General features: G+C 62.9%; 49 protein-coding genes (1 of these 49 only partly in view). 25 read left to right on the top strand and 24 right to left on the bottom strand.

All coding sequences use genetic code 11. The features are described from left to right. Positions 1-188, bottom strand: the beginning of a protein-coding gene (locus tag J7E24_RS11575; protein ID WP_215138265.1) for a hypothetical protein. It extends 1420 nt beyond the left edge of the window; 188 of the gene's 1608 nt are visible here — the first part of the coding sequence; it begins with the start codon at positions 186-188; its stop codon lies beyond the left edge, outside the window. 163 nt (positions 189-351) lie between these two features. On the opposite strand from J7E24_RS11575, the gene J7E24_RS11570 reads away from it, so the two are divergent. Continuing rightward, entirely contained in the window at positions 352-1950 is a 1599-nt protein-coding gene (locus J7E24_RS11570) for a hypothetical protein (RefSeq protein WP_215138263.1), read from the top strand. 135 nt (positions 1951-2085) lie between these two features. Here the strand turns inward: J7E24_RS11570 and J7E24_RS11565 are convergent, their stop codons facing one another. After that, positions 2086-3201 carry a DNA topoisomerase IB gene (locus J7E24_RS11565; RefSeq protein ID WP_215138261.1) on the bottom strand — a complete coding sequence of 372 codons (1116 nt, stop codon included), beginning with the start codon at positions 3199-3201 and terminating at the stop codon, positions 2086-2088. A 295-nt stretch (positions 3202-3496) separates the two neighbouring features. Here J7E24_RS11565 and J7E24_RS11560 point away from each other — a divergent pair, with 295 nt between their 5' ends. Together J7E24_RS11560 and J7E24_RS11555 are read left to right on the top strand one after the other, a co-directional pair. Further along, entirely contained in the window at positions 3497-4306 is an 810-nt protein-coding gene (locus J7E24_RS11560; RefSeq protein WP_215138259.1) for a M48 family metalloprotease, read from the top strand. Between the two features lie 151 nt (positions 4307-4457). Further along, entirely contained in the window at positions 4458-5594 is a 1137-nt protein-coding gene (locus J7E24_RS11555) for an App1 family protein (protein ID WP_215138257.1), read from the top strand. A 129-nt stretch (positions 5595-5723) separates the two neighbouring features. Here the strand turns inward: J7E24_RS11555 and J7E24_RS11550 are convergent, their stop codons facing one another. After that, the gene (locus J7E24_RS11550; RefSeq protein ID WP_215138255.1) at positions 5724-7535 is read right to left on the bottom strand and encodes a M61 family metallopeptidase; all 1812 of its coding nucleotides are present in this window, start codon (positions 7533-7535) and stop codon (positions 5724-5726) included. A 211-nt stretch (positions 7536-7746) separates the two neighbouring features. Between J7E24_RS11550 and J7E24_RS11545 the strand changes: the two genes are divergently transcribed. From J7E24_RS11545 to J7E24_RS11535, 3 genes are all read left to right on the top strand, one after another. Further along, on the top strand, positions 7747-8382 hold the full coding sequence (locus J7E24_RS11545) for a C40 family peptidase (protein WP_215138253.1): 636 nt from the start codon (positions 7747-7749) through the stop codon (positions 8380-8382). A 696-nt stretch (positions 8383-9078) separates the two neighbouring features. Further along, positions 9079-9516, top strand: coding sequence for a DUF2147 domain-containing protein (locus tag J7E24_RS11540; protein WP_215138251.1), 438 nt, complete (start codon positions 9079-9081; stop codon positions 9514-9516). 165 nt (positions 9517-9681) lie between these two features. Then, positions 9682-10317 carry a hypothetical protein gene (locus J7E24_RS11535; RefSeq protein ID WP_215138249.1) on the top strand — a complete coding sequence of 212 codons (636 nt, stop codon included), beginning with the start codon at positions 9682-9684 and terminating at the stop codon, positions 10315-10317. 87 nt (positions 10318-10404) lie between these two features. Here the strand turns inward: J7E24_RS11535 and J7E24_RS11530 are convergent, their stop codons facing one another. The 4 genes from J7E24_RS11530 to J7E24_RS11515 all read right to left on the bottom strand — a co-directional run bounded on the left by J7E24_RS11530 (position 10405) and on the right by J7E24_RS11515 (position 14374). Further along, a complete protein-coding gene (locus J7E24_RS11530) occupies positions 10405-12426 on the bottom strand; it encodes a M1 family aminopeptidase (protein ID WP_215138247.1) in 2022 nt (673 codons plus the stop codon). Between the two features lie 354 nt (positions 12427-12780). Further along, on the bottom strand, positions 12781-13425 hold the full coding sequence (locus J7E24_RS11525; RefSeq protein ID WP_215138245.1) for a heme-copper oxidase subunit III: 645 nt from the start codon (positions 13423-13425) through the stop codon (positions 12781-12783). A 369-nt stretch (positions 13426-13794) separates the two neighbouring features. Beyond that, the gene (locus J7E24_RS11520; RefSeq protein WP_215138243.1) at positions 13795-14142 is read right to left on the bottom strand and encodes a hypothetical protein; all 348 of its coding nucleotides are present in this window, start codon (positions 14140-14142) and stop codon (positions 13795-13797) included. Next, positions 14135-14374, bottom strand: a complete 240-nt coding sequence (locus tag J7E24_RS11515; RefSeq protein WP_215138241.1) for a hypothetical protein — start codon at positions 14372-14374, stop codon at positions 14135-14137. The genes J7E24_RS11520 and J7E24_RS11515 overlap by 8 nt, the downstream gene beginning before the upstream one ends. Before the next feature lie 256 nt (positions 14375-14630). Between J7E24_RS11515 and J7E24_RS11510 the strand changes: the two genes are divergently transcribed. From J7E24_RS11510 to J7E24_RS11495, 4 genes are all read left to right on the top strand, one after another. Continuing rightward, positions 14631-15431: a hypothetical protein gene (locus J7E24_RS11510; RefSeq protein ID WP_215138240.1), complete on the top strand. Its 801-nt coding sequence runs from the start codon at positions 14631-14633 to the stop codon at positions 15429-15431. 34 nt (positions 15432-15465) lie between these two features. Then, positions 15466-15993, top strand: coding sequence for a DUF4920 domain-containing protein (locus tag J7E24_RS11505; RefSeq protein WP_215138238.1), 528 nt, complete (start codon positions 15466-15468; stop codon positions 15991-15993). Between the two features lie 117 nt (positions 15994-16110). Beyond that, complete coding sequence (ligA, locus tag J7E24_RS11500) at positions 16111-18225, top strand: NAD-dependent DNA ligase LigA (protein ID WP_215138236.1); 2115 nt, start codon at positions 16111-16113, stop codon at positions 18223-18225. A gap of 73 nt (positions 18226-18298) precedes the next feature. Continuing rightward, positions 18299-18745, top strand: a complete 447-nt coding sequence (locus J7E24_RS11495; RefSeq protein ID WP_215138234.1) for a rhodanese-like domain-containing protein — start codon at positions 18299-18301, stop codon at positions 18743-18745. A gap of 228 nt (positions 18746-18973) precedes the next feature. On the opposite strand, the gene J7E24_RS11490 is transcribed toward J7E24_RS11495, so the two are convergent. Further along, entirely contained in the window at positions 18974-19897 is a 924-nt protein-coding gene (locus J7E24_RS11490) for a polysaccharide deacetylase family protein (RefSeq protein WP_215138232.1), read from the bottom strand. A gap of 137 nt (positions 19898-20034) precedes the next feature. Between J7E24_RS11490 and dapA the strand changes: the two genes are divergently transcribed. Next, positions 20035-20904 (top strand): 4-hydroxy-tetrahydrodipicolinate synthase, encoded by an 870-nt coding sequence (gene dapA, locus J7E24_RS11485; RefSeq protein ID WP_215138230.1) that lies wholly within the window; start codon positions 20035-20037, stop codon positions 20902-20904. Positions 20905-21359: 455 nt separating this feature from the next. Here dapA and J7E24_RS11480 read toward each other — a convergent pair whose 3' ends face one another. Both J7E24_RS11480 and J7E24_RS11475 read right to left on the bottom strand, forming a co-directional pair. Then, a complete protein-coding gene (locus J7E24_RS11480) occupies positions 21360-22100 on the bottom strand; it encodes a (Fe-S)-binding protein (protein WP_215138229.1) in 741 nt (246 codons plus the stop codon). Between the two features lie 322 nt (positions 22101-22422). Beyond that, the gene (locus J7E24_RS11475; RefSeq protein WP_215138227.1) at positions 22423-23277 is read right to left on the bottom strand and encodes a hydroxymethylglutaryl-CoA lyase; all 855 of its coding nucleotides are present in this window, start codon (positions 23275-23277) and stop codon (positions 22423-22425) included. A gap of 186 nt (positions 23278-23463) precedes the next feature. Between J7E24_RS11475 and J7E24_RS11470 the strand changes: the two genes are divergently transcribed. Further along, positions 23464-24798: a M23 family metallopeptidase gene (locus J7E24_RS11470; protein WP_215138226.1), complete on the top strand. Its 1335-nt coding sequence runs from the start codon at positions 23464-23466 to the stop codon at positions 24796-24798. Positions 24799-25158: 360 nt separating this feature from the next. Here J7E24_RS11470 and J7E24_RS11465 read toward each other — a convergent pair whose 3' ends face one another. From J7E24_RS11465 to J7E24_RS11455, 3 genes are all read right to left on the bottom strand, one after another. Further along, entirely contained in the window at positions 25159-25761 is a 603-nt protein-coding gene (locus J7E24_RS11465) for a hypothetical protein (protein WP_215138224.1), read from the bottom strand. A 223-nt stretch (positions 25762-25984) separates the two neighbouring features. Next, positions 25985-26716, bottom strand: a complete 732-nt coding sequence (locus J7E24_RS11460) for a hypothetical protein (protein WP_215138222.1) — start codon at positions 26714-26716, stop codon at positions 25985-25987. After that, positions 26713-28458 carry a S8 family serine peptidase gene (locus J7E24_RS11455; RefSeq protein ID WP_215138221.1) on the bottom strand — a complete coding sequence of 582 codons (1746 nt, stop codon included), beginning with the start codon at positions 28456-28458 and terminating at the stop codon, positions 26713-26715. The genes J7E24_RS11460 and J7E24_RS11455 overlap by 4 nt, the downstream gene beginning before the upstream one ends. A 185-nt stretch (positions 28459-28643) precedes the next feature. Between J7E24_RS11455 and J7E24_RS11450 the strand changes: the two genes are divergently transcribed. Both J7E24_RS11450 and J7E24_RS11445 read left to right on the top strand, forming a co-directional pair. Beyond that, positions 28644-29471: an OmpA family protein gene (locus tag J7E24_RS11450; protein WP_215138219.1), complete on the top strand. Its 828-nt coding sequence runs from the start codon at positions 28644-28646 to the stop codon at positions 29469-29471. Positions 29472-29758: 287 nt separating this feature from the next. Continuing rightward, positions 29759-29992, top strand: coding sequence for a hypothetical protein (locus tag J7E24_RS11445; RefSeq protein ID WP_215138217.1), 234 nt, complete (start codon positions 29759-29761; stop codon positions 29990-29992). 93 nt (positions 29993-30085) lie between these two features. Here J7E24_RS11445 and J7E24_RS11440 read toward each other — a convergent pair whose 3' ends face one another. Both J7E24_RS11440 and J7E24_RS11435 read right to left on the bottom strand, forming a co-directional pair. Next, complete coding sequence (locus J7E24_RS11440) at positions 30086-31483, bottom strand: M20/M25/M40 family metallo-hydrolase (RefSeq protein ID WP_251047155.1); 1398 nt, start codon at positions 31481-31483, stop codon at positions 30086-30088. Positions 31484-31569: 86 nt separating this feature from the next. Further along, positions 31570-32133 carry a phosphoglycerate mutase family protein gene (locus tag J7E24_RS11435; protein ID WP_215138215.1) on the bottom strand — a complete coding sequence of 188 codons (564 nt, stop codon included), beginning with the start codon at positions 32131-32133 and terminating at the stop codon, positions 31570-31572. A gap of 237 nt (positions 32134-32370) precedes the next feature. On the opposite strand from J7E24_RS11435, the gene J7E24_RS11430 reads away from it, so the two are divergent. Beyond that, entirely contained in the window at positions 32371-33378 is a 1008-nt protein-coding gene (locus tag J7E24_RS11430; protein WP_215138213.1) for an ABC transporter ATP-binding protein, read from the top strand. 118 nt (positions 33379-33496) lie between these two features. Beyond that, on the top strand, positions 33497-35053 hold the full coding sequence (locus J7E24_RS11425) for an ABC transporter permease/substrate-binding protein (protein WP_317195654.1): 1557 nt from the start codon (positions 33497-33499) through the stop codon (positions 35051-35053). Positions 35054-35130: 77 nt separating this feature from the next. Here J7E24_RS11425 and J7E24_RS11420 read toward each other — a convergent pair whose 3' ends face one another. Continuing rightward, positions 35131-35850: a TIGR04283 family arsenosugar biosynthesis glycosyltransferase gene (locus J7E24_RS11420; protein WP_215138210.1), complete on the bottom strand. Its 720-nt coding sequence runs from the start codon at positions 35848-35850 to the stop codon at positions 35131-35133. 134 nt (positions 35851-35984) lie between these two features. Beyond that, complete coding sequence (gene surE / locus J7E24_RS11415) at positions 35985-36869, bottom strand: 5'/3'-nucleotidase SurE (protein WP_215138208.1); 885 nt, start codon at positions 36867-36869, stop codon at positions 35985-35987. Positions 36870-37154: 285 nt separating this feature from the next. Between surE and J7E24_RS11410 the strand changes: the two genes are divergently transcribed. Continuing rightward, positions 37155-37589, top strand: a complete 435-nt coding sequence (locus J7E24_RS11410; protein ID WP_215138205.1) for a DoxX family protein — start codon at positions 37155-37157, stop codon at positions 37587-37589. 83 nt (positions 37590-37672) lie between these two features. Then, positions 37673-39433: a M14 family metallopeptidase gene (locus tag J7E24_RS11405; protein ID WP_215138204.1), complete on the top strand. Its 1761-nt coding sequence runs from the start codon at positions 37673-37675 to the stop codon at positions 39431-39433. 210 nt (positions 39434-39643) lie between these two features. On the opposite strand, the gene J7E24_RS11400 is transcribed toward J7E24_RS11405, so the two are convergent. From J7E24_RS11400 to dnaG, 6 genes are all read right to left on the bottom strand, one after another. Beyond that, entirely contained in the window at positions 39644-40429 is a 786-nt protein-coding gene (locus J7E24_RS11400; RefSeq protein WP_215138202.1) for a hypothetical protein, read from the bottom strand. A gap of 118 nt (positions 40430-40547) precedes the next feature. Further along, complete coding sequence (locus J7E24_RS11395; RefSeq protein ID WP_215138200.1) at positions 40548-41798, bottom strand: bifunctional 3,4-dihydroxy-2-butanone-4-phosphate synthase/GTP cyclohydrolase II; 1251 nt, start codon at positions 41796-41798, stop codon at positions 40548-40550. Between the two features lie 137 nt (positions 41799-41935). Continuing rightward, positions 41936-42739: a pyrroline-5-carboxylate reductase gene (gene proC / locus J7E24_RS11390; protein WP_215138334.1), complete on the bottom strand. Its 804-nt coding sequence runs from the start codon at positions 42737-42739 to the stop codon at positions 41936-41938. A gap of 64 nt (positions 42740-42803) precedes the next feature. After that, positions 42804-44006, bottom strand: a complete 1203-nt coding sequence (locus J7E24_RS11385; protein ID WP_215138198.1) for a glycosyltransferase — start codon at positions 44004-44006, stop codon at positions 42804-42806. Then, entirely contained in the window at positions 43990-45213 is a 1224-nt protein-coding gene (locus J7E24_RS17895; RefSeq protein ID WP_215138196.1) for a glycosyltransferase family 4 protein, read from the bottom strand. The genes J7E24_RS11385 and J7E24_RS17895 overlap by 17 nt, the downstream gene beginning before the upstream one ends. A 106-nt stretch (positions 45214-45319) precedes the next feature. Then, entirely contained in the window at positions 45320-47401 is a 2082-nt protein-coding gene (dnaG, locus tag J7E24_RS11375; protein ID WP_215138195.1) for a DNA primase, read from the bottom strand. Positions 47402-47607: 206 nt separating this feature from the next. Between dnaG and J7E24_RS11370 the strand changes: the two genes are divergently transcribed. After that, the gene (locus J7E24_RS11370; RefSeq protein WP_215138192.1) at positions 47608-48711 is read left to right on the top strand and encodes an Mrp/NBP35 family ATP-binding protein; all 1104 of its coding nucleotides are present in this window, start codon (positions 47608-47610) and stop codon (positions 48709-48711) included. Between the two features lie 144 nt (positions 48712-48855). Next, positions 48856-49407 (top strand): hypothetical protein, encoded by a 552-nt coding sequence (locus J7E24_RS11365; RefSeq protein WP_215138190.1) that lies wholly within the window; start codon positions 48856-48858, stop codon positions 49405-49407. A 61-nt stretch (positions 49408-49468) separates the two neighbouring features. Here the strand turns inward: J7E24_RS11365 and J7E24_RS11360 are convergent, their stop codons facing one another. Then, positions 49469-52108: a M1 family metallopeptidase gene (locus J7E24_RS11360; protein WP_215138188.1), complete on the bottom strand. Its 2640-nt coding sequence runs from the start codon at positions 52106-52108 to the stop codon at positions 49469-49471. Between the two features lie 100 nt (positions 52109-52208). Between J7E24_RS11360 and pxpB the strand changes: the two genes are divergently transcribed. From pxpB to J7E24_RS11335, 5 genes are all read left to right on the top strand, one after another. Next, complete coding sequence (gene pxpB, locus J7E24_RS11355; RefSeq protein ID WP_251047154.1) at positions 52209-52958, top strand: 5-oxoprolinase subunit PxpB; 750 nt, start codon at positions 52209-52211, stop codon at positions 52956-52958. Next, a complete protein-coding gene (locus tag J7E24_RS11350) occupies positions 52955-53965 on the top strand; it encodes a biotin-dependent carboxyltransferase family protein (RefSeq protein WP_215138187.1) in 1011 nt (336 codons plus the stop codon). Before pxpB ends, J7E24_RS11350 begins: the two co-directional genes overlap by 4 nt. 75 nt (positions 53966-54040) lie before the next feature. Further along, positions 54041-54820, top strand: a complete 780-nt coding sequence (locus J7E24_RS11345) for a LamB/YcsF family protein (protein WP_215138185.1) — start codon at positions 54041-54043, stop codon at positions 54818-54820. Beyond that, entirely contained in the window at positions 54817-55998 is a 1182-nt protein-coding gene (locus tag J7E24_RS11340) for an NRAMP family divalent metal transporter (protein ID WP_215138183.1), read from the top strand. Before J7E24_RS11345 ends, J7E24_RS11340 begins: the two co-directional genes overlap by 4 nt. Positions 55999-56187: 189 nt before the next feature. Further along, positions 56188-57624 (top strand): amidohydrolase family protein, encoded by a 1437-nt coding sequence (locus J7E24_RS11335; protein WP_215138181.1) that lies wholly within the window; start codon positions 56188-56190, stop codon positions 57622-57624. The last annotated feature ends 47 nt before the right edge of the window (positions 57625-57671 follow it).

Genomic DNA, 57671 nt, shown 5'->3' with positions numbered 1-57671 from the left:
AAAAACCGATGGATACCACCCCGGTCGTATTGGGGGCCGGCCGCCACCACTACCGTCGAGTCGGGGCCGATTACGGGGCGGGTTGCGGAAGTAGCCCCAGAGGGCTGAGCCGGAGCCGAGCAGGACACCAGCAGCAGGCTGCTGCTAAGGCCGGATATCAGCCAGACCGGAGAGGAGAAAAAGGACACAGTAACAGAGAAGGGGAACCTACAAGTAGCCGCCGCCAGGCGCGCCAACTACCCTTATAGCGCAAAGCCGGGGCCGGCGGTTGTTGAGGAACTCATAAGCCGCAACCAACATGCCGCGACCAATTACGTAGCAGAAGCCATTGCCGCGAACCTTACGCCCTGCATGAACTACCGTTACGCCCTGCCCTTACTGCTGCTGAGTGCCACTGCCTGCAGCCGCAAGCCTTTTTTTCAGCCTGATGCCCGCGTGGCCCACACCACTCCCCTGCCCCCCAGCGCCGATAGCGCGCTGGTTACGGCTGGCCGCCACTACCAGCGGGGGCTGGTGGGCCGCTTCGTGCTGGGCCCACACTACCGCCGGGCCTGGGCCGAGCCCGTAACGCTGCCTGTATTCCGGCCCGAGCAGTTGGCGCCGGGCGGACTGAAGTTCGTGAAAATGGGCGGAGGGTTTCAAACTACCAGCCTGACCATGGCCGACCCCGCGGGCCGCAGCTACGCGGTGCGCACCATCGACAAGAACCCCGAGAAAACGCTACCCAAGTTTCTGCGGTCCACCTTTGTATTCGGCGCCGTGCGCGACGCCACCTCGGCGGCCATGCCGTATGGGGCCTTTGTGGTGCCGCCGCTGGCCAAAGCGGCCGGCGTTCCGCACAGCAGCCCGCGACCCTATTATGTACGCCCCGATGAAACCGGGCTCGGCCCCGAATCCGAGCGGTTTCAGGGCCGGGTGGTACTGGTGGAGCGCCGGTACGAGGGCAAGGAAAACATTGACGGACCGGTAGCCGGCGCCGCCGACCTCGATGAGACGGAAGATGTGCTGCCCGCCCGCTACGAAAACCAGCGCGACCAGCTCGATGGCGCGGCCTTTGTGCGCGCCCGCCTACTGGACATGTGGCTCGGCGACTGGGACCGGCACGAAGGCCAGTGGAGCTGGGCCGCCTACCCGCAGCCCGACCGGCAACGGCGCTGGCAACCCGTTCCGCAGGACCGCGACCAGGTGTTTTTTCGGTTCGATGATGGCTGGGCCTCCTGGGTGGTGAGCAAGGCCGTGGCCAAGTTCCGCACCTTTGGGCCGCGCTACGAAAGCATTGCCGGCTACACCCGCAACGCTTCGTTTATTGATAGCCGGGCCCTGCCCGCCGTACCCCGGGCCGCTTACCTAGCAGCAGCCCGCGAGCTGCAGCAACGCCTCACCGACACCGTGATAGAACAAGCCGTGCGCCAGGGCCTGCCGCCCGCCGTGTACACCTACGAAGGCCCCCGCATGATTGCCGGCCTGAAGGCCCGCCGCGCCAAGCTGCCCCGCGTAGCCGACGAGTTCTACCGTTTGCAGGCCGAAGAAGTGATGGTAGCCGGCACCGACGAAAAGGAGCGGTTTGTGGTGGAGCGCCTGAGTGATACGGCCACCGTGGTGTCGGTGTATTCGCTGGAAAAAGTGCCTGAGGGGCAGCTGCAGGGCCAGCTGTTGTATAGCCGTAGCTTCGACCCGCGCGACACCAAAACGGTACGCCTGCACGGCCTCAAGGGCAAAGACGAGTTCCTGGTATCGGGCAAGGTGCGCCGCTCGCCCTTCATCGACATTTACGGCGGCCCCCACGAAGACCTGGTGCGCGACTCCTCCCGGGTAGCCGGCCTGCGTAAGCGCACCCGCTTTTTTGATACGGCCCGCAACAACGACTTTCAGCGCGGCTCCGAAATCAAGAACAAAACCGCCCACGACGTTCTCTCCCACGCCTTCGACCGGGACGGATCGGGAAGGTGAGATAAAAAAGAACGTCATGCCTCATCTGGCGTACGCTTGTTGAAGCACCTCTACCGCTTCGTTAAATGCGGTAGAGATGCTTCGACAAGCGTACGCCAGATGAAGCATGACGTTCTTTTGGCATTTAGATACCTTTTATTTTTCCAACTCCTTCAGCATCTCCAGCACCATGTGCTCGGTGGGGGTAAGCAGGTCGTTTTGCTTGGGGTCGGCGTCGTGGCGGCGCAGGTACTCAACGAGCTTGTTGGAGTTGAACAGCTCGATTACCTGGGGGTGGATGTAGTATTTGGAGCACACGGTGGGCGTGTTGCCCAGGTTTTCGGCCACGTCCTTAATGGCCCGCTTCAGGGTTTTAGGGCGCGGGAAATCGGGTTCCTCATCCAGAATCCGCTCCAGGCACTCCACCATTTTCACGGTGCCGCCCCAGGTTCTGAAGTCCTTGGCCGAGAGGCTCAGGCCGGTAGCCTCGTGCAGATACTCGTTCACGTCGCCCGATTCCAGCTCCTGGCGGTGGCCGTCGGGGGCGTAGTACTGAAACAGGTGCTGGCCCGGTATTTCCTTGCACTTCTGCACCATGCGGGCCAGTTTCCGGTCATGGATGGTCAGGTCGTGGGGCACACCTTTCTTGCCCACGAAGCTAAAACGCACATCGGCCCCGCTCACGTTCACATGTTTGTCGCGCAGGGTGGTCAGGCCGTAGGTTTTGTTCTTCTTGGCGTATTCCTTGTTGCCCACCCGGATAAACGACTGGTCCATGAGCGTGAGCACCAAGGCTACTACTTTCGTTTTATCGAGCTGTGGGCGGGCCAGATCCTTGTGAATGCGGGCGCGCAGGTCGGCCAGATTTTCGCCGAACGCCCGCAGACGGCTGAACTTGGTAAGGGCCCGGGCCTGGTCCCAGGCAGCGTGGTAGAGGTACTGCTTGCGGCCCTTGGCGTCGCGGCCGGTTACCTGCAAATGCGTGTTGGGCGAGGGCGAAATCCAGACGTCGGTCCAGGCTGGCGGAATCACGAAGCCCCCGATGCGGGCCAGCGTTTTTTCATCCTTCAGTAGCTCGCCTTTGGCGGTGCGGTAGCGCACGTTGCCGGCACGGGTGGTTTCGCGGGTCAGGCCGGGCTTGGTGTCGGTGAGGTAGCGCAGGCCGGCCAGCTCGGCCTGGCGGGCGGGGTCTTTATACAACTCGTGGGCAGCGGGTAGTGGGTCGAGGCGCTTTTTCTTGGTTTTGGGGCGGGCGGTGGCGGTGGTAACCATAGCGGAATCAGGCGGAATACCGCACGCGCCGGAACTGGCGGGCGGGTTTTGCTCTACGCAGAAACCCGGCAGAAGGTGGCCGCTACCCAGTGCCCCATCCAACGATGTAGCCAGCCTGGCCAACTATCTTTTTCTGCCTGATTAGCCGCCTCCTGCGGGCGTAGTGCCTGTTTTTATGCCCGGGCAAGCAACACCTCAGCTGGCTGGTCCGTTAGTGCACCGCTGGCCCTGGCACTATTTTTTCTAGCAAGCCAGCCAACTCTCTCTTATCCAACCATTACTTTCTTCGCTTCCTATGCGGAATTTCCTCAAAAAAACCGGTATTCTGGCGGGCTTGGCCCTCACGCTGGGCGGCGCGGCTTCCTGCTCCAAAGACGGCGACGGTGTGCTCCTGTTCTCGATTGAAGACGACAAAGCCCTGGGCGAGCAGGTAGCTGCCCAGACCGACTCGACTTTCCGGGCCAAGGGCCAGCTGCTGGAACCCGGCAGCAACCCGCAGGCCTATGCAGCCCTCAACAAAATCGTGCTCCGGGTGCTCAATTCGGGCAAGCTCCAGTACCGCAACGAGTTTCCCTGGGATGTAAAAATCATCAAGGATGACCAGACCCGGAACGCCTTTGCCACGCCCGGCGGCCATATTTATGTGTACTCGGGGCTGATAAAGTACCTTGATAACGAAACCCAGCTGGCCGGCGTAATCGGCCACGAAATTGCGCACGCCGACCGTCGGCACACCTCCCGCCAGCTACAGCAGCAGTATGGCATTAGTGTGCTGCTGAGCCTGGTGCTGGGCGACAACCAGAACGCGCTGATCGATGTGGCCAACGGCCTGGGGCAGCTCAAGTTCAGCCGCGACTACGAAGTGGAGGCCGATGACTATTCGGTGGAATACCTCAACGGCACCAACTACTACGCCTGCGACGGGGCAGCCGGCTTCTTCATAAAGTCTCAGAACGACGGCCAGGCCGGCCCGCCCGAGTTCCTGAGCACCCACCCCAACCCCGGCAACCGCGTGCAGAGCATCCAGGCCAAGGCCGACCAGCTCAACTGCCGCAACCGCACGGCTGGCTCCGACGACTTCAACCAGCTGCGAAACGCGTTGTAGCCCCCACGGACGCTATAGTATTTCCAGGCTCCCGGCAGTTTGCCGGGAGCCTTTTTTATGGCTGATACTGACCCACTCCTACAACCGGGGCAACACCACCGGCCGGCTGCTGCGTAAACAGCTCTCCGGCAACCTGCTTTATTTGCGCACTATGCTTCCTTTCCGCGATACACTCCATACCTGGGCCGAAAACGCCGACGAATCTCTGACCCGCCTGCGCAGCCGTTTGGGGCTGTTGCACCCGCTGCAGCTGGTAACTTACCGCAGCTATGGCACGCCCGAGCGCCTTTACGTAAAGGGCCGCCTGCTCACCGATAAGGGCATTGACGAGCCCGACCCCACTGCTTCGCGCTGGAACAACCTGCTGAACATGTACCGCCGCTTCGACAGCAACGAGATTGCCGGGGCCCAAATCAGCATCAATCCCACCGACGGTACCAACCACCCCATCCTCACCGATGAGGAAGGCTACTTTACCCTCAACCTGGCCCCAGAGTCGTTGCCTGTGCCGGTCGATTTTCTGTGGTATCCGGTGGAGGCAGCCCTGCAGCAGGCCCCCGCCCCCTTCCCTACCCCGCCCGGGCTGCGCGCCAATGCCATGGTGCTCATTCCGCCGCCCGACGCCGAGTACGGTATCATTTCCGACCTCGACGACACCGTAATTGAGACGTCGGCAACCAATTTGCTGCGCATGGCCCGCACCGTGCTGCTGCGCAACGCCCGCTCGCGGCTGCCCTTTAAAGGAGTTGCCGAGTTTTACCGCCAACTGCAACTGGGCCGCAATGGCAAGCGCAACAACCCGTTCTTTTACGTCAGCAGCTCGCCCTGGAACCTCTACGACCTACTCGACGATTTCCTGGAGCTGAACAACATTCCACCCGGCCCGCTGCTGCTGCGCGACGCGTCCTTGAAACGCCAGACGGCCGCCGCCAGCAGCCACCACGCCCACAAGCTGCACGAAATCGAAAACCTGCTGCTTACTTACCCGCTCCTGCCCTTCATACTCATCGGCGACTCGGGCCAGGAAGACGCCAATATTTACCGCGAGGTAGTACGCCGCCACCCCGGCCGCATCCTGGCCATCTACATCCGCGACGTAAACCGGGCCGACCGGGCTGCCCTCGTTGAGCAAGTACGCGAAGACTTACGGAACGATAAGGTAGAGATGCTGCTGGTACAAGACACCGTACAGGCCGCCGAGCACGCCGCCGCCACCGGCCTCATCTTCCACGAAGCCATTCCGGCCGTGGAGCAGGAAAAGGTGAAAGATGAGGTGGAGGAAGGGTAGGCCCTACAGCCATTTTCACGAGTACGCGCCACATCCAAAACGCCCCCGCCGGATTCCGGCGGGGGCGTTTAACCTTGAGAAGACGGAGGCTAACAGCCAACGGCTATAAGCTAACAGCTAGACGCACAATTAGGCGCGCACCGGCAGCCACTTATCGAACACGCGCTGCTGCTCGGCAGTGGGGTTGGGCTGACGCTCGATGCGGTAGCGGCTGACGGGGCTGGCCAGCAGCGGGAAGCTTAGCTCCTGCACCTGGCCCTCGCGGGCTACGAGCACCTTAACGGTAGACCCCACGGCCCGGCCGGCCAGCAGCTTGTTCAAGTCGTCGGTCACGCGCGCGCCATCAAGGCTCAGAATTTCGTCGCCTACGTTGAGGCCACCTTGCCAGGCGCTACCGTCGCGCACGACGCTGGCCACCGTCTGGCGCCCCCCGGCGGGGCTGATGCGGGCACCGAGGCCAACTTCGGTGGCCGGGGCGGGCGTTACGCTCAGGCGCAGACCGGCGTAGCCCAGGGCCTGCTCGTAGGGCAGCATTTCGGTGCCGTACACGTGCTTGGCGAAGAACGAGTCGAAGCGCTGGCCGGCTATTTTGGCCACCGCATCCTGATACTCCTGATCAGTGAAGCCGCGGCCCTGCTTGAGGTAGTATTGGTCGTAGAGGTAGCGCATCACGTCGTCGAGGCGCTTTTCGCCTTTGGTGGCGTTGATGACCATTAGGTCGAGCACAAACCCGATAACCTCTCCCTTATCGTAGTAGCTGATGGCCGTATTGCCCGAGTTTTCGTTGGGACGGTACTGCTTGATCCAGGCGTCGAAGCTCGACTCGGCGGCCGACTGCACCTTATTGCCCGGCGTGTTCTCAACGCGGTTGATGCCGTTGCTCAGATCAGCCAGGTACTGGTCGGGCGTCACGAAGCCGGCCCGTTGCATAATCAGGTTGGAGAAGTACTCAGTGCCGCCCTCGCTCAGCCACAGCATGCGGGTGTAGTTCTCCTTGTCATAGTCAAACGGCCCCAGCGCTACCGGTCGGATGCGCTTCACGTTCCAGAGGTGGAAATACTCGTGCGCCACCAGCCCCAGAAACCCCTTCCAGCCAGCTTCGGAGGAGTAGGCGTTGCGCGACACCGACAGCGTGGTTGAGAATAGGTGCTCCAAGCCTCCGGTGCCCCGATCGATGTTGTGCACAATGAACACGTACCGGTCGAGCGGGTTGCGGTCCATCACTCTCTGCGACTCCTCGCACACGCGCTGCATGTCGCGGGTGAGGCGCTGCTCGTCCACTACCGTGTCGCCGTACATGGCCACCGTGTGGGGCGTGCCGTTGGCCGTGAACGTGTAGATTTTCTGGTTGCCGATTTCGATGGGCGAATCGGCCAGCTCGTCGTAGTTGCTGCTGCGGTACGTGAAGGTGCCGCCGGCGGGCTTGAGGCTGGTGCTTACCTGGCTCCAGCCGGCAGCGGGCTTCACCTCCAGTTGGCTGGGCAGCTGCTTGTTCTCGGCCGGATACATAAACACGCTTGTACCGTTCACGTAGCCATGCGAGGCGTCGATGAAGCTCGTGCGTACGCTCAGCTCGTAGGCGTACACCTTGTAGCGCACCGCGAAGTTGCGGGCTTTGGGGTGATAGATGCGCCAGGTATTCTTGTCCAGCTTCTCGGTGCGCAGCGCCTGGCTGCCGGCCGTGGCGCCAAAGTCCTCCACGTTGCGCTCAAACTCCCGAATCAGGTACGAACCGGGCGCCCAGACGGGCATTTTAACGTCGGTGTAGGCTTTGTTGAAGCCGTCGAGGTTCATCTCGACCTCGAAGTAATGGGTTTGCGGAGCCGGCATGGCCAGCGTGTAGCGCAGTGTGGGCGCGGCCAGGGCAGCCGGAGCCACGTGGCCCAGCAGCACACCCAGGGCCGCCACCGCCAAGCGGCGGCGAGGAGCAGTCAGGAGCATTCAGAATGAAAAAAAGGGTGGGCAAACAGACAGAACCAGCCCTGCAGGCTGGTTGGGCAAAGAACGGAGAAAACCCCGAAAGGCTGCAACTACCAGCGCACTATGCCGCCTGTTCACCCCCGCAGCCATGCTCCGGGAATGCCTGCCCAGCCCGCCGGAACCCGCACCGCACCGCAACCGTTAAGCAAGCCAGCAACTCTACTTTCAAGCAATGCGCTACGTCTGGTCGGTTTTTTTTCTGCTGATTGCTCTGCTGGTGAGCCGGGCGGTTTGGGTGCGGCAGCCGCACCCCGCTGCTGGGTACGCCACCACTACTACACCGGCCCGCACCACCGCCTACACGCCAGCCACCACTGCCCCGGCAGCTGGTACACCAGCCGTTGCTCCTGCTTCGCCGCCCCCGAAGCCGGTGCCCCCAGCCTCCGGCCTACGGGCTGCGGCTCCTTCCAGCAAGGCCGATAGTATTGTAGTCTTTGCCCTGCAGCAGCTAGGTACCCCCTACCTGTACGCCGGCACCACGCCCAGTATTGGGTTCGACTGCTCGGGGTTTGTCATGTATGTGTTTGCCCGCTATGGGGTACCCACGCCCCACTCTACCGCCATGCTGATTGATGTGGGTCGGCCTGTAGCCCGCACAGCCGCTCGCCCCGGCGACATTGTGGTATTTACCGGCACGGCCGCTACGTCTACCACGCCGGGCCATGCGGGCATCGTCATCAGCCAGCCCGGCGAGCCTATCCGGTTCGTGCATTCGTCCTCGGCCCGCCGCGAATCGGGCGTTAAAATCAGTCAGGTAGAAGGCTCCGGTTACGAACGGCGCTTTATGCAGGTGCGGCGGGTGCTTTAACCACTACAAGCAGAGGCCATCCTATTGTACAAGTAGAGGTCCGTTGTGTGCAGGCTGGCACAGCAGCCCTGTTCTGCTACCCCTTAAACGCAACGATGCCCGGCTGCCTGTGCAGACCTCCTTATCGAGGCTGCTGGGCAAACCGGGCATCTAATCCTTCAAATCTTACCAAGCGGCTGAACTGGGGTACAGCCCCGCCATCTATTTGTAAGACCTTGCCAGAATGCGGGAACCCACCCTGAAGGGCTAACAGGGTTCCGCGCGTAAGCTGTTGTTAAGCGCGTCCGGCGGTGAAGCGGACTACATTCGACAGGCTTGGCAGGATTTGGTTGGGACTACTAGACATTTTGTACCTCCTTTCTTTAGATCCGACATAACCCCTGCTTCGCTGCCCAGCACCTTAGGGCGGCCCGGCGGGGGCTGTAGCACTCGCTACGCATGGTAAAGTTAAACGCCAGAGGGAAGGTTCAAAATAAAAACAGCTTTTTTTACGCTTCAGAGCCGCATTTAATCCCATCTGGCTGATAGTCACCGGTTTTTGCTGATCTTGATTTTCCGCATGGTAAGTGCAGCCAGAATCTGGCTTTATAGTTGCAATATGGCCGATGCGGTTAAAATCCGACCGAGCAGCCGGTTCAGTTGGATTTTACTATCTTTTCCCCACGAATTCACTCCCACTTCTCCATCATCCATTTCATGAAAAAATTTCTTCTTCTAAGCGTAGCCATCCTCTTTGGCCTGCTCTCCTCGGCCTCGGCCCAAACTCTCTCCCCGCTGGGCATATGGACCAATGCGGAGAAGAAGGCCACGTTCGAGATTTATAAGTGCGGCACCAAGCTCTGCGGTAAGATTGTGTCGCTGACGGTGCCCAACGACGCATCCGGCAAGCCCAAGATGGACACCCAGAACCCCGAGCCCAAGCTTCGTACCCGTCCCCGCCTGGGCATGGTGTTTATGAGCGGCTTCGAGTACGACGAGAGCAACAAGTGGGACGATGGCAAAATCTACGATCCGGAATCGGGCAAGACCTACTCCTGCTACATGAAGATGATGAACGCCAATACCATGGAAGTAAAAGGCTACATCGGCTTCTCGCTCATCGGCAAGTCGCAGACCTGGACCCGGGTGAAATAGGGCGTGCTGCTGCATCAGCTTCGGCGGGGCTCCCAATAATGGGAGCCCCGCTTTTTTTGCGGCCTACGGAGCCATGTGCCGGCATGTTTTTTGAACTTTGGCAGCCAGTTGGCCAGCAAACCATTTGAATGGCCTGTGGTTACTACCTAAATATAGTTACGCATTTTGCTCGACCTGCTCAAAAAGCTTTTTACCGACTCCGCCCCCCAATCGGGTGTTTGGCAGCCGCTGCACCGCAGCCCGGCGCAGGAGCGGCGCAGGCAGCAGTGGCTGGCGCAGCAGGTGTACCTCAACTGGGCGGGGCCCTATTTCAAGGCATATCACTATCAGAAAGCCGGCCTGCCCGGGGCCCGGTTCCGGGTGCAACTGGCGCGCAAAGAAGGCCAGCGCGGGGCTGTTTTTCTCTATGACCCCAGCATGGGACCGGGCAACTTCCAGCATTTCTTCGACTTCGTCCGCGACCGGGTGCTGGCGCAGGGCTACCAGTTGGGCGCGGCCGACCACCGCACTTTGCACCACGAACAGTACGCCGAGAGCACGCAGAAGTATTTTCTGAAGCCCCAGCCCAGCGACTGTACGAATACCGGCCGTTGCAACCAGCGTTTCGGCAACGTAACCCTCGATCTGGTAAGCATCAATGGCCAACCCGGCTTTATCCGGCTTGCCAACAACCCCTTCACCGACGACATTTTTACGCCGGCCGCGACCTTTGATGCGCTGGTAGATGCTGTTTTCAACCTGCCCCCCGCCCCACCCGAGGTAGAGGCGCTGATAACGGCCTACAAAAAGCCCATAGCGTAGCCGCTCGTACGACTTTAAAACCGGTAAGGCCGCTGCAAATCCTCGTTAGGATGTGCAGCGGCCTTACCGGTTTTAAAATAGCAGCTCTTACTCCTCCCTCACAAAACGAGCACGGCTGGCCGAACCGTCGGGGCTGAGCAGGCGCAGGTGGTAGAGACCGGGGCGTAGCGTGCTGGTTTGCAGTACAGGGCGGGCAGCAGGCACGGTTTGACGTAGTACCACGCGGCCGGCAGCATCAGTTACCACAGCTTGGGCGCTTGGGCCACTGAAATCGGCCAGGCGCAACTGGTCGCGGCAAGGGTTGGGGTATACACTGAGCTGCGGCGTACGGGCCGCTTGGTTACTTGTTACAACTCCCTCATCGCGCACTACCAGGCCGGCAAGGCCATTGAGCAGCCACTGCTCGGGGTCGATTTCGACGCTGACCACCGCGCGCGACTCGGCAACTGCCAGGGTGCGCACCGGCTGCGTCTGGGCAAAACGAATGGTGCGGGTGCTGTTGTCGGCGAAGGTGAGGCGGTAGTCAATATCAGTTTGGAAAAAGGGCGTAACGGCAGGCATCGATACGGTTTGGGTGCTTTTCAGGTACACCTGGCCACCGGTCTGGTTCCAGCGCAGTGCAAACGTCGGATGACCTTCGCCCCGGAACCAGTGGTCGAAAAAGTACTGCAACGACCGGCCCGCTTCGGCCTCGAAAAGCCGTTGCAGGTCGCGGGTGCGGGCCGTGCGGCCGCTGTAAGTGCTCTGGAAGGTGCGCAATACCCGGAAGAACTTGGTGTCGTCGTTGAGCAGGTAGCGCAGCATATGGACAACGGACGCGCCCTTTTTGTAGCTGAGCCGCGAGCTGAAGATGCGGCCCACGTTGCTGGTATCACTCACAAACACGCTGCCACCGGGCTGGCTCATGGCCGAACTGTGAGCTTGGTTGAGCCAGCTACGGGCCGCAGCAGGCGTAGAAAACGCGTTCAGGGCAAGGTACTCGCCATACGACGCAAAGCCCTCGTTGAGCCAGATGTCCTCCCAGGCGCCGCAGGTTACGTTGTCGCCGAACCATTGGTGGAACAGCTCGTGGGCCGTAAGCGTGAAATTGAAGCCGTCCTGGGTGGTCATGGTCTGGTGCTCCATGCCGCCGCCAATGGGCGCCATGCTGTGGCCATACTTCTCGTTGGCAAACGGGTAGAGGCCTACCTGGGCCGAGAAGCTCTCGATGAAGCCCGGCGTGCGGTCAATATCGGCGCGGTAAAAATTGAGCGCCGCCTGGTTGTACACGTAGTTGACGATGGGAATACGTGGGCCACCTACGGGGTTAGCGTAATTCACATACTCGACGTAGGGCGCCACGGCCACCGAAACCAGGTAGTAGGCAATCGGGTGGCGCGACTTCCACTCGTAGCGCACCTCGTTGCCCGGCAGATTGGTTACGCGCTCCAGCACCCCGTTGGAGCCCACTTTGTTGGCAGCGGCCGTCGTTACCCACACGTCGGACGAATCGGCTTTATCGGTGAGCACCTGCTTGCAGGGCCACCACTCGTAGGCGTTGTAGGGCTCCGACAGGCTCCAGGTGGTGCTCACGTTGTAGGTAGGCGCAATACGGGTATTCAGGGCGTTGCCGATGGCGCCTGCGTTGCTATTGGGAGCCGTGCCATTGTAGGTAATGCGGGCCTCGAAGAGCGTGTTGGCCGCCACTGGCCGGGCCAGACCCACCGTTACGTCGCCCTGGCCCTTGCGTACCAGCCCGGCGCTGGCTTGCCCGTCTACTACCACCGATTCGATGGCGAAGGTGCTGAACAGCTCGAAGGCCAGCGAGTCGAGCGGCTGGCTGCCGGTGCGGGCCTTGATGGTGACTGTACCGCCCACGTTGCGACTGGTGTTGCTCAGCCGGATATCGAGCTTGTAGTATTTTACATCGTAGCCGGCCATTTTCTGACGGTGGCTAAGGCTGGCGTAGGCCGGGCGGGCCGCCGCACCAGTATGCACGCGGGCGCAGGCATCAGCCGCCGAGCCATCGAGGTCGGTGGCCAGGGGGCGGTAGGTGGGCAGCTGAGCGGTGGCCGACAAACTGCCCGCCAGCAGGCCAGCTGTTGCAAGCAGAAAGGTAGAAAGGCGCATAAAGGGGTTGGAGTAGAAACAGGATGCGGGACTAAGGTACGTTCTCGCCGCTCAAAATCAACGGCTTGTGCTCAGCCGCCGCCATGGGTGCCGAGTGCCGGTTTACATAGCGGACGGCAGGTCGTTCTGACCTCAGTATCAAGCATGACGTACACCAAAAGCGTGTAGCGCGAAGCTTCGGCTTCGCGCATCGTTGAACAATGGCGCATGGCGCGGCATTCAGCAACGACACGCGAAGCCGGAGTTGTGCACCACACGTTTTGAGCGTAAAATCTGTTATCCAAAAAACGCCCCCGATACCTGTTTAGGTACCGGGGGCGGTAGTGGTTTAGTGGCTTGCCTACAGAAAGGGGCCTAATACAGAAACAGAAAGGCCGCAAACAGCGCAATCCAGAGGCCATCGATGAAGTGCCAGTAGAGCGTGACCATGCGCAGCTGCAGCCGGCGGTAGGGGTTGCGGATGAACACGAGCGTGCGCACGGCATCGGCGGCGGCGTAATGCGTGCGAATCAACAACACCAGCAGAAACACCATGCCACCCAGCAGGTGCGCTACGTGCAGGGCCGAGAGCAGGTACACGAACGAGCCGCTGGCCATGCCGTCGAAGAACACGCCCTGGGCCATGAGCTCGCGCCAGCCCAGCACCTGCAGGCCCGCAAAAACGCAGCTCAGCAACAGGGTAGCTCCCAGGCAGCGGCGCAGGGTGGGCAGGTCGTCGTGGGCATAAATGCGGCTGGCCTGGGCAATAACGTAGCTGCTGGCCAGCAGCACAATGGTGCTCAAAGAAAAGAAGCGCGGCAACGCAAACAGCCCGCTGGGTGCCCCGGTCCGGAAGTGCGTAATAGCATAGGCTCCCACTAGCCCCACGAACAGCACCGTAATTCCGGCCAGGCCCACGTACAACATCATCAGCAGCGGCGGCATCCGCTCCATGCGCTGGAAAGTGGAAGCCGGGCGGGTGGAGCCCACTTTTTTAGGAGAATTTTGGTCGGAGCTCATAAAACAGAAAAACGGGCAGACATACGAAGTGCAAACCAACCAGCGGGCCTTTAGTTCCGGGGAGCCAACGGCTGGTTCAGGCTCCCCAGGTAGTTTCTGAAGTACGCGAAATGGCTTGCTATAATCGTACGTTTTTCGGGCCGGTTTTCTGTTGTTTCTTCTCGATTAGCAGGCCGTTAGCTAACCCAAGCGTGAGTACGCTGTAGGGGCGGGGCTTGCCTCCGCCCGCCATTGAGCGGTTGCACCAGGCGTTGTCCGGACGGCGGGTGGGGGCAAGCCCCACCCCTACGCCGTGCTAATAGCTTAGTCTGAAACTTGGGATACTCAAGTTGTTTACAAAGTACCAAAAGCTAATCAGCTCATCATACTTTACAGCTTGCGGAAGAAGGAGCCAATTTTCCCGAATACCGCGTTTATGGTAATTTTCGGGCTGCTGCCAGCACCAAACGTCACGTGAGTTTTGCCCGCCACCCGCAAATCGAGCACCAGGCCCAACTGCCGGGCCAGGTCGTTGAGTTGCTGCAGGGGGTCGGGGCCGGGCGGGCCTTTGGGCTTGGGTGGCGCGTGCGGGTCTTTGGGAGGGCCGGCCGTTATCTTGTCGAACACGCGCTGGCTGGGGAAGTTGATGATCAGGTAGCCACCCGTGCCCGCCACCTGTACCTCGTCGCCATCAAGCGTTACCACCAGCTGAGCCTCAATATCGAGGCCGCTAGCCAAGTGAGGCGGGGTTGGGGTTGGCCGGCGGCAGGTTGCCGGAAGGCGGGTTCTCGCCGCGGGTACGGATGCGTAGCGCCCCATTGAGCCGCCAGGTGGTGGGGGTGCCGGGGTTCTGGGCGTTGGGCACCTGCAATTCCATCTGGTCGAAATTCAGGGCCAGCTCTACGCCGCCCGAAAGCTTGGAAAGCAGCGAGGCGGCCGTATCGGCCCAGGAAGTAGGTTGGTCAGGCATGGTTTAGGTTGATAAGTGGTTGGTAGCTGGTGTGCGGAGCAAGTAGGCTATGCTGCGTTGAACGGTGCATAATATTCTTGCGCGGTCCAACGATGGTACCCCTGCAAACGCTGTTGTGGGAGCCAAGTTACAGTTTTGGGCGGGCACGGCTTTTGCCTGACGGGTTATATACCCGGCAGAATCCAAACCGGCTGACCTGCGTATGCAGGGCGTACGGTCGGGTTTACCGGTTCCTGTTTTCACTTCGTCCTTCTCTATGTCCTCCACGTACTTTGTGGCCCTGGCCACCGGCCTCTTGGCTACGGTAGCCCTTCAGGCCCAAACCCTCCCCGCCCCTGATCCGGCAGCCAACTGCCCCCACCCTTTCGGCCTGAAAGACAACACAGCCCGCACCTTTACCCTGCAGGATGCCAAGGGCGAAACAATGGGCTATGTGCACCAGCGGGTAGTGCGCCTAGACACCGAGCAGAACAAAAAGAAAACCCTGACCACCAACACCGTGCTGCTTAAAAGCGGGGCCTACGACACCAAAGGACGCCTGCTTTACCTGCGCGACCTGACCTTCCGCTGCCGCCAAGACACAGCCTTTACCGACGGCCTCGACCAGCTTAATCCGGAGAAGCTCAGCTCCTTCCGCGACCGGCTCCTGACCTACACCCCCACCCCGCTGGCCTGGCCCAATCAGCCCACCGTGGGCTCAGAGCTGCCAAATGGGGGGATGCTGGTTGATGTGCGTAGCTCGGCCGTAGATATTGCCCAGGTGTACGCCACCGTCAGCAAGCGCCGCGTAACGGGCCAAGAGTCGGTTACGACGCCTGCCGGCACCTTCCTGTGCTATAAAGTGGAGGCCGAGCTGGAAAGCGCTACCGTGGCCCGCGCCGACCTCAAGCTGGCTTCGACGGTGCGTGTGGTTGATTACTACGCGCCTAATGTTGGCTTGGTGAAGTCGGAGGTGTACAACAAAAAGGGCCGGCTGGAGCAGGTGCGGGTACTTACCGGGCTTGACCAATCGGCCGGCGCAGTTGGCGGGACGGCGGGTAAGCGTAAAAAGTCCTAAATTCCGGCTTTCAACTGCTTTTTTTTTCCGGCTTATGCGCCCTCTACTCCTGCTGCCCACCGCGCTACTGTCGCTGTTGGGGGCCTCCTGTCAGAACGCAGCTTCTACTTCCGGCACGGCAGCTACCGCCCCTGCCGCGGAGGCCACTTCGCCAACTGCCACTTCGCCCCAGGGTAAAACCTACGGCGCAGCCATTACCAGCGACGGCGCGCAGCCCCTGTCGGCCCTGCCTACGCTGCTCGGCACCCAGGATTCGGCCCAGGTGAAGCTGGTGGGCCCGGTGCAGGAGGTGTGCCAGGCCAAGGGCTGCTGGATGACCATGAAGCTGGCCGACGGCCGCGACATGCGCGTCAAGTTCAAGGATTACGCCTTCTTCGTGCCCAAGGACATCAGCGGCAAAACCATCGTCATCAACGGCTGGGTCCACCGCGAAACCGTGCCCGTATCCGACCTGCAGCACTACGCTAAGGACGCCGGCAAATCGGCCGCCGAAATTGCGGCCATCACCGAGCCCCAGCAGCAGTTGAACTTCGAGGCCGACGGCGTATTGGTGCAGGAATAGCGCTATTTAAACTGCATGCGAAAGCCGTTCAACTACCTTTTGGGTTTAGTTGAGCGGCTTTCGCTTTTGACTTTCTTCTGTCACCCGTAGCTTGCGGCTCCAACCTGCCCCTCCCCTATGAGTCCCGATATCGAAGCGCGCATTATCGCCCTTACCGAGCAGCTGCACCACCTCAACTACCAATACTACCAGCTCGACCACTCCGAAATACCCGACCAGGCGTTTGATGCGCTGCTGGCCGAGCTGGCCCGACTGGAGGCCGAATACCCCGACCTGGCCCGGCCTAACTCGCCCACCCGGCGGGTAGGCGGCACCGTTACCCGGCAGTTCCCCACGGCCGAGCACCGCTACCCCATGCTGAGCTTGGGCAACACGTATTCGGAGGCCGATTTGCGCGAGTTTGATGAGCGGGTTCGCAAGGGCCTGGAGGGTGCCGAAATGCAGTATGTGTGCGAGTTGAAGTTCGACGGCGTGGCCATGAGCCTGACCTACGAGCACGACCAGCTGGCCCAGGGCGTAACGCGCGGCGATGGTACCCGCGGCGACGTGGTAACCAACAACGTACGCACCATCCGCAACCTGCCGCTGCACCTGCGGCCCGCCGGCCCGGCCCGCCCGCCCGAGTTCGAGGTGCGGGGAGAAATTTTCATGCCCCTGCCCGTATTTGCCGAGCTGAACGAGGAGCGCGAAGCCAACGGCGAAGCCCTGCTGGCCAACCCGCGCAACGCCGCCAGCGGCGCCCTCAAGCTCCAGGATTCGGCCCAGGTAGCGGCCCGCAAGCTGCGTTTCTACGCTTATTCGTTTCTGATGCCCGGCCGCTCGCAGTTCGAAACCCACAGCGCCTCATTGGAGGCCCTCACGGCCTGGGGCCTGCCCGTGTCGGACACTTGGCGGCGCTGCGCCACCATTGAGCAGGTCCTGGATTTCGTGCACGAGTGGGACAAAAAGCGGTTCGGTCTGCCAGTTGCCACCGACGGCATCGTTATTAAGGTAGACGATTTTCGGCAGCAGGAACTACTGGGCTACACCTCCAAAAGCCCCCGCTGGGCCATTTCCTTCAAGTATCCGGCCGAGGCGGGCCGTACCCGCCTGCAGGCCATCCAGTACCAGGTGGGCCGCACCGGGGCCGTTACGCCGGTGGCCCTGCTGGCCCCGGTGCCGCTGGCCGGCACCGTGGTAAAGCGCGCCTCGGTACACAATGCCAACCAGATTGCCGCCCTCGATTTGCGCATCGGCGACTTGGTGTTCGTGGAGAAAGGCGGCGAAATCATCCCGAAAATTACCGGCGTCGATCTGGAGGCTCGCCCCGCCGATAGTCAGCCCATTGTGTACCCCACCGAGTGCCCCGCCTGCGGCACGCCGCTGATCCGGCCCGAGGGCGAGGCCCACTTCCGCTGCCCCAACGACCGGGGCTGCCCGCCCCAACTCAAGGCCAAACTCGAACATTTTGTGTCGCGCAAGGCGCTTGATATTGACGGACTGGGGGCCGAAACCGTGGGTCGTTTCTTCGATCTGGGCTTGGTAACCGATGCCGCTTCGCTTTACGAGCTGCCAGCCAAGGCTGAAGAGCTGGCGCAGCTGGAGCGCATGGGCGAGAAGTCGGTGCAGCGGCTGGTGGCAGGGCTGGAAACCAGCAAGCAGGTACCGTTCGATCGGGTGCTGTTCGGGCTGGGCATCCGGTATGTGGGCGAAACCGTGGCCGAAAAGCTGGCCGCCCACTACCGCACCGTGGAGGCGCTGGCGGCGGCAACAGCCCCCGAGCTGGCCGCCGTGCCCGAGGTAGGCGGCGTCATTGCCGAGTCGGCGGCCGCCTGGTTTCAGGAGCCCCAGAACCTCGACCTGCTGGCGCGCCTGCGCACGGCGGGCGTGCAGCTGGCTCTCACGGGCGAGGCGCCCCAACCCCAAAGCGACCGGCTGGCGGGCCTCACGTTTGTACTTTCGGGTGTATTCGAGCTGCACAGCCGCGACGAGCTGCAACACCTCATTCAGCAGCACGGCGGCAAAATAACGGGCAGCATCAGCAAGAAGCTCAGCTTTCTGGTAGCCGGCGACAAAATGGGTCCGGCCAAGCGCGAAAAAGCCACCACGCTGAAAGTGCCCATCATCAGCGAAACCGACCTGCTGGCCATGCTCCCGAAAGCTGACGACATGCCAGCCAACTCAGCCAACGAAGTCCCGGCTACTTCCACCGACAAGGGTCCGGGCACTCTCTCGCAGGGCTCGTTGTTCTAACGTCCGGTTGGCCGGCCGTGCAACGTGGCCGACCCGACCGCGTTCTTATATACTTGTCACTTAAAATCTTACCATGCTCCGCTACTTGCTCCTGACTGCCCTTGCCGCCGCCCCACTGGCCTTGCTGGCTCAGACGCTACCCATCACCCCCAACCCGACACCCAGGCCAATGGTAGTCGGGGCCATCGTACCGGCTGCGGTGCCCGTTTCGTCGGTGGCGGAAGTGAACAAGACGCTTCGCCAGCCCAACGCGGTGCTGCTCGATGTGCGCACGCCCGAGGAATACGCCAGCGGCCATCTGCCCGGCGCGGCCAACCTCGATTTCCGCGCCCCCGACCTGGCCGCGCGGCTGCAGAAGCTTGACCCCGGCAAAACCTACATACTCTACTGCGCTTCCGGCAACCGCAGCAACAAAACGGCCCTGCTCCTGCAGGAAAAAGGCTTTAAGCACGTCATCAATGCCGGCGCTTACAAGGATTTGAAGGATGAAGTAAAAGTCGACAGCAAGGCGAAAAAGTAAACAGCCTACGTTTCGGTGGTCGATGTAGGAGCGGGGCTTGTCCCCGCCCGCCGTTCGCGCCGCAACAACGGTGCTTGTTCAATGGCAACCGTTCAACGGCGGGCGCAGCTAAGCCCCGCCCCTACACCGACCTCCGGTTAAATTGCCAAGCCCACCATACCAAAAGCCCCTGACGTCAGCATGGACATCAGGGGCTTTTACTTGTTACGTCTTGCAGTCGATTTCAGCTTAGAAGCTCTGCACCATGTTGTTATGCAAGGTGCGAGGGCTCCAGTAGCCGCTGGCAATAATGCGGCGAACGGTGAAGAGCGGGTCCTGCTGGTCGCGCTTCTCGGCCAGGATGAAGGCCGCGTCCATGCCGCGCTTCTTCAGCTCCGGGATGGCCTCGGGGTTCCAGAGGCCGAAGGGGTAGGCGAAGTAGTTGACTTTCTTGCCCGTAATTTCTTCGAGGGTTTTGGTGGGCTTCTCAATCTGCGTCACCCAATCCTGGCCCTGGTACTTCTTCACGTTGTGGTGGTCCCAGGTGTGCGAGCCGATAACGTTGCCCTCGTCGGAAAGCTGTTTTACCTGCGCCTTGCTCATATAGCGGGGCCGGCCGAGGCTTACCGTCATGATGAAGTATACGCCCTTAAAGCCATACTTTTCGAGCGTGGGGCGGGCTACCGTGAACTGGTCGAGGTCGGTGTCATCGAAGGTGAGCATCACCGGCTTGCTGGGCAGCGGGGCGCCGGTGGTGAGGTAGGCGTAGAGCTGGTCGGGCAGGATGGCGTGGTAGCCCGAGTCGGCCAGCATCTTCATCTGGGCCTTGAACTGAGCTACCGGAATGATGTAATCCTTAGCCCCTTTCGAGTCCGACGACTTCCAGTCGCGAATCTGGTGGTAGCACAGAATGGGCACCTGCTTACGGCCCAGAATGGTAGCGGCATCGGCCCGCTGGCTGGCCGGAATGGTGGCCGGGCTGCCGTTGTTCAGGCTGGCGGCGGTGGCGTTGCCGGCAGTAGGTGTAGCGGCGGTTTCGGCCGAGTCGGCAGCTACGGCGGCGGTGGCAGCGGCCGCCTCAGTACCGGCGGCGGTTTTGGTTTCGGTGCAGGCGGGCAGCACAGCTACGGCAGCCAGCGCGGCGGCCAGCACGGGGTACTTCGTCAACTTCATGGGAGGCTTGGAGTGCGGGCTGCCAGGAGGCAGGCCACAGGGGAAATGCGGTGGAAGAAAAGCAGAAGAACCTTAATTGCGGCGGCCGTATCTTGCCGCCGGTCCTTCCTTCTACAAAGCAACCGCTTATTTCCCGCATGGACAAACTCCGTGGCACCGGCGTGGCCCTGGTTACGCCTTTCCTCCCCTCCCCCGACCGCGCCGTGGACTACCCGGCCCTGCGCCGCCTCATCGATTTCCAGCTCGAAAACGGTACCGACTACCTCGTCATCAACGGCACCACCGCCGAGTCGCCTACCCTGACCGTGGAGGAGCGCACCGAAATCCGGCGCGTGGCCCGCGAGCATACGGCCGGCCGGGCCCCACTGGTGTACGGCCTGGGCGGCAACGATACGGCCGCGCTGATTCGCAGCCTAGAAACCACCGATTTACGTGGCTACGACGCCCTGCTTTCGGCCTCGCCCTACTACAACAAGCCCAGCCAGCGCGGCATTATCGCGCATTATCAGGCTTTGGCCGATGCCTCGCCGGTACCCGTGCTGCTCTACAACGTGCCTGGCCGCACCAGCTCCAACCTCACGGCCGCTACTACTCTCGAACTGGCTCAGCACCCCAACATCATCGGCATCAAGGAAGCCAGCGGCAACCTGGAGCAGTGCATCGCCATTGCCGCGGCCAAACCCGCCGACTTCCTGTTGATTTCGGGTGACGACATGATGACGACTTCGCTCATCAGCTTTGGCGGCGCAGGCATCATCTCGGTGCTGGCCAACGCCTTCCCCCGCCGCTTCTCCGACATGACCCGCGCCGCCCTCAACGGCCAGTTCGCCGAGGCCAGCCAGCTACTGTTCGGCTTCGCCCAGCTCAACCCGCTCATGTATGAGGAAAGCAACCCCGTAGGCGTAAAAGCCGCCCTGGCCGCCCAAGGCCTATGCGATGATGCCGTGCGGCTGCCGCTGCTGGAGGCCAGCGAGAGTCTGTCTGCTCGGATTGGGGAGTTGATGTAAAGGACGTTACCCTGAAAGCCAAAGAGAACGTCACGCTTCGACAAGCGGACGCTAGATGAAGCACGACGTTCTCTTTGGCTTTATAAACAGCTTAAAACACCAAAAATTCCCTGTATTTGACCGATACATGGTCGAGAGCAGGCAGTTTTTATATGGCCTCAACTGAACAGCAAGTATAGCGCAGGGGCCACTACTATACTCAGGAATAGTGCATAATCCTTGCGCTTTCGCCCATTACTGAATAGGCTTAGCCCTGCCAAAATCAGTACATAGAAGCAGGTGATTAAGAGCGTCAATAACACCAGACCGCCATTGGCGGCCCCACACGAGTTGGGGTAGCTAGCGGAGCCGGAACCAAACCAGTTGAACACGAATGCCCATCCCAGGCCGTAGAGCCCAATAGCCACAGTGGTTAAGGGGTTTCGGCGGAGGAAATTCAGCATATAATCGGGCTATTAGCTTAATCCACTCGCCAGCACGTCGGCTATGTGCAGCGTTTTAATTGGCTTCTTCTCGCGGCGGATGTAGGCGTCGAGGTGCATGAGGCAGCTCGTGTCGGTGCTGATGAGGTAGTCGGCCCCGGTGGCCAGGGCGTGTTCTACTTTCTGCTCGGCCATGGCTACCGAAATGGCTTCGAACTTGACGGCGAACGTGCCGCCGAAGCCGCAGCAGGTTTCAGTTTCGGCCATTTCGAGGCGCTGAAGGCCGGCAACGGCATCGAGCAGCTGGCGCGGGGCTTCGCGGATGCCGCACTCGCGCAGAGCCGCGCAGGAGTCGTGGTAGGTGTATTTGCCGGCTAGCACGGCCCCCGGAATGCTGGTAATGCCCAGCACGTCCACCAGGAACTCGGTGAGTTCGAAGGCCCGGCGCTGCACGCCGTGGTAGCGGCCAGCGTCGGGCGTGCCCTCGAACAGGTCGGCGTAGGTGTTGCGCACCATGCCGATACAGGAGGCCGAAGGGCTCACGATGTAGCGCTCCTGCTCGGTAGGGAAATCAGTGAGAAACTTGCGGGCTACGTCGCAGCTCTCGGTTTTGTAACCCGCGTTGTAGGCCGGCTGCCCGCAGCAGGTCTGGTTGGCGTTGTAGTGCACCTCGCAGCCCACGGCCTCCAGCACCTTCACCATGTTCATAGCGGTGTGCGGGAAAAGCTGGTCAACGAAGCAGGGAATGAATATATCGACTTGCGGAGCAGGCATGCAGTAGAGGGGGAAAAGTTAGTGTGGCACTCAGCATCAGCACTTGAAATCAGAATAATCTTCTATCAAATCCCATTCAGCCTGTTCAAACCGATTCGCCGAATAAAGCCGCTTAAATACCTTAGGACCGAATACCTCATCTAAATAAATCTCAATCGTTCCATCCAGAATATCTATCCAAAGCTCTGTTTCCTCGACTTCAATTCGATATTCATACTCGTTATCTAATTCCAGTTCAATGCATTACGGTTCTATCCATAACCGTAAATTACTAGCGGTTTTGTTGCGAAAGGAAATTCCATTCATACTCAGGCTGACACTTCTAGTGCCCCGCAAAGATGCGCTGATTCAGCCGCACGGCCTCGGCCAGCGCCTCCAGGTTCACGCCCGGCTCCAGCCCAACCTGGTTGGAAAACTCCAGCAGCCGCTCGGTGGGCATGTTGCCAGTGAGCTGGTCGGCGGCCATTGGGCAGCCGCCGTAGCCGCCCAGCGCCCCATCGAAGTGGCGGCAGCCGGCCTCGTAGGCGGCCTGCACTTTCTCCTGCCAGGTATCGGGCGTGGTGTGCAGGTGGGCCCCGAACCGAATGTGCGGGTAAGCGGCCGTCAGCTCGCGGAAGGCGGGCGCAATAGTGGCCGGCGTGCTGGCCCCAATGGTGTCGGATAGGGCCACGATACCCACGCCCAGCGCGTCCAGTTTCTGGGTGAACTCGCCGAGCACGGCCGGGCTCCACGGGTCGCCGTAGGGGTTGCCAAAGCCCATGCTCAGGTACACTACCTGCTGCTGCCCGGTGCGGGCGCAGATTTCCTGCATCCGGGCCACGTCGTCGAGGGCCTGGGCAATGCTTTTGTTGGTGTTGCGCTGCTGGAAAGTTTCGGACACCGACAGCGGAAAGCCGATGTAACGGATTTGCGGGTGGCTGGCCGCCGTTTCAGCCCCGCGCAGGTTGGCCACAATGGCCAGCAGCATCGTGCCCGACTGGCTCAGGTCGAGTCCTTCCAGCACTTCGGCCGTATCGGCGAGCTGCGGAATGGCTTTGGGCGAAACGAAGGAGCCAAAATCGAGCGTGCTGAACCCTACTTTGAGCAGGGCGTTGAGGTAGGCTATTTTATCGGTGGTCGGGATGAACGTGGGCCAGCCCTGCATGGCGTCGCGGGGGCATTCGGTGAGGTAGAGCATGGGCGGAAATTGGGTGGAGCGCAAAGATAAACCCCGCCCCGACAACCCGGCCCCGCTGCCAGCTAGCGGCCCGCACCTCGGCTTCGCAAGGGGCTCACGGCAGGCAACCGAACTACCAGGCGTGTTTACGGGTTGAGACAGTCACTGCATTCTATACGCGCTACTTCTCTTCTCCCCACTCGCTTCATGCTGCACCGCCTTCGCGCCCTGCCATTTCTGTTAGTACTTACGCTTTTAAGCGCCTGCAGCCAGAACCAAACCCTGCGCGGCCTCTTTCAGCAAACCACGCCCCACGAAACCTACGCCCGCCGCCTGCAACAGTCGGGCCTCGCCGAAACGGCTCTGGGCCGCGACTGGCTCCGGGCCGCCGACCAGGCCCTGCGCGACTCGCTCACCGTGAAGCTACCCTACCAGGAGTCGGGCTTTTTCCCCACCGACCGGGCCGTGGCGCTGGGCTTGCGCTATGGCGTGCGGGCGGGTGAGGCCATCCAGGTCAGCCTCACGCTGGCGCCCGGCACCAGCGCGCCTCGCGTGTTTCTCGACGCGTTCGAGCTAAGCCCCGACCAGCCCGCGCCCCGGCATCTGATGGCCGCCGACACAACCAGCCTCTCGTTTCGCTACGTGGTGGAGGCCGACCGCCAGCACCTGCTGCGGGTGCAGCCCGAGCTGCTGCGCGGGGGGCGCTACACGCTCAGCATCCGGCGCGAGCCCACCCTCAGCTTCCCGGTGCAGGGCAAGTCCGATAAGGCCATTGGCTCGTTCTGGGGTGCGGGGCGCGATGGTGGGGCCCGCCGCCACGAGGGCGTCGATATTTTTGCACCCCGTGGTACGCCCGCCGTGGCCGCTGCCGCCGGCATTGTTACGCGGGTAAACGAAACACCGCTGGGTGGCCGGGTGGTGTGGCTTTCCACTGCCGATTTCAATGCCCACCTGTATTATGCCCACCTCGATAAGCAGCTGGTACAGCCCGGCCAGCGCGTACGCATCGGCGATACGCTGGGGCTGGTAGGCAATACGGGCAATGCCCGTACTACGCCACCCCACCTGCACTTCGGCGTGTACCGCAGTGGCGCCCTCGATCCGCTACCCTTTGTGCGCAAGGCCGATGCGCCATCTGCAGCACCGAAAAAAGTACCTGCTGAGTTGGGCCAGTACGTGCGGGCCCGCGCTCCGCGGCTCCAGTTGCGGCCCACGCCGGCCACTACCGCAACGGGCCTGGCCGGCCGCACCGCCGCGCCTACCGTTCCGCTGCTGGTGCTGGGCAGCGTGCCGGGCTGGCTGCGGGTGCAGCTGCCCGGCGGGGGCAGTGGTTTCGTGCCCGCCCCGGCCGTACGGACTGCCGTGCCGCTGCGCCGGGAAAAGCTGGCAACCGAAGCCGAACTACGCTCCTTCCCGCTGCCCGGCGCGCCAGCTGTGGCGGCCCTGCCGGCCCAAACTGCCGTGGCCGTGCTGGGCGAGTTTGGGGGCTACCGCCTCGTGCGCCAGGCCAATGGCCGCACCGGCTGGGTGAAGGCCGGATAAGGAGTTAGGCTATGTTGCAACTGCTTTTTCCGGCGCTTCATTTGGCCTTCATGTAGTTGTGCTCCATTCGGGCCGCACCTCCCCAACGCCATAGTTAGTTGCGAAGCGCGTAGTTGCTAACGGACTATCTGGACCGATGCTGTCCTGTGTTAAAGCAATCTGGCAAACAGTCGCCAATTCTCAGATTATAACCCTTTCATTTTACAATAAAGCGCCGCCGGAATAGCTCCGGCGGCGCTTTATTGTAAAATGAAGGAGCACTTGCTACTTATAGCAGCGTCAGCAGCTTGCTCTGTAGCAGTTATTTACCCGCACGGACAGGCGTTATGGGCAGGCCGCTAAGAAGCTCTTGGCCCTAGCTTACTCGGCAATAACTACCGCACGTTTCAGAGACTTGGAGAAGGCCAGGCGCCGCTCCCGGCCATCGGCTGCGGGATAGTCGAAGCCAATAGCCCGGCTATCGGCTTTCACCGACGACCACGACTGGGCATCTACGTTTTCGGGTTGAACAGCCGACTTAGGTACAGCCGGTTGCACAAACCGGTCGTCGCGGAAAAAGCTGTTCATGCCCTGCAGGATAGCAATTTCCTTGTCGCGTACGGTGGCCGTCTGCGGATCGGTCATGTCCTGGTCGCGGATGAGGGCGGTGGCGGGCATCACCTCCTGGCGCAGCGTATCGCCGGTGCTACTAAGGATGATAAAGTAAGCCCGCGACGTAGCAATTTTAGGTCCGCGCAACTGTAGCACAAACGAGTCTTTGCTCTTAGTCGAGGAGAAATTATGGCTGGCGGTTACGGTGCGCAAAACGGTACGCTCGCTCACCCGGCCGCGGTTGGCCTCCAGGCCAGGCGTGAACTGGCGGTCGGTGTTGCGGGAGGTAGCTACTTCACGCTCCGTATTCAGGCAAGACGACAGCTGAAGCAGGCAAACGGCTCCGACAACAGGGATTAATAGTTTTTTCATGAGTAAACAGACGCAGCAACAATTCAGCCAGACAGCCTTTACAATGGCCCCAGCCCCGAAAGTTCGGGATTTCCCCGCATTCGACCAATTTTTAGGATGCCCAGATCAATTGATTATTAGGCACTCCACCCCTGCGCTTGCGTAGCTGCAGGACCAAATTTTTGCTTGTTTACGAAATCTGCTCGTCGACAGACTGTTTTGGGGAGCTTTTTTTGGTTGGATTTCAGAATACGCCTATTTCTAACCCTAACAGCCAGCGGGGCAACTCGGGGTAGCTAGCCGGTGCCAGAGAACTGAATGTATTGGCAAGCCGGTAGCGGCCGGCCAGCGCATAGCGGCCGGTACCCAGCCGCGCACCCAGGCCCCAGCTCCAGCGGCGCAGGTAAGCCGGGCGCACCTCGCGTACCAGTGTCCGGGCGCCCTGCCCCTGCCCGGGCCGGTCTTCGTAGCTGTGGTTGCTGCTCAGCGCCCAGCTGCCCCAGCCGCTCACGTCAAGGTAGTGCCCTATTACGTTGCCGCGCCGCCCAAAACTCAGCCGGATAAAGGGTTCGAGCTGCAGCTGCGTCAGGCCCAACGATTCGCGGTAGTGCGGCTGGGCTGTGGGTACCTGCTTGGTGCTGCTTTGCCGCAGCTGGTAGCGCAGATAGGCAAAGCGGGCGTCCAGCCCGGCCGCTGTAGCCCCCGTTATGCGCCACTTGTTGCGCAGCCCGGCAAATACCTCGCCCGACTGGGGGTAGCGCAGCGGGGCGCCGGGCCCGTCGGCCGCGCCCACTACAGCGGTGTAGCCGAGGTACAGGTGCTGGTAGAAGTTCCGGTTGGGGCCATAGCGTCTGGGAATGGTATCGGTGGCGGGGTCGGCGCGCAGCAACACCCGCTGGGCAGTTGCCGGGCGGGGCCAAACCGCTAGTAGCAGCAGAGCCAGCAACAGTGGCATAGTTGGGCTGGGGCTTCTCATAAAGCGTTAAAACTGGCCGTGTAGCCCCGGTAATGAACCCGCAGCATACCGCCGGCTGGTATTTGTCGCAGCAGCACCCGCAGTATGGCCCGCTGGCTTACCTCCAGCACCTCGTAGCGCGTAATAAAGCCGCCGGCATCGCGCAGCTGCCAGTACAGCGGGGCCGGTGGTGTGGCAGTAGGTTCGGCTGTCAGCGCATCGGTCATGGGCTCAACGGTGGCCTGCAACGGCAGCGAATAAGCAGGCACAACAGCCGCCTCGGGCCGGATGATGACACTGACGGCCGAGTCAGCAACCATAAAATCGAAAGTGGAATCTGGCAGCACCGCCGGCTGGCCGGCAGCCCTAAAAGCAGCTGCCCGGGGCAGGCCGTAGCCGTGGGCATAGTCGAAATAGGGATAAAGCTGCCCGGCCTGCTGCAGCCGGGTAAACAGCGCCATAACCGGCAACTCGCGCTGCTGCTGCCAGGCACAAGCCGCAAAGCCTGCCACCAACGGACTGGCAAACGAGGTGCCTTCGACCCGTTCGAAGCCACCCGGCACGGCTGTTATGGCCACCCCGAAAGCGGCCACATTGGGCTTGAGCCGCCCGCCCATTGCGGGCCCGTAGCTACTGAAAGGCAGATGCAGAAACGTGTCGGGGTCGAGGCCGCCCACGGTCAGCACCGAGTCGGCATCGGCAGGCGTACCAATGGTGCGCCAGCTGGGGTCGTCGCCGGCGTTGCCGGCCGCATTCACCACCAGTATGCCCTTGCGCACGGCCATGGCGGCGGCGCGGGCTACCAGGCTGGTACGCCCGTTCATCTGCTCGGGAAAGTAGCGGCGGTCGGTGTAGCCCAGCGAGGAGTTAATAATGTCGGCTCCGTTCCGGTCGGCCCATTCGGCGGCGGCCAGCCAGGCTTCTTCCTCGGCATACCGCTCGCTACCCTGCTGCTCGGTGCGGGCCAGCAGGAATTCGGCGGCCGGCGCCAGGCCCAGGAACGTGCTGTCGGGCAGCTGGCCGGCCAGGCACGAGAGCACCTCGGTGCCGTGGCTGCCGCCCCGGTACACATCGGGCGTGCGGCGCAGGAAATCGTAGGTGGTCGCTATGGCCCGGCGGCGGTACAGGTGGGCGAAGGCCGGATGCGTATCGGTGGCACGGAAACCTACATCGAACACGGCAATACGCAGCCCCTGCCCCTGCTGCCCCGCCTGCCGGAACCCGGCAGCCCCGAGCACGGCCGTTTGCCGGCGGGCCAGCGCCAAATCGGCGGGCGAAAGAGGTGCGGGCGAGAGAGATGCGGGCGAGAGAGGCGCGGGCAAATCGGCCGGTGGCACAGCAGCGGGTTGCCGGCGTTGAATTCTGGCAGGCAGCAGGGGGCGCTCGGGCCAGGCCTCCACGCTGCGCACGCCGGGCAGCTGCCGTATATGGGCGGCCTGGGCAGCGGTGGCCCGGCAAGCCACGGCATTAAACCAGCGGCTGACAAGCGTGACGGAATCGGTGAGGGCCCGCACCCGGGCCAGATAATCGGGGCGCACCGGGAAATCGGTGCTGTCGGCGGCGGGCAGGTGCTGGCGGCGGCGGCGCGCCTGGGCAGCCGGGTCGAAATAGGTGGCGGGTTGCAGCGTCTGGCCCGCTTTATCGCGGAACGCAACCCAGTAGCGGGCCGCAGGCGCAGCCACAGTAGGCACCGGGCGCTGCGCGGCGGCCGGCAGCGCGGCCAGCAACCCCAGCCACAAAATCAGATGTTTACGAAACCGCAATTGTTGTTTTCTAAAACCTGTTTCAGCTTCGAAGGTACAATAAAGGCTCATTTGGTGAAGCCCCACCAGCGCGCCAGCTGGCAACCAGCCCCCGGGTTGAACCGTTGTAGCGGTGTAGCTGCTCCAAATTAATTTTTGCGGCGCTTTTGGCCAGTCATTTCCTGTTTTTCATTTCTCCTCTTCGTATGTACTTCTCTTCCGTTTTACCCAAAGTGCTGTGCGGTGCTGCCCTGCTTGTTGGCTCGGCCAGCTGCGTATCGCAGAAAAAATTTGATGCTGCACAACGCTCGTTTCAGGAGGCCGCCCAGGCCCGCGACCAGCTGCAGGTAGAAAAAACGGCCCTCGAAAATGAGAAGGCGCGCAATGAAGAATCGTTGCGCAGCAATCTGCTTTCTAAAAATCAGCAGGTAAATCAGCTCAACCAAAGCCTGAGCGGAGCTCAGCAGGAAAATTCGCAGCTTTCCACTGATTTACGAACTAAGGAAGAGCGCATTGCCGAAATGCAGCGCGTGCTCGACCAGAAGGAAGCCGCCGTAAAGGCGTTGCGCCAGAAAGTGGGCGACGCGCTGCTCGGTTTCAATGCGCAGGATTTGCAGGTGAATGTAAAAAACGGCAAAGTGTACGTGTCGCTTTCCGAGCAGCTGCTCTTTAAGTCGGGCTCGACCAAAGTAGACCCTAAAGGGCAGGAAGCCCTCAAGAAACTGGCGGCCGCCTTAAAAGGCAACCAGGACGTGAACGTACTGGTGGAAGGCCACACCGACAACGTGCCGGTGCGCGGCGTGGTAAACGGGGCGAAAGACAACTGGGATTTGAGCGTGTTACGGGCAACCGAAATCACGCGTATCCTCACTGAATCGGGCCTTTCAGATTCGCAGGTAACGCCTTCGGGCCGGGCACAGTTTGTGCCCGTTGCAGCCAACGATACCCCCGCCAACAAGGCCCTTAACCGTCGCACCGAAATTATTTTGACGCCCAAGCTCGACGAGCTGTTCCAGATTCTGGAGCAGAACTAACCCACTACTAGCCACGTGGTTTTATCGATAAGGCAACCCACTTAGTTGGCGTGCTTTGGAAAATAAAATTACAGCTGTCAGCATCAAATAAGCCAGCTTGCAGAGCCAGTGCCGCTATAAAAGCAGGTANNTACCTGCTTTTATAGCGGCACTTTATTTATCTACCTGATCAGACATTTTATTATTTTTCACGTATCGGAATTATTCCAAGCGCAAAACTACTTGTGAAATAAAAATAAACAGGCAATTTTGCAACTTCAAAATTTCTCAACCAAGTTATTTCCCCAATGGCAACCAACGACCTCAATAAGCTCCAGGAAATTCTCAACAGCGCCGAAGATAATCATGCGCTTTTGACCCGTATCCGCAAGCAGGCTTCTAAAATCAACAACCTGATGGAAGAAATGAATGCTATGCTGGATCCTGATTACAAGATTGAAAAGAAGGAGCGTAAGCCACGCGCCGCCAGCGGCACCGGCAAAGGCCCAGGCCGTCCGCGCAAAAACGCCGCCGCCGAATAACACCTTTGACCAGCGTAAACTCAAAAATGCCCGGCTGCCAATGGCAGTCGGGCATTTTTGTTGCGGCATATTTCCTGACCGACAGGCGAGACGCTACAGCCCGTATTTGCTTAGCAGATATATAAGTGAGGCCATGCTGGCCCCACCCAGCTCCAGCTCGCGGCGGTTTACCTTATCAAAGGTATCGGCGGCGGTGTGGTGGATATCGAAGTAGCGCTGCGAGTCGCAGTCGTAGCCAACCAGGGCTTTCACCTGGCCCTTCAGCGGGCCGATATCGGTGCCGGCGTGGCCCTGGGAAAACTGGCCGCTGCCATAGGGTGCAAACAGGGGCTGCCAGACTTCAATTTTGCGCACTACGGCCGGCGCGGCATCAATGTTGAAGCCTCGGGGCGTAAAGCCGCCACCGTCGGACTCCATAGCGGCCAGGTGGTTTTCCTTGTTAGCCTTGGCTATTTCGGCGTATTTAATGCCGCCACGGTTGCCGTTTTCCTCGTTCATGAACAGCACGGCCCGCACGGTGCGCTCGGGGAGCAGGCCGGTGGCCTTCAGCAGGCGCAGGGCCTCCATGCTTTGCACGCAACCCGTCCCGTCGTCGTGGGCACCCTGCCCCAGGTCCCAGGAGTCGAGGTGGCCGCCTACGGTGATAATCTGCTCGGGATACTTGGTGCCTTTTATCTCGCCGATGACGTTGTAGCTTTTCACGTCGGGCAGGGTCTGGCAGCTCATTTCCAGCTCCACGCTCAGGTTGGAGTCGGCCTTGAGCAACTGGCTCAGCTCATCGGCACCTTTGGTGCTGAGGGCAGCGGCAGGCACCTTGGCTACGCCTTCCTGGTAGCTCATGGTGCCGGTGTGGGGCAGGTCGTCTTGGGCCAGCGTGAGGCTGCGCACCAGCGCGCCCACGGCCCCGCGCTTGGCGGCGGCCACCGCTCCGGAGCGGCGCTGGTCGCCGGCTTCGCCGTAGGCCTGGCCGGTTTCTATATACAGCGGGTTCATGGGGCGGTTGAAGAACACGAATTTCCCCTTCACCTGCGCTTCGGGCAGGGCGGCCAGCTCGGCCAGACTCTGCACTTCTATCACGCCGGCGCGCAGCTTGCCGCCCGTGCCCACCGAGCCACCCAGTGCAACTACGTTCAGGCTCACCCCTTTGCCCTTATCGGCCCTGATAGTGGCCTTTTCGGGCTTGCCGCGTACCCAATGCGGCACCATCACCTCCTGCAGATACACGCGGTCGAGGCCCAGCTTTTCCAAAGTTGCCTGGCCCCATTGCACGGCCTGCGCGGCCTGAGGCGAGCCGCTGAGCCGGGCACCAATCTGGCCGGTGAGGTAGCGCAGGTTCTCGTAGCTCTGCCCCCGGGCCAGGGCCTCATCATAGATGCGGCGGATGTTAACTGAGTCGGTGGCGGTGGGGGTTTGGGCCTGGGAGGCCAGCGGAACGGCAGGCAACAGCAGCGCCAGCGCAAGAGCATGGCGACGGAGGGCAGGTAGCATCATGGAGGAGAGAAAAGGGAGGAAAACAAACCGGTAGAGGGGTAATAGAAGCGTAAGCGGGCCGTCGGGTTGCAGCGCTGCGGGCCGGCTTAGTGGCTTCGCACGCCGTAATGGTGCGCTACGGCCGTGGCGGGCCGGGCGGCATCGGTCGGCAGGCGCACTTCCAGCAGGTAGTCGTAGGCTTCGTCGGGGATGAGGGGCACGGGCCGGGCAGCGCCCAGGGCATCCACGGTTTCGAGGATGGTGTTGGAGTGGCCCACTACCAGCACGTTCTGGTTGGGGTAGTCGCGCCGCAGCCGGGCAGCCAGCGCGGGCAGGTCGCGGGCATCGTAGAGCAGCACCGGCAGGGCGCGGGCAGCGGCCAGGGGCTGGGCCGTAGTGCGCGTACGGGCCGTGTTGGTGCTAAAAACGGCGCTCAGGCGCGTCTGGCGCGGAATGGCAGCGGCCAGCGCCTGCGCCCGGGTCTGCCCTTCGGCCGTCAGGGGTGGGTCGGGGAGGCCGGGCGTGAGGTCTTTTTCGGCGTGGCGCACAATGTACACCCGGGTTACGGGCCCGATGGCAGCCTCGGTGGGCGTTGCTTTACGCACGCAGGCGGCCAGCGCCAGCAGCAGGCCGAAACAAAACAGGAGCCGACGGACAGACAGTTGTATCATAGTAAAAGAGCTATTAAATCCGGTTGGGCAGCCGGAGGGTGCTGGCGGCCGCACCCGTTTGCCCGGGCATAGACCGCCAATAATTGTTTGCTCAAAGCTAAGCCAGATTCGGAACCGGACAATTTTGGAGTGCCTGGCTAGCTTCCCAAAATTGCAGCACGGGCAGCGGAAATTTCTGGCCCGGCCCGGCCCGCTGCTTTTTCCTGCCTTACCTTTCAGCGCCTTACCCCTGCCGCTATGCCCGCCCTCGAAGCCCGCAACCTGACCAAGCACTACGGAAGCCGCGCGGCGGTGCAGGACGTGTCGTTCGGGGTGGAAGCGGGCCAGACGCTGGTGCTGCTGGGGCCCAGCGGCTGCGGCAAAACCACGCTGCTGCGGATGCTCAACCGCCTCGTGGAGCCCGATGCCGGCGTGGTGCTGGTTGACGGGCACGATGCCCGGAGCCAGCCGCCCGAGCTACTGCGCCGGGGCATGGGCTACGTTATTCAGCAGGTGGGGCTGCTGCCGCACTACACGGTGGCCGAGAATGTGGCGGTGGTGCCGCAGCTACTGGGCCACGCCCCGGCCGCCGTAGCCGCCCGCACCGAGGAGCTGCTGCGCCGCCTGCACCTGCCACCCGAGCAGTTTGCCCACCAGTACCCCCACCAGCTTTCGGGGGGCCAGCAGCAGCGCGTGGGCCTGGCCCGGGCCCTGGCCGCCGACCCGCCCATTATTCTGCTCGATGAACCCTTCGGTGCCCTCGACCCCATCACGCGGGCCAGTATCCGGCGCGAGTTCCGGGAGCTACCCGAGCTGCGCCGCAAAACAATGGTGCTCGTAACCCACGACGTGGCCGAGGCCTTCGAGCTGGCCGACCAGATTCTGCTGCTCGATGCCGGCCAGGTGCAGCAGCTGGGGCCTCCCCGCGAGCTGCTGCTGCGCCCCGCCAACAACTTCGTGCGCCGCTTTTTTGGAGCCGATCAGCTGGCCCTGCAACTCCGGGTTCTGCGGCTGGCCGACGTGCTGGACGAGTTGCCGGACGCCAATGACTTTCAAACACCAAGTACCACACAATCAGAAAGTAACATCATCCCATCTACAGCATCAATACATGATACCCTGGAGAAGTTTAGCCACACCCCTGCCCCGGTTTCCGGCGAGCCTACGGTGTGGGTACAGGTGTCGAAAAGCACCCTCCGACCTCTCACGAATGCCACGCTCATGGCCGCCTTCGGGCGGGCCCTACGGCGCCTGAAGAACGTGTAGGGGCAGGACTTATTCCCGCCCGCCGTTCGCGCAATCTCAACGATTTTATTCATTGGCGGGCGGGGGCAAGCTCCGCCCTTGCCACGTTCTTCGGGCGGCACATTTTCTGTATTTCACCGTGAACATCCTGACCGAACTATTTGCCTTCTGGCAGGCGCAGGCCGATAAACTGGGCCAGCAAACCCTGCAGCACATTGGGCTTACTGCCGCTTCGCTGCTGGCGGGCGTGGTGGTGGGCGTGCCGCTGGGGCTGCTGCTCACGCGCCGGCCACGGCTGGCGCCCTGGGTGCTGGGCGGGGCCGGCGTACTCCAGACCATCCCGAGCATTGCTTTGCTGGGCTTTCTGATTCCGGTGCTGGGTATCGGGCCGGGGCCGGCCATTGTGGCCCTGTTTCTGTACTCGCTGCTGCCCATTGTGCGCAACACGCTGGCGGGCATACAGGGCGTAGATGGCGCCGTGGTGGATGCCGCCCGCGGCCTGGGCCTCACCGACGGACAGGTGCTGCGCCGGGTAGAGCTGCCGCTGGCTTTGCCGGTGCTGCTGGCCGGCATCCGCACGGCGGCCGTGATAAATGTGGGCGTGGCCACGCTGGCGGCCTATGTGGCAGCGGGCGGCCTGGGCGAATTCATTTTTGGCGGCATTGCCCTGAACAACCCGGCCATGATTCTGGCCGGCGCTATTCCGGCTGCCGCACTGGCCTTGCTGTTTGATGGGGCGCTGGCCGGACTGCAGCACCTGCGCGGTCGGCGGCTGTGGGCCGGGCGGGCGCTGCTGCTGGCCCTGCCCCTGCTGGCGGGGCTGTACCTGCTGCCCCGCGCCGCCAGCAAGCTACTGGCCGGTTTCAGCCCCGAATTTGTGGGCCGAGCTGATGGGTTGCCAGGCTTGCGCCAGCTTTATGGCCTCAACCCATCTTCGGTGGTGCTGGCCCCGGCGCTGGTGTACGAGGCTGTGCGCAGCGGCGACGTGGACCTGATTGACGGCTACTCGACCGACGGCCGCATCCGGGCCTACGACCTACGGGTACTGCGCGACGACCAGCATGCCTTTCCGCCCTACCAGGCCGTGCCCGTGGTGCGTCGGCAGGCCTTGGAAGCCCACCCCGAGCTGGCCCCTGCCCTGGCTCGCCTTGCCGGCCAGCTCTCCGATTCGGTGATGACGGAGCTGAACTACCGGGTGGATATTCGCCACGAAACACCCCGGGCCGTGGCCCACGATTTCCTGCGCCGCCGGGGGCTGTGGCGCGCTCCGCAGCCCGCCACCGGGGCGGTTATCCGGCTGGGATCCAAGATTTTTGGGGAGCAGTACATTCTGGCCGAAATGTATGCGGCCCTCATCAAAGGCTACACCAACCTGCGGGTGGAGGCTAAAACAGGCCTGGGCGGCACCAGCATCTGCGCCGATGCCCTGCGTACCGGCGCCATCGACCTCTACCCCGAATACACGGGCACCGGGCTGCTGGTGGTACTTCAGCCACCGCCGGCCGTGCTCGACTCGCTGGGCCCCGACCCGGTGGCCGTGCTGGCCTACGTGCGCCGCGAGTACCGCCGCCGCTACAACCTGGAGTGGCTGGCGCCGTTGGGTTTCAATAACACCTATGCCCTGCTTATGCGCCGGCAGCAGGCCGAGCAATTGGGTATCCGCACGGTCTCGGAGCTGAGCGCGCATCTGCGGTAGCTGGGGCGGCTTAGGGGGCGCTTGTATTGGCTATACCATTCCGCTTTGGCTGCTGTCTACGATGCCCGTATTCCCTTTCAGGCCCGCACCAGCCACTTGTACAGCTGCGCCAGCCGGGGCTGCGGCACGCCGAGCCAGAACAGCGCGGTGAGTAGCGCAAACACGCCCTGCAGGCGGTAAATGCCGTTGCGCCGATACCTGCGGGCCGAGGTAATGATGTAGCCCGACAGCACCCGAAATGGGCCCTGCCGCCGCAGCCGACCCACAATTTCCTGGTCTTCGAGTAGCTGCAGCTGCTCGCGGTAGCCACCGGCCCGCTCGAATGCGGCCCGCTGCACAAACAGGCTCTGGTCGCCGTAGCGGATACCGTTGAAATTGAAGCGCGTAAACCAAGCGTTGGCCCGCAGAAACCAGTGCGGCTCATCGAAGCGCAGACGGTAGCAGCCGGCGGCGGCCCCGGCGGCCACGGCGGCCCGCAAATCGGGTAGCAGCGTGGCGGGCGGCAGCGAGTCGGCGTGCAGAAAATACAGCAGCTGCCCGGTGGCGTGGGCGGCCCCATGGTTGAGCTGGGCGGCCCGGCCCCGGCGCGGGCAGTTTAGCACCCGGGCCCCGTGGATGGCGGCCTCGGCAGCTGTACCATCGGTGCTGCCACCGTCGGCCACCACTAGTTCCACGGCAGCATCGGGCCCGCAAATGGTGTGCAGATGGGCCAGCAGCCGGCCGATATGGCCGCTTTCGTTGAAAGTGGGAATGATGATGCTAACGAAAAGCGGCGGGGAGGCAGGGCCGGAAAGCATGGAGAAATAGATGAATAGGCGGCGCAATCGGGCCTTAACATACGCAGTTGGCAGGCAGCCGAGCGGTTTGTTGCCTCAGCGCCGCCAACCCGGCCTCCGTTTCGCCCCCAGACAACTCCCTTAGCCGCTTGTCCTTATCCCAGACCGCTCGCCGATTCGCCGGGAGCGGGCGTGGCACTGCCAGCGGCGTGCAGCGGCACTGCCGGCGCCGACGAGGTAGCCGAGCCGGGCACCGACAGCTCCCAGCTTTGCTGCAGCTGCCGCAACCCAGCCTGTGAAGTCAGGTCGTACTGGCAGGGCACGATGGAAATGTAGTTGTTGGCCAGCGCGTACTCGTCGGTATCCTGGCCGGGGTCCTCGTTTACAAACGAACCGATGAGCCAGTAGTAGGGCCGCTTGTAGGGGTCGTGGCGCAGGTCAAACTCTTCCTGCCACTTGGCCCGGGCCTGTCGGCAAACCATGGCCCCGGCAATGGGCTGATCCGATTTCTTGGGAATGTTCACGTTCAGGGCCGTACCGGCCGGAATACCGTGCTCCAGTGCCTGCCGGGCCAGTCGCTCCACCCACTCTTCGGCGTGCGAGAAATCGGCCTCGTGGCCGTAGTCGCAGAGCGAAAACCCGATGGCCGGCAGCCCCTCAATAGCCGCCTCAATGGCCGCCGACATAGTACCCGAGTACAGCACATTCACGGCCGAGTTGGAGCCGTGGTTGATGCCCGACACCACCAGATCGGGGCGCCGGTCTTTGAGCACATGGTGCTTGGCCAGCTTTACGCAGTCGGCGGGCGTGCCGCTGCACTCATAGGCCTCAATGCCCTCAAAAATGCGGCTGGGGTCGAGGCGCAGCGGCTTACCGATGGTAATGGCATGGCCCATACCCGACTGGGGCGAGTTGGGGGCTACCACCACTACTTCGCCCAGCCGGCGCATTACGCGCACGAGCATGGCAATGCCGGGGGCCGTAATACCGTCGTCGTTGGAGATGAGAATAAGCGGCTTGGCAGGGGCGGAAGTTGACACAGTAATCAGGCTTAGGAGGACAAGATGGAATTGCCGGGCGAAGGTACACCCTGCCCGGCAGGCGTGTTCTTAACGCCCCTCCGCGCCCGGATGTTTTGCAGCCCGGCCCCTGCTGCCCGGCCCCCACACCGCAACCGCCTGAACTGTAGCCACTGCCCCTCTGGCAGCGCCGCTACTTGGACAATGCTACAAATAATGTATTTTGCCACCCCTATATACGTCCTGGCCCTTGTGGCGGGCCGTTTTTGTCCTACTCTCTGCCCTGGCCCACCCGGTCACCTGCTTATGGCTTTGTTTGAAAATCGTTACCGCACGCACGATTTGGGCCTGCTGCTGCTGCGCGTGGGTATTGGCTTTATGTTTACGGTACACGGCTACCCCAAGCTCACGGGCGGCCCGGCGGCGTGGGCCGAAATCGGGGGCGTGATGAAGCTGGTGGGACTCAATTTCGCCCCCGTTTTCTGGGGTTTTCTGGCTGCTTTTGCCGAGGCCATTGGTGGGCAGCTGCTGGCGGTGGGCCTGTTCTTCCGCTGGACCTGCGCGCTGCTGCTCGGCACCATGGTAATGGCCACCGTGATGCACCTGAGCAAGGGCGACGACTTCAGCGGCTATTCGCACGCGCTCGAATCGTCCTTTCTGTTTCTGGGGCTGGCCTTTATCGGCCCCGGCCGCTTCAGCCTCGATCAGGTGCTGTTCCCGGCTCCCCGGCGGCTGTATTAAGAACGGAGAAAGGGTACGGTAATCCGGCATGGTGGGCGAATGCCAGGGCTTAGCCATCTTTGCGGGCACCCAATTGCTGCTCTATGCTTCTGCCCGCCCTGCTTTCCCTGCTCCTAACGGTCCCCACACCTCTTACCAGAACCGTTACCGTCCCGCTGGCTCCGGCCGACTGGCGCACGCCTTTCGAGCGGGGCAACGGCAATACCACGGCTACCTACGACGAGTGTATCGCCTATTACCAGCGGCTCGATGCGGCGTATCCCGAAATCCAGCTAAGCGAAGCCGGCACCACATGCAGCGGCCGGCCGCTGCATGTGGTGGTCGTATCGGCCGATGGCGACATGGAGCCGGCTTCGTTGCGGGCCAAGGGCCGGCGCATTGTGTTCATTCAGAACGGTATCCACCCCGGCGAGCCCGAGGGCATTGATGCCAGCCTGATGCTGGCCCGCGACTACGTGCAGAAAAAGGCTCTGCGCCGCCAGCTCGACGATGTGGTGCTGGTCATTATCCCGATATACAACGTGGGCGGTGCGCTCAACCGCAACTCCAGCACTCGCACCAACCAGAACGGGCCCGAGAGCTACGGCTTTCGGGGCAACGCCCGCAACCTCGACCTGAACCGGGACTACATCAAGCAGGATTCGCGCAATGCCCGCTCGTTTGCGGCCCTGTTCCAGCGCTGGCAGCCCGATGTGTACATCGACACCCACACCTCCAACGGCGCCGACTACCAGTACACGCTCACGCTCATCGCCACCCAGAAAGACAAGCTGCACCCCGCCCTGAGCCAGTACATGCAGCGCGATTTGCTGCCGGCTCTGTACGGTGGCATGGACAAGCAAAAGTGGTACTTGAGCCCTTACGTAGACTTTGCCGGCCGCACCCCCGATGCCCGGGGGCTCACGGGTTTCCTGGAAAGCCCGCGCTACTCTACGGGCTACACCACGCTGTTCAATACCATTGGTTTCGTAACGGAAACCCACATGCTGAAGGCCTACACGCCCCGTGTGCGGGCCACCTACGATTTCCTTAGCCTGCTGATTGGCATCGTACAGCAGCAAAAAGCCGCGCTGGCTACGGCCCGCACCGAGGCCGTCCGCCTGAGCCAGCAGCAGCAGGAATTTGCCCTGGGCTGGCGTCTTGATACCACCCAGGCCGAGCGGTTCACGTTCCGCGGCTACGAGGGCAAAACCCGGCCCAGCGACGTAAGTGGCCAGCCGCGGCTGTACTACGACCGGAAGGCCCCGTTTACCAAATCGATTCCTTACTACAACACCTTTGTGCCCACGGCCAAGGTGCAGCGCCCCCGCGCCTACGTGCTGCCCCAGGCCTGGGGCGAAGTGGCCGAGCGTCTGCGCCTGTCGGGCGTGCAGCTGCGGCAGCTGTCGATGGACACGGTTATCAACGGCGAAACCTACTATATCCAGGATTACAAAACCAGCCCCCGCCCCTACGAGGGCCACTACCTGCACTCGGGGGTGCAGGTTCTGTCAGTGCGCCAGCCCCGCCAGCTGCTGCGCGGCGACTACTACATTTCCCTCAGTCAGCCCGCCGCCCGCTACCTCATCGAAACGCTGGAACCCCAGGCCACCGACTCGTTTTTCGCTTGGGGTTTTTTCGACAGCATTTTGCAGCAAAAGGAGTATTTCTCCGACTATGTGTTCGAGGACCTGGCTGCCAATCTGCTGCGCCAGAAGCCCGAGCTACAGGCCCAGCTCAACCAGAAAAAGCAGGCCGACCCCGCCTTCGCCGCCAGCGGCTCCGCCCAGCTCGACTGGCTCTACCGCCAATCGGACCACTACGAGCCCAGCCACCTACGCTACCCCGTGCTGCGGGTGCTGTAGGGTGAAATAGCGAATTATCAATCATGGTTGCGGAGGTCGGTGTAGGGGCGGGGCTTGTCCCCGCCCGCCGTTGCAACAACATGTTGAACGGCTGTTTGGACGTCCAGCAAAGCCCGTGCACATGGCGGGCGGAGACAAGCCCCGCCCCTACAACGCCCTCCGCAACTTGGGTTAACCAGACCTCACGCATTCACTCGTTCTCCAAATCACTCATTTGCTTTCCAGCGAGTTGGCATAGTTCACCAGATAAGCTAGGTCGCGGGCGTCGGTGTAGTTGAGGTTGTTGGTCTTGGCGTATTGGGCCAGCTGGCGGGCGTGGGTGCGGAAGTAGCTGGGCAGGTCTTTCTTGGGTGTGCGCAGCGGCAGCACGGTACCGTCGGGCAGGCCCAGGAAGAAGTTGTCCTTGACCTCGGTGTAGTAGCCCAGGGTGCGGCCGGGCATGCCGCTGTAGCCACCGTAACCGTAGGGGCTACCGGCCGTGATGGGCCGCTCCACCAGCCCTTCGCGGCGCAGCAGAATAACGGGGCCGCCACTGAGCTGCTCGAAAAAACCAGGGGCTTTAAAGTCGCTGTAGTCGTTGTTGCGGTTCCAGCGGTACACCCGAAACACGCGCAGCAGGTTGGTATCGGCCCGCTCGCGGCGGCGGGGCGGTGGCGTGGCCCCAAAAGCCGGGCGGCCCGAGTAGTAGCCCTGGCGCATGGCATAAAAGTCGTCGTAGTAGAGCCGCTCGCGGCTTTGGTCGTACTGCTCGCCGCGCACCGCGAAGCTTTGCACATTTACGGCGGGCAGCGTGCGCACGGTGTTGTCGGCCAGCGTCATGGTCAGGGTTTCCTCGCCCCGGTGCAGCGCCAACGGCCCGTTGAGCGTGTCGCCCGAGCTAAGCAACACACTGCCCTGGTTGAACTGCTGGGTGAAGCCCTGCCCGCCCCCGCGCTGGGCCTGCGCCCCCAGCGGCAGCGCCAGGGCCACTAGAAGCAAATGAAACAAGTTTCTCATATCCGGAAGTTAGCGGGTTGCTGCCATATTCGCACAAACTGCCCTCAGCACCACGCGCAACGGCCCGGCCAGCAAATGCTGACCGGGCCGAGCGGCTGAAAATAAAGGCTATAGGAGCTTACTGCTCCGAAACACCGGGCACTTCCACAACCGGATTGGCCGCGCCGGTTTGGTGCAGAATGGTGTGGCCCAGCTTATCGCGCTTGGTGGTGAGGTAGCGCTGGTTGTGCTCGTTGGGTGCCACCTCAATAGCCACCGACTCGACCACCTCCAGACCGTAGCCAATAAGGCCGGTGCGCTTGCGGGGGTTGTTGGAAAGCAGCCGCATCTGGCTGATGCCCAAATCGCGCAGAATCTGGGCGCCTACGCCGTAGTCGCGCTCATCCATGCCGAAGCCCAGCTCCAGGTTGGCTTCCACCGTGTCGCGACCCTGCTCCTGCAGCTTGTAGGCCCGCAGCTTGTTGAGCAGCCCGATGCCGCGGCCCTCCTGGTTCATGTACACGATAACGCCGCGGCCTTCGCGCTCAATCTGCTGCATGGCGTGGTGCAGCTGAGGGCCACAGTCGCAGCGGCACGAGCCGAAGATGTCGCCCGTAACGCAGGAGCTGTGCACGCGCACCAGCACCGGCTCGGGGCCCGAAATATCCCCTTTTACCAGCGCCAGGTGCTGGGTGTTGTTGCTCCGCTGGGTGTAGGCAATCAGGTCGAAGTCGCCGAAATCGGTGGGCAGGCGCACCGAGATTTCGCGGGCAATCAGGCTTTCCTTTTCGAGCCGGTACGTGATGAGGTCCTGCACCGAAATCAGCTTCAGGTTCCACTTGTTGGCAATTTCGCGCAGCTCGGGCAAGCGGGCCATTTCGCCGTCTTCCTTCAGGATTTCGACCAGCACCCCGGCCGGCTCGAACCCCGCCAGCCGGGCCAGATCCACGGCCGCTTCGGTGTGGCCGGCGCGGCGCAGCACGCCCTCTTTGCGGGCCTTGAGCGGAAAGATATGGCCCGGCTTGCCCAACTCCTCGGGCTTGGTTTCGGGGTCGATGAGGGCCAGAATGGTTTTGGAGCGGTCGGAGGCGGAAATACCGGTGGTCACGCCGTTTTTCAGCAAATCGACGCTTACCGTGAAGGCCGTGGCGTGCAGGGCGGTGTTGTTGCCCACCATCAAATCCAGGCCCAGCTCTTCGCAGCGGGTTTCGGGCAGCGAGGCGCACACGAGGCCACGGCCGTGGGTGGCCATAAAGTTGATGACTTCGGGCGTAGCGCAGCGGGCGGCACAGATAAAGTCGCCCTCGTTCTCGCGGTCTTCATCATCAACCACCACTACCACCTTTCCGGCGCGGATATCAGCAATGGCGTCTTCAATCAAGTCAAGCATGGATCACGGATTAGCGCGGATTTTAACGGATTGCACGGATTTTGTAGCGCCCTGCGGGCTACCGTGCCGTTGCTACAACCAGCAGCAGCGCCGCGAAGTTACGAAGCCGCAACTGGCAGCCGGCAGCAGCAGTGGCCCTACTCGCCGGCCAGCTCGGTAGCGCGGTGCTGGGCCGCCTTCATGCCGGCAATCAGGGTTTCGGCCAGGCCCCCGGCCCTGAACTCGCGCAGGGCCGCTTCGGTGGTGCCGCCCTTCGAGGCCACGGTGGCAATCAGCTCGTCGGGGCTGAGGGCGGAACTGTTGAGCAGGTGGTAGGCACCGAGCATGGTTTGCTTGACGAGCAGCCCGGCCACCGACTCGGAGAAGCCCATTTCCTGGCCCGCCTGCATCATGGCCTGCACCAGAAAGTAGAAGTAGGCCGGCCCGCTGCCGCTCACGGCCGTTACAGCATCGAGCAGGCTTTCATCTTCCAGAAAAATCGAGCGACCGGTAGCGTTCAGCAGGTTCTCCACCTCGTGCAAGCGGCTGCGCTCCACTTCGGGCGCGGCCGAAAACCCGGTGATGCCCATGCCCAGCAGCGCCGGCGCGTTGGGCATGGCCCGCATTACCTGCCGGTGACCCAATTCGCGCTGCAGCCGCGCCATCGGAATACCGGCCATAATAGATACCACTACCTGTTCTGGCCGGAGCACCGCCCGCAGCGCCGTGGCCACCTGGCTGAAATCCTGGGGCTTCACGGCTACCAGCACCACGCCATACTCGGCAATGGCGGTGCTGAGTTCGGTCACCAGCAGATCGGGGCGCTGCTGGCCCAGGCGCTGGCAGTGCGCCGCGTGGCGGGCCACCAGCAGCAAATCGGGGCGGGCTACCAGGTTGTAGTGCAGAAAGGCGCTGGCGAAGGCCAGGCCCATATTGCCGCAGCCCACAATGGCGATACGCAGTGCTTTCATATGGCTTAGTAAGGTGATGCAGTGCGCAGGGAAAGGGAAAGGGAATAAAGGAACATTACTGTTTCCCCTGAAACCGGGCAGTAGGCTCCCAAACGGCCGTTTTGATGCCGCGCAGGTAGCGCCAGAAGCCCAGCAATAGGGCCGCGTTCATGGAGTAGAAATGGGAGATAAAGCGCAGCAGCCGCAGATGAATGCCCAGCCGGTGCAAAGCGGCATCGAGCAGCGGCAGCAGCAGCACGCCCAATTGTCCGGCCAGCAGCAGCCGGTACAGCCCGCCGCCGCGCGCCACCAGCAGCGCGCAACTCAGCAGCATAAGCAGCAGCAGCAGCGGCGTAAGCCAGCGCAACACCTTATGCGACCAGTAGGCAAAGCCTACCCCCCGCCACGGCGGCCACAGCAGGTGCCGGAACGCCACCAGATTCTGGAAGTTGCCGGCCGAAATGCGGGCTTTGCGCCGGAATTCCTCGGGCAGCTGGTCCGATACGTCTTCGTGGCACACGGCCGCCAGCTCGTTGATGGCCTGGTAGCCGCTTTGGAGCACGGCCATTGATATAAAGAAGTCGTCGACGATGAAGCCGCGCGGGGCCGGGTGGTAGCAGGCGCGGCGCACTGCAAAGCAGCCGCCGAAAGCGCCCATCATGCTGCCCCACACCACGCCCTCCTGGTACTTAATCAGGTTTTCGCGCTCCAGATAGGCCTTCTCCTGGCCCGAAATACCCTCCTGGCGGTGGTCGGGGTTGAGAATGTGGCCGCCCACAAGCCCGATGGCCGGATTGCGGAAGTGCTTCACCAGCTCATACAGCGTGTCGGGCGTGAAAAACACGTTGGCATCGGTAAGCACCAGCACCGGCGCGGTAGCCTCCTCCGACAGTACCTCCATCACGCCGGGCTTGCCGGTGCGCTGCCCCAACGGCCGGAACTCCAGGCCGGGGTATTCGGCCGCCAGGCGGGTGATGAGGGCGTTGGTGCGGTCGGAAGAATTGTCGGAGCCGATGTAGAACGTGAGCTTGTCCAGCGGATACGTGGTGGCGAAAGTCGAGCGGATTTTCTCCTCGATTACCTGCTCCTCGTTGTACACGGCCAGCAGCACATCCACGGCCGGCAGCTCGGCACTACCGGGGGCGTACACATCGGCGTTTTGCCGGCGGCCGCGGGCCAGACGGGCCAGCAGCAGCGGGTACAGCACGTAGGTGTGGGCCACCAGCAGCAGGCTGATCCAGAACGTGGCCGCCGCCAGCACGTCAGGTAGTGGCGGCACGGGCGGGCAGCAGAATGGTGTATAAATCGAGGAAGCTTTCCACTATTCGCTCGTTGTCGTAGCGGCGGGCAATGGTGCGGGCGGCCTCCTGCCCGATGGCCGCTACAGGCAGCTCGGCGCGGTAGTAGCGGCCCAGCTGCGCCAGCCATTCTGGCGCCGAGTCGGCCACCACAATATCAAAACCGGGCTTTACATGAATGCCCTCGGCCCCGAGCGTGGTGCTGAGAATGCACTTGCCCAGAGCCATACCCTCGATGATTTTGATGCGCATGCCGCCCCCGCTCAGCAGCGGCACCAGCATCAGCTCGTACTGCTGCATAAAGGCCGCCGCCGACTCGACGAAGCCGTGCACCGTGACGCCGGGCACCTGCAGCTTTCGGAACCGCTCGGGCATGTTTTTGCCGCCAATATGCAGCTCCAGCTCCGGAAACTGCCGCCGCGCCCCGGGCCATACCTCGCGCAGCAGCCAGTCGAGGCCCTCCTGGTTGGGCAGCCAATCAAACGAGCCCAGCATGCACAGCGTACGCGGCCGGGGCCGGCTGGTGGAGTCGGGGCGGAAGCGGCGCAGCTCGACACCGGCCGGCACAAATACCACCGGCTCGGAGCATCCCAGCCGGCGCAGGCGCTGCTGGTCGGGTTCGGTAATGGCGGCCACGGCATCGAAACGCGGCAACACCAGCTGCTCGAACCGCCGCAGCCGGCCGGCCAACTGGCGCAGGTACCACTTTTTGAGCGGATTGCGGGTTCTGTCGGCCAGCATCTGCCAGATGGTATGCTCCACGTTGTGCGCCCGCAGCACCACCGGCACCGTGGGGGCCAGCCGCTTCAACACTTCCACGTACCAGGCCACAAAGGTGCCCTCCACCTGCACCACATCAAACTGTTCCTGCTTTAGCAGTTCGGCCAGCTGCGCTTCCACGGCCTGACTCACAAACCGTTCTACGTTGTAGGGCAACGCGCTGGCAAGCAGGTTTTGCAGGGCTTTGCGCGGCGAAAGGCGCGTATCTACGTCCACGGTCAGCAGGCGTAACTGGGGGCCCAGGTGGTCGAGCACGGTGGTGGGTTGGCGGTGCTTGGGCGTGTTAAGGGCCAGCACCGTAACGCGGTGGCCGGCGCGGGCCAGGCCGGCGGCCACGTCGTACATGGCAATGGCCCCGCCATCGGTGGGCGGATACGGAACGCGCGGGCAGATTTGGAGAATGTGCACGATAAGGGCTGATGCGGCCGTGTAAAGCTACAAAAGAAGCACCAGCGCCCCCCACTGCCCCTATTGTTAGGGCATGCGGAGCCACGACTTGGGTTACGTTGCCCCCTTAGCCATTCAGGCGCGGAATAACGGTACCCAGCATATTGGCCAGCTGGTTATCCATCTGCTTGAGCAGGTGAATGGTTTGCAGGTTTTCCATCATTTCGGCCTCGTCGGTGGGGTGGCGCAGGGCTTCGAGGCGCACGGCCAGCTCGCGCTCCACGTTCACTTTGTTGAGGCGCAGAATGGCGTTGTCGCAGGCCGGTTGCAGCACGTCCAGTTCGCGGGGCACGTAAATCTGGTGGGTGGTCCAGTTGGGGCTGAGCTCGTACTTTTCGGTGGCCAGCTCGGCTACCACGCTCCGGATATCGGCGCGGCCGTGCTGGATGAGCGTGCGCACCTCGGGCCAGCGGCCCTGGTTGAGCTCCTCGCGGCACAGATGCAGCATGTCGGCGTAAATGCTGGTTTTGAACGTGGTGTCGTCGAGCTGCTCGAGCAGGTACTGGGCCACGCTCACTTCGGGGGCCAGCGGCTGGGCCGAATACAGCAGCAACAGCCGCACCACCTCCCGCTCGCAACGCTCCAGCACATCGGGCACCGGCTCCAACTCCTCCTCGGTAGCTCCGCTGCTGCCGCCGGCCAGATCCTCGGGCGAGGCACCGTACATGAGGGCTTCAGCCTCTTCCTCGGGGCTGAGCTGGCGGCTGGTGCGGGCAGGCTGGGTCCGGGTTTCGGGCTGGAAGCCAGCCCCGCTCCCACCGCCGCCGCTCGGGCTGCTGGTGCCGCCGCTGAAGCTGCCGGTGCTGCCAGATTTGCCGGCCGACGGGCGGGCCAGCTTGTTGTATTCGCTGATGATGACCTGCTCGTCGATGCCGAACGTCTGCGAGGTCTGCTGCAGAAACACCTGCCGCTTGATCGGGTCGGGCACCTTGGCAATGCTCTGGAGCACCTCGCGGATGGCCTCGGCCTTCTTCACCGGGTCGTGGGCGGCCTCGCGGCTCACCAGCTCGGTTTTGAACTGAATGAAGTCCTGGCTGGCCGTTTCGAGGTAGTCCTTGAAGCGCTGGTCGCCTACTTTGCGGATGTAGCTGTCGGGGTCGTCGCCGTCCGGAAACAGCACCACGCGCACGTTCAGGCCACCCTCGAGCAGCATATCGATGCCCCGCAGCGAGGCCCGGATGCCGGCCGCGTCGCCATCGTAGAGCACCGTTACGTTGTCGGTGTAGCGCTTCACGAGCCGGATCTGCCCGTCGGTGAGCGAAGTGCCGGAGGTCGATACCACGTTCTTCACGCCGCCCTGGTGCAGACTCAGCACATCGAGGTAGCCTTCCACCAAATAGCACTGCTCCTCGCTGCGCACGGCCTGCCGGGCCTGGTAGAGCCCGTACAGCACGTCGGATTTATGGTAAATCTCCGACTCGGGCGAGTTGAGGTACTTGGCCGTTTTGTCGTGGGGCTTGAGCGTGCGCGCCCCAAAGCCAATTACCCGGCCGCTCACGTTATGAATCGGGAACATCACCCGCCCCCGGAACCGGTCGTAGCGCCGGCCGGTATCCCGGCCGTTGTCGTCTTCCTTGACAATGACGAGGCCGGTTTTCTCGAGGTACTTCTGCTCGTAGCCCGCCGCCGTGGCCGATTTTAGCAGGTTATCCCACTGGTCGAGCGAGTAGCCCAGCTCGAAGGTGGCAATGGTGGTCTGGTTGAGGCCGCGCTGGCGCAGGTAGCTCCAGCCCACGCTCTGGCCCTCGTCGTCGTGCTCGAGCAGGTGGCGGAAGTGGTCCTTGGCCCAGTTGGAGACGATGAACTGGGAGTCCTTCTCGTTTTGGGCCAGCTGCTGCTCGGGTGTCTTTTCCTCCTCCTTGATGTCGATGCCGTACTTTTTGGCCAGGTGCTTGAGGGCCTCGGGGTAGCTGATGCCATCAATTTCCATGATGAAGCGCACGGCATCGCCCGACTTGCCGCAGCCAAAGCACTTGAAGAATCCCTTGGACGGAGCCACCGAGAAGGAGGGCGACTTCTCGTGGTGAAACGGGCAGCAGGCCCACATATTCTGGCCCTTCTTCTTGAGGCTCACATAGTCGCCCACCACCTCCACAATATCGGCGTAGTGCAGAATCTGGTCGACGGTTTCTTTGGGGATAAGGGCCATAGCGGCAAAGGTAATGAGGCTTGGCGCAGGGCTGCCGAATAAAGTCTGTCATCCTGAGCTTGCGCGAAAGACCTTCTTTCGGTAGCACATGCTGCACAACGATTGGTGGTGCTGTGAAAAGGTCCTTCGCAAGCTCAGGATGACAAACCTTATTCGCCCCGGTTTCCGGGTTATCTTTGCACTTCGTACCCTATCCGCAGCAACCTATGTCCACTATCACCAAAGAAGCCGTCCTCAAAGCCCTCAGCTACGTCGAGGAGCCCGATTTGGGCCAAGACCTGGTCACGCTCAACATGATTGAGGACGTGCAGATTGAGGGTCGGCGCGTCTCGTTCACCGTCGTGCTCACCACGCCCGCCTGCCCGCTCAAGCAGCTCATCCACGACGCCTGCGAGCGGGCCATTCATACGATGGTCGACAAGGATGCGGAGGTGGTTATCGTGATGACCTCGCGGGTGACGACCATGCGCCAGAACCGCGACATTCTGCCCGGCGTGAAGAATATTATTGCCGTGGCCTCGGGCAAGGGCGGCGTGGGCAAAAGCACCGTTACGGCCAACCTGGCTATTGCTTTGGCCCAGACCGGCGCCCGCGTGGGCCTCGTCGACGCCGATATTTCGGGCCCGAGCATGCCGCTTATGTTCGGGCAGGAAGCCGCCCGGCCCCACGTGTTTCAGGGTGAAGATGGCAAAAACCGCATCCAGCCCATCGAGGCCCACGGCGTGAAGCTGATGAGCATTGGCTTCCTGGCCCCGGCCGAGTCGGCCATTGTGTGGCGCGGCCCGATGGCGTCGTCGGCCCTCAAGCAGTTCATCACCGAAGTGGACTGGGGCGAGCTGGACTACCTGCTGCTCGACATGCCTCCCGGAACCTCCGACATCCACCTGACCATGGTGCAGACCGTGCCCGTAACGGGCGCCGTTATCGTGACTACGCCCCAGAAAGTGGCGCTGGCCGATGCCGAGAAGGGTTTGCAGATGTTCCGGCTGCCCCAAATAAATGTGCCGGTGCTGGGCGTGATTGAGAACATGGCCTGGTTTACGCCCGCCGAATTGCCCGACAACAAGTACTTCCTGTTCGGCCAGGGCGGCGGCCAGGCGCTGGCCGAAAAGCACGAGCTGCCGCTGCTGGGTCAGATTCCGCTGGTGCAGAGCATCCGCGAGAACGGCGACCAGGGCACGCCCGTTATGCTGCAGAAAGATTCGCCGGCCGCCGCCGTATTCGGGCAGCTGGCCGAGGAAGTGGCCCGGCAGGTGAGCATCCGCAACGCCGTGGCGCCCAAAACCAATATCGTGGAGATGAGCCGGTAGGTTCTTCCAATAGGTTTCCCGCAGAGAGGCGCAGAGGATTACACAGGGGTCCGCAGAGTCGTTCAAGAACAGCTCTGCGGACCTCTGCGTAATCCTCTGCGCCTCTCTGCGGTAAGTAATACCCGAACTTCCATTCTTGTCCCCATGAAAACGCTACTCCTTCTCCTCACCATGCTTCCCCAGCAGGAAGAACCCGCTGCCGTGCCGCGCCTGATTGCCGAGCGCCAGCGGCTGGTGAGCCAGTACGAGGCCGCCAATGGCCAGCGCAACGCCTTTCTGGCCAACAAACCCAGCAAAAAAGACCTGCAGGAAGTAGTGGAGGCCCTCAAAGGCATCATCCGTAAAGACACCGAGCTGATCCAGGCCGTGCAGGAAGCCACCCTGCGCCAAACGGCGGCCGTAGTAGCCGAAAATCAGCAGGTTAAGCAGCAGGTAACGGTGGCCCAAACCGACCGCACCAGCACTCAGCAGCGCTTCTACGACCTCGAAAACCAGGTAGCCAACCTGCAGGAGCGCGAGCGGCAGCAGGCCAAAAAAATGCGCGACCTGCAGGCCACCGCCGACGCCGCCACCGGCGCCCGCACCAGCCGCGAAATGCTGGCCGCCACCCTGGCCCTGCTCGCGGCGGGGCTTTTGGCCTACGTACTCAAGCTACGCGGCCAGCTTAGCGCCCGGCCGGCCCGGCAGCGGAAGTAGCCGGTTGCCGGTGCAAACAACGGCACGCTAAGCGGCTGTAGCGCGAAGCTGGAGCTTCACGCTACATCCCTTTCTGTACCAGTTTCTCGGCCCGAAACACATCATCGGCGGCCTGGAGCAGCTTGGCGCGGAGTTGGGGGTTGTAGTTGGGGTGGGCCGTGAGAAAGTCGCGCACGGTGCGGGCGGCGGTGGGCGTTTGGTAGCTGCCGAGCGTGGATTGCAGCCAGGAGTAGGGAAAGAAAATGTCGCCGGTTTGCTGAATTTCTTCGAGCAATGCCAGGCTCCGGGGCAGGTACTTTTCGGAGGTAGCCGCCCGTAGCGGGTGGTGCAGGTAGCCCAGCGCGGCCGTCACCCAGGCTTCTTTTTCGCGGTTTTTTTCGTCGGCAAGCGAGGCGAAAAACCCGTCGCGGGTGGCCGGGTCGGGCGCGAGGGCAGGCAGCAGGAACTCCATGCGCTTGCGACGGTCGGAGTTGGTGATATGGGTAAGCTGGCGGGCCAGAATCGGCGTGGGCGCGGGGTAGTCGCGCACAGCCAGGGCCAGCGCCAGGCTGGTGTAGTCGTCCTCGGTCAGCTTCACGCCCGCCGGGGCCTGCTGCTGGTCCCAGATGACATAAAGGCGGCGTTGGGCCGGCTGGCTAAGCGCTACCGACTGGTAGGCCTTGAACAGCAGCTTTTTGGCATTAGGGGCCGGGTTTTGCGCCAGCGCCGCCCACAGTTCTGCTTCCAGCGCGGGGGCAAGAGCGGCGCGACGGGCAGGCGACAGCAGCTTCCAGTACACGTCGGTGAGCTGACCCGTGAGCAGCTTGAGGTTGAGTTCCTCGGTTTCCAGGGGCAGCTGGCGACGCATTATGGCTAGCAGTTCGGCGGGCGTTAGGGCGCGGCCGTTGAGCATATTTTCGTAGAGGTTGATGTAGGCTGCTGCCCGCGCCACCGGTGTGGGCAGGGTCGCCAGGCCGGCCGGCAGCGGCTTATCAACCGGAAACACGCCGTAGCCCAGGCCCGTCGAGTTGAACAGGATAAATGCCGGGGCCGGCTCGCCCACGGCAGCGGGCACCGCCACTTCGCGGGCGTTCTGGTTCACGGTCAGCTCGCGGGTGCGGCCGTTGGGGTACACCAGCAGCACCTCGAACAGCTGGGGCCAGAGGCGGTCAGAGCCGTCTTCGGCCTGCTGGGTGAGGGTGAGGCGGGTGATTTTTCCGGCAGCGGTTTGCAGCTCGTAGTCGAACACCGGGCGGCCGGGCTGATTGACCCACACCTGGTTCCAGGCCTGCAAATCGGCGGGCGTGCGCTCGTCTAGAATCTTGATCAGGTCGGGCCAGGTGGCATTGCCGTGGGCGTACTGCTTCAGGTAGGCGCGCAGCCCGTCGCGGAAGGGCTCCTCCCCCATCAGCCGCTCCAGCTGGCGCATCATAATGGGCGCTTTGTGGTAGATGATGCCCCCGTAGAGTGAGCCCGCGTCGCTCAGATTATCCAGGTTTTGGCGGATGGGGTTGGCCCCGGTGGTGCGGTCGACGCCGTAGGCGGCCGGGTAGTGGTCGATGACGAACTTGAGGTCGTAGTTCGACTCTGGCAACGCTACCTGCGTGATTTTATCGGCCATGAAGTTGGCAAACACCTCCTTCATCCACACATCATTGAACCACTGCATGGTCACAAGGTCGCCGAACCACATGTGGGCCGTTTCGTGGGAAATCAGGTTGGAACGGGCAATTTTCTGGTCCTGGGTCGCACCCTCGTCCAGAAACAACGAGCTGGCCTTGTAGTCGATAGCCCCCACGTGCTCCATACCACCGTACTGAAAATCGGGCAGCACCACGAAATCGAACTTCTGAAACGGGTACGGGATACCGGTGTAGGTTTCCATGAACCGAAGTGCGTCGGAATGAATCTGAAAAATGGGGTCCAGGCTCAGGGCCAGCTTGCTCTTATCGGTTTCGCGGTGCAGCAGTTGCATGGGACGCCCCGCCACGGTTCGACTAAGGCGCGAAAACCGGCCTGCCCCAAACGAGAACAGGTAGGTGCTGATGGTGTCGGAGGGCGCAAAGCGGTAGGTTTTACGGCCGTTGGAGCGGGTCGAATCCGTCAGGCGGCCGTTGGCCAGCGCCTGCCAGCTGTCGGGCAGGGTAAGCGTGAGCGTGAAGGCGGCCTTGAGGTTGGGCTGATCGAAGACCGGGAACACCGTGCGGGCGCGGTCGGGCACAAGCAGGGTGTAGAGGTAGTCGTCGTTGCGGTTGAGGCTCTGGTTGCCGGCCGTAAAGTCGATTTGCACCTCGTTGGGGCCGGTTCGCAACTGAGCGGCGGGCAGCACCAAGTGTTCGGCCCGGTGGTCGATGGGCACCGGCTGGCCATTTATGCGCAGCGCGTGCAGGTTGGCAGTCCGTTCCCGAAAGTCAAGCTGCAGCGGCTGGCTGGCATCGGTCAGGTGGAAACGCACTGTTTCGGTGGCTGCTATGGGCGCAGTCCGGTCGGCGGGCACGTTCAGGCTCAGCTCATAGCCCAGCCGCGATACCCGGCGGGCCCGGTCCTCGGCCAGCTCCCGGCTCACGCCCGGCACCACGGCCGGCCCGGCGGTTTCGACGATTTCGGCGGTTGACGAGGCGGGCGCCCCGGCCGGCACCAGCGGCGCACGAGCGCAGGCGGCCAGCAGTAGCGGCAGTGAAAGCAGCGGATAAACGGCACGTGGGCAGGTCAGGAAACTCATGCGGGCAGGAAAAGCAGCAGAACGAAGCGGCTCAAGATACGGCCGTTTAGCGTCTGGGGGCCGGACTAAAGTTCAGGTCACAGCCCTATCTTGCCCAACCATGCTTATGCCCCTGCCCACCCGCCTGCCTACTACCATCCCGCCCCCGCGCCTGTACCCACTCGGCGAGACGGCCGTAGTGTTGGAGTTCGGCACCGGTATCAGCGAGGCTACCAACGCTAGCATTCAGGCCGTGGCCGCGTACCTGCTGGCCCACCCCTTCGAGGGGCTGCAGGAGCTGGTGCCCGCCTTCACCACGCTCACCGTGTTCTACGCCCCCTGGCAGGTGGGCACAGTTGGGGGCGAGTCGCCGTTTGAGGCTGTGGCGGCCCATCTGCGCAACCAATTGGCGCAGCTGCCCGCCACCAGGGCCGAGGTGGCAACCGGGCCGGCCGTGGAAATTCCGGTGTGCTATGGCGGCGAGTTTGGGCCCGATTTGGCGGCGGTGGCCCGGCATTGTGGCCTGAGCGAGGCCGACGTAGTGGCCCGCCACGCCGGGGCCGATTACCAGGTGTATTTCATCGGGTTCGCGCCGGGCTTCCCGTACCTGGGCGGCCTGCCCGCCGGGTTGGCCACGCCCCGGCGCGCCAGCCCCCGGGCCCAGGTGCCGGCCGGCGCGGTGGGAATTGCCGGCGCGCAAACCGGCATCTACTCGCTGCCCACGCCGGGCGGCTGGCAATTGATTGGCCGTACTCCGGCACGGCTTTTTCGGCCCGAGGCGGCCGACCCCAGCCTGCTGCGGGCGGGCCAGCGGCTGCGGTTCGTGCCCATCACGGCCGAGCAGTTCCACCACTGGCCCGCCGCCCGATGAGCCTGCACGTACTGCGCCCCGGTTTGCTCACCACCATTCAGGATGCCGGCCGGCCCGGCTACCGGCAGGCGGGCATAAGCGTGGGCGGCCCCCTCGATGCCCGGGCGCTACGGGTGGCCAACGCGCTGGTGGGCAACGAGCCCGGCGCGGCAGCCCTCGAAATCACGCTGCTTGGCCCCACCCTTCGCTTTACTGCCGACCACCTGCTGGCCCTCACTGGTGCCGACCTCAGCGCTATCCTCGACGGCCAGCCGTTACCCCTGAACCGGGCCGTGGCCGTGCGCGCCGGCACCGAGCTGGCCTTCGGGCGGCCCCGGGCAGGTTGCCGGGCTTACCTGGCCGTGGCTGGGGGAATGGCTGTGCCTGCGGTGCTGGGCAGCCGCGCAACCTATCTGGCGGCCGGCATCGGCGGGCTGGCGGGCCGGGCTTTGCAGGCCGATGATGTGCTGGCGGTGGCCGAACCCTCCCCCGCCGCCGTTCAGCTGCGCCGGCAGCTGCTGGGCCGCTCGCCCGGGCTAGCCTGGGTAGCCGCGCCCTGGTTTCCGGCCCCGGCCCTGACGCCCCGGCCCGAACCCACACCCGTGCTGCGGGCCCTGCGGGGGCCGGAGTACGAGCAATTCACGGCGGCCAGCCAGCAGGCTTTCTGGAAAGAGGAGTTCCAAGTGACGCCCGCCTCCAACCGCATGGGTAGCCGGCTGGAAGGCCCAGCCCTACTCCGCTCCGCCCAGGCGCCCGAGCTACTTTCGGCCGCCGTTGCCTTCGGCACGGTGCAGGTGCCGGCGGGCGGCCAGCCCATTGTGCTACTAGCCGACCACCAGACCACTGGCGGCTACCCCCGCCTGGCCCTGGTAGCCGCCGCCGACTGGCCTCGGCTGGCCCAGGTGCCGCCGGGCGGCAGTCTGCGGTTCCAGGAAATCGGCCTGCCCGAAGCCCAGCAACTGTACTTGGCGCAGGAGCAGCAACTGCGGCAGCTGGAGCGGGCCGTGGCGCTGCGGAGGTCGATGTAGGGACGGGGACAACCGAAGAACAGCGAAGCTAAGCCCCGCCCCTACATCGGCCGCTTCCCCCTATCTTGCCCGCCTATGAATCCAACCGCTACCATCGACCTCAACTGCGACCTGGGGGAGAGCTTCGGCGCCTACTCCCTGGGTCAGGATGACGCCATTCTGCCCCTGATAACGTCGGCCAACATTGCCTGCGGCTACCACGCCGGCGACCCGGCCGTGATGAAGCACACTGTGCGCCGGGCGCTGCACCACGGCGTGGCCCTTGGTGCCCACCCCGGCCTGCCCGACCTGGTGGGCTTCGGCCGCCGCGAAATGGCCATTTCGGCCGAGGAGGCCTACGATATGACGGTGTACCAACTGGGGGCGCTGCTGGCGTTTGTGCGGGCCGAGGGCGGCACGCTGCACCACGTAAAACCTCACGGCGCACTCTATAACATGGCGGCCGTGAATCCCGCCCTGGCCGAGGCGCTGGCCGAAGCCGTGTACCGCGTGGCGCCTGAGGCCTGCCTCTATGGGTTGGCCGGCAGCGCCCTGCCCCGCGCTGCCGAAAAGCTCGGCCTGCACACCGCCCACGAGGTATTCGCCGACCGCAGCTACCAGCCCGACGGCACGCTCACGCCCCGCCGCCAGCCCGGCGCTTTGCTCTCCGACCCCGCCCAGGCCGAAGCCCAGGTGCTGCGCATGGTGCGCGAGGGTCGGGTGCGGGCCCTGTCGGGCGAAGACGTGGTTATTCGGGCCGATACCGTGTGCCTGCACGGCGACGGGCCCCACGCGCTGGAATTTGCCCGGCGGCTGCGAGATGCGCTGGCGGCGGCCGGCGTGGCGGTGCAAACGCCTTCCGGGCTCCGCGTATGAAGCCGGGCCGCAACTGGGGCGTGCTGCTGGGGGCCGCCTTTCTGATGGCCACCTCAGCCGTGGGCCCCGGCTTCCTCACCCAGACTACCGTGTTTACGCAGCGGCTCGGGGCCAGCTTTGGCTTCGTGATTCTGGCTTCCATTCTGCTCGATATCGGGGTGCAACTGAACGTGTGGCGCGTAATTGCCGTGGCCGAGCTGCGGGCCCCCGACATTGCCAACCGGGTGCTACCGGGCCTGGGCAGCCTTATTTCGGTGCTGATTGTGCTCGGCGGGCTGGCCTTTAATGTGGGCAACGTGGGCGGGGCTGGCCTGGGCCTGTCGGTGCTCACGGGTCTGCCGGTGCCGGTGTGCGCCGGGCTGGGGGCCGGCGTGGCGCTGGGCGTGTTTGTAGTGCAGGAAGCCGGGCGGCTCATGGACCGCTTTGCCCAACTCATGGGCCTCGTGCTGGTGCTCACCATCGTTTATGTGGCCTTTGCCACCCATCCGCCTCTGGCCGAAGCGGCGCGGCGCACCCTCGCCCCTACGCAACTCGACCTTACCTCCATTATCACGCTGGTGGGCGGCACGGTGGGCGGCTACATCACGTTTTCCGGGGGCCACCGCCTGCTCGACGCCGGTATCCGGGGTGAGGCAGCCCTGCCCGAAGTAACGCGCAGCGCCGTGCTGGGCATTTCGGTGGCTTCGCTGGTGCGGGTGTTCCTGTTTCTGGCCACGCTGGGCGTAGTGAGTCAGGGCTTGGCCATTGATGCGGCCAATCCGCCCGCTTCGGTGTTCCGGCTGGCGGCTGGCGAGCTGGGTTACCGGCTGTTTGGGGTGGTGATGTTCGCGGCGGCTGTTACGTCCATTATCGGCTCGGCCTACACGTCCATTTCATTTCTCAAAGCCCTGCTGCCCCGGGTATCGGCCCACGAGAACCGCTGGATCATCGGCTTTATTGTGCTTTCGACGCTGGTGTTTCTTACTATCGGCCAGCCGGTGCAGGTGCTGCTGTGGGCCGGGGCCCTCAACGGCTTCATCCTGCCCCTCACCCTGGGGACTTTGCTGGTGGCGGCCTACCGTCCATCCATCGTGGGCCGCTACCGCCACCCGCTGGTGCTGGCCGTGTTCGGGGGGTTGGTGGTGCTGGTGATGAGCTACCTCAGCGGCGCGGTGCTGCTCAAGGCGCTGGGGCTGTAGCGCGAACGTTGCGCCTCCCCCCCTAGCCCCCTCTCCAAAAGAGGAGAGAGGGAGCCAGACGACAGTGCGTTCAAGAACTTATTCCAAAGTTCGTTGAACGCTCCCCCTCTCCTTTTTGAAGAGGGGGCCGGGGGGGTGAGGCGCACGCGGAGGACGATACGACGTAATGACTTTATAAACTCCAACCTCATGCCCCACCCCACTCGCCTTCTGCTCGCCGCCGCCCTGCTCCTGGCCGCCGGCTGTATCACCCCACCCACCACCACAACCTACGACCTCGTCATCACCCACGCCAACGTGGTAGACGTGGAAACCGGCACCATCCGGCCCGACCAGACGGTGGCCGTTTCCGGGGGCCTCATCCGCCAGCTTGGCCCTACTGCGGCTAGTGCGCCGCGGGCCACGCGCACGCTCGATGCCCAGGGGCGCTACCTCATGCCGGGGCTCTGGGACATGCACGTGCACTTTCGGGGCGGCGACTCGCTGGTAACCGCCAACCGTAACCTGCTGCCCCTGTATCTGGCCCACGGCATTACCACCGTGCGCGACGCGGGCGGCGACCTGACCCCAGCCCTGCAGCAGTGGCAGCAGCAGATTGCGGCCGGTCAGCTGGCGGGGCCCACCATCTTCACCTCGGGCCCGAAAATAGACGGGCCGGGCGCGTTCTGGGCCGGCTCGCTGGAAGTGGTAACGCCCGCCCAAATCAGCCGAGCCCTCGATTCGTTGCAGGCGCTACAGGTCGATTACGTGAAGATTTACGAAAGCACGATTTCGCGGGAGGCCTTTTTAGAAACCATTGCGCAGGCCGAAAAGCGGGGCATGCGTACCACCGGCCACATGCCCTACACCGCCACGCTGGCCGAGGCGGCGGCAGCGGGCCTCGATGCCTCCGAGCACCTCTACTATGTGTTCAAGGCCTGCTCCTCGCGCGAAGACAGCATCACGGCCGCCATCCGCCAGAGCCAGGGCACTGCCCGGCCTATTGGGCTGTTTGCCGCCCTGCCGGCCGTGTACCGCACCTACGACCCCGCCACCGCCGCCCGCACGTTCCGGATGCTGGCCGAGCGGCGCACGGCCGTGGTGCCCACGCTCTACATTCAGCAGCTGCTGGCCGATTTGCCCACCACCGACCACTCCCGCGACTCGCTGCTGGCCTACATCGACCCAAAGCTGGAGGCCACCTACGCCCGCCGCCTAGCCGGAGCCCGGCAGCAGTCGGCCGCTACCAGGGCCTTCAACCAGCTCCTCGGAGCGCGGTTCCGCAGCCTGATTCCGGAGATGCAAAAGGCCGGCGTGCTACTATTGGCCGGCTCCGACAGCGGGGCTTCCAACTCCTACGTGTACCCCGGCGCGGCTTTGCTGGGCGAGCTTGACCAGCTGGTGCGCGCCGGCCTCACGCCCGCTGAGGCCCTGCGCACGGCCACGCTCAACGGCGCCCGCTTCTTCGGCCTCGAAGCCACGGCCGGCTCTATAGCCCCCGGCAAAGCTGCCGATTTGCTGCTGCTCGACGGCAACCCATTGGCCAACCTGGCGGCCCTGCGCGGCCCGCATACCGTGGTAACCCGGGGCCGGGTGTATTCGGCGGCCGAACTGCGCCAAATGCTGCAAGCCGTGCGGCGGCGGTAGCGAGAACAGGCAGCCTGAAACCTCTGCACGCCGGTCGGGTTTGGGTT

It is taken from the genome of Hymenobacter sp. ISL-91 (genome assembly GCF_018613725.1).
Lineage (GTDB): Bacteria > Bacteroidota > Bacteroidia > Cytophagales > Hymenobacteraceae > Hymenobacter.
This window is presented reverse-complemented; position numbering and strand designations above follow the sequence as displayed.

Bases quoted from the DNA above. Each gene is read 5' to 3' on its own strand.
- J7E24_RS11510 (WP_215138240.1), top strand. From the start codon at position 14,631: ATGTCCTCCACGTACTTTGTGGCCCTGGCCACCGGCCTCTTGGCTACG.
- J7E24_RS11560 (WP_215138259.1), top strand. From the start codon at position 3,497: ATGCGGAATTTCCTCAAAAAAACCGGTATTCTGGCGGGCTTGGCCCTC.
- J7E24_RS11395 (WP_215138200.1), bottom strand. From the start codon at position 41,798: ATGCTTGACTTGATTGAAGACGCCATTGCTGATATCCGCGCCGGAAAG.
- J7E24_RS11430 (WP_215138213.1), top strand. From the start codon at position 32,371: ATGCCCGCCCTCGAAGCCCGCAACCTGACCAAGCACTACGGAAGCCGC.
- J7E24_RS11360 (WP_215138188.1), bottom strand. From the start codon at position 52,108: ATGAGTTTCCTGACCTGCCCACGTGCCGTTTATCCGCTGCTTTCACTG.
- J7E24_RS11400 (WP_215138202.1), bottom strand. From the start codon at position 40,429: ATGAGAAACTTGTTTCATTTGCTTCTAGTGGCCCTGGCGCTGCCGCTG.
- J7E24_RS11515 (WP_215138241.1), bottom strand. From the start codon at position 14,374: ATGCCTGACCAACCTACTTCCTGGGCCGATACGGCCGCCTCGCTGCTT.
- J7E24_RS11435 (WP_215138215.1), bottom strand. From the start codon at position 32,133: ATGATACAACTGTCTGTCCGTCGGCTCCTGTTTTGTTTCGGCCTGCTG.
- J7E24_RS11370 (WP_215138192.1), top strand. From the start codon at position 47,608: ATGTCCACTATCACCAAAGAAGCCGTCCTCAAAGCCCTCAGCTACGTC.
- J7E24_RS11350 (WP_215138187.1), top strand. From the start codon at position 52,955: ATGAGCCTGCACGTACTGCGCCCCGGTTTGCTCACCACCATTCAGGAT.
- J7E24_RS11450 (WP_215138219.1), top strand. From the start codon at position 28,644: ATGTACTTCTCTTCCGTTTTACCCAAAGTGCTGTGCGGTGCTGCCCTG.
- J7E24_RS11460 (WP_215138222.1), bottom strand. From the start codon at position 26,716: ATGAGAAGCCCCAGCCCAACTATGCCACTGTTGCTGGCTCTGCTGCTA.
- J7E24_RS11505 (WP_215138238.1), top strand. From the start codon at position 15,466: ATGCGCCCTCTACTCCTGCTGCCCACCGCGCTACTGTCGCTGTTGGGG.
- J7E24_RS11490 (WP_215138232.1), bottom strand. From the start codon at position 19,897: ATGAAGTTGACGAAGTACCCCGTGCTGGCCGCCGCGCTGGCTGCCGTA.
- J7E24_RS11570 (WP_215138263.1), top strand. From the start codon at position 352: ATGAACTACCGTTACGCCCTGCCCTTACTGCTGCTGAGTGCCACTGCC.
- J7E24_RS11470 (WP_215138226.1), top strand. From the start codon at position 23,464: ATGCTGCACCGCCTTCGCGCCCTGCCATTTCTGTTAGTACTTACGCTT.
- J7E24_RS11345 (WP_215138185.1), top strand. From the start codon at position 54,041: ATGAATCCAACCGCTACCATCGACCTCAACTGCGACCTGGGGGAGAGC.
- J7E24_RS11410 (WP_215138205.1), top strand. From the start codon at position 37,155: ATGGCTTTGTTTGAAAATCGTTACCGCACGCACGATTTGGGCCTGCTG.
- J7E24_RS11420 (WP_215138210.1), bottom strand. From the start codon at position 35,850: ATGCTTTCCGGCCCTGCCTCCCCGCCGCTTTTCGTTAGCATCATCATT.
- J7E24_RS11475 (WP_215138227.1), bottom strand. From the start codon at position 23,277: ATGCTCTACCTCACCGAATGCCCCCGCGACGCCATGCAGGGCTGGCCC.
- J7E24_RS11335 (WP_215138181.1), top strand. From the start codon at position 56,188: ATGCCCCACCCCACTCGCCTTCTGCTCGCCGCCGCCCTGCTCCTGGCC.
- J7E24_RS11495 (WP_215138234.1), top strand. From the start codon at position 18,299: ATGCTCCGCTACTTGCTCCTGACTGCCCTTGCCGCCGCCCCACTGGCC.
- J7E24_RS11545 (WP_215138253.1), top strand. From the start codon at position 7,747: ATGCGCTACGTCTGGTCGGTTTTTTTTCTGCTGATTGCTCTGCTGGTG.
- pxpB (WP_251047154.1), top strand. From the start codon at position 52,209: ATGCTTATGCCCCTGCCCACCCGCCTGCCTACTACCATCCCGCCCCCG.
- ligA (WP_215138236.1), top strand. From the start codon at position 16,111: ATGAGTCCCGATATCGAAGCGCGCATTATCGCCCTTACCGAGCAGCTG.
- J7E24_RS11525 (WP_215138245.1), bottom strand. From the start codon at position 13,425: ATGAGCTCCGACCAAAATTCTCCTAAAAAAGTGGGCTCCACCCGCCCG.
- J7E24_RS11340 (WP_215138183.1), top strand. From the start codon at position 54,817: ATGAAGCCGGGCCGCAACTGGGGCGTGCTGCTGGGGGCCGCCTTTCTG.
- J7E24_RS11565 (WP_215138261.1), bottom strand. From the start codon at position 3,201: ATGGTTACCACCGCCACCGCCCGCCCCAAAACCAAGAAAAAGCGCCTC.
- J7E24_RS11465 (WP_215138224.1), bottom strand. From the start codon at position 25,761: ATGAAAAAACTATTAATCCCTGTTGTCGGAGCCGTTTGCCTGCTTCAG.
- dapA (WP_215138230.1), top strand. From the start codon at position 20,035: ATGGACAAACTCCGTGGCACCGGCGTGGCCCTGGTTACGCCTTTCCTC.
- J7E24_RS11365 (WP_215138190.1), top strand. From the start codon at position 48,856: ATGAAAACGCTACTCCTTCTCCTCACCATGCTTCCCCAGCAGGAAGAA.
- J7E24_RS11530 (WP_215138247.1), bottom strand. From the start codon at position 12,426: ATGCGCCTTTCTACCTTTCTGCTTGCAACAGCTGGCCTGCTGGCGGGC.
- J7E24_RS11540 (WP_215138251.1), top strand. From the start codon at position 9,079: ATGAAAAAATTTCTTCTTCTAAGCGTAGCCATCCTCTTTGGCCTGCTC.
- J7E24_RS11405 (WP_215138204.1), top strand. From the start codon at position 37,673: ATGCTTCTGCCCGCCCTGCTTTCCCTGCTCCTAACGGTCCCCACACCT.
- J7E24_RS11555 (WP_215138257.1), top strand. From the start codon at position 4,458: ATGCTTCCTTTCCGCGATACACTCCATACCTGGGCCGAAAACGCCGAC.
- J7E24_RS11440 (WP_251047155.1), bottom strand. From the start codon at position 31,483: ATGATGCTACCTGCCCTCCGTCGCCATGCTCTTGCGCTGGCGCTGCTG.
- J7E24_RS11480 (WP_215138229.1), bottom strand. From the start codon at position 22,100: ATGCCTGCTCCGCAAGTCGATATATTCATTCCCTGCTTCGTTGACCAG.
- dnaG (WP_215138195.1), bottom strand. From the start codon at position 47,401: ATGGCCCTTATCCCCAAAGAAACCGTCGACCAGATTCTGCACTACGCC.
- J7E24_RS11550 (WP_215138255.1), bottom strand. From the start codon at position 7,535: ATGCTCCTGACTGCTCCTCGCCGCCGCTTGGCGGTGGCGGCCCTGGGT.
- J7E24_RS11445 (WP_215138217.1), top strand. From the start codon at position 29,759: ATGGCAACCAACGACCTCAATAAGCTCCAGGAAATTCTCAACAGCGCC.